Source organism: Novosphingobium anseongense (assembly GCF_037482895.1).
GTDB classification, from domain to species: domain Bacteria; phylum Pseudomonadota; class Alphaproteobacteria; order Sphingomonadales; family Sphingomonadaceae; genus Novosphingobium; species Novosphingobium anseongense.
Map to the genome: position 1 here is coordinate 50,215 of NZ_JBBHJZ010000004.1, position 54,082 is coordinate 104,296.

Annotated in this window: 63 protein-coding genes (2 of these 63 running past the window's edge); 41 read left to right on the top strand and 22 right to left on the bottom strand. The window is 67.1% G+C overall.

The genetic code is table 11. From position 1 onward, the window contains the following. The 3 genes from WG901_RS18020 to WG901_RS18030 all read left to right on the top strand — a co-directional run. A protein-coding gene (locus WG901_RS18020) for a VgrG-related protein (RefSeq protein ID WP_339588497.1) crosses the window boundary here: on the top strand, positions 1-572 show its 3' portion. The gene continues 184 nt to the left of window position 1, outside the view; 572 of the gene's 756 nt are visible here — the last part of the coding sequence; its start codon lies beyond the left edge, outside the window; its stop codon occupies positions 570-572. Between the two features lie 67 nt (positions 573-639). Next, positions 640-894 carry a DUF5654 family protein gene (locus tag WG901_RS18025; protein WP_339588498.1) on the top strand — a complete coding sequence of 85 codons (255 nt, stop codon included), beginning with the start codon at positions 640-642 and terminating at the stop codon, positions 892-894. Beyond that, complete coding sequence (locus tag WG901_RS18030) at positions 894-2,150, top strand: dipeptidase (protein WP_339588499.1); 1,257 nt, start codon at positions 894-896, stop codon at positions 2,148-2,150. Before WG901_RS18025 ends, WG901_RS18030 begins: the two co-directional genes overlap by 1 nt. Here WG901_RS18030 and WG901_RS18035 read toward each other — a convergent pair. The 3 genes from WG901_RS18035 to dapD form a co-directional block, all read right to left on the bottom strand. Then, on the bottom strand, positions 2,147-2,602 hold the full coding sequence (locus WG901_RS18035) for a DUF1810 domain-containing protein (RefSeq protein ID WP_339588500.1): 456 nt from the start codon (positions 2,600-2,602) through the stop codon (positions 2,147-2,149). The genes WG901_RS18030 and WG901_RS18035 overlap by 4 nt on opposite strands. 63 nt (positions 2,603-2,665) lie before the next feature. Beyond that, positions 2,666-2,872, bottom strand: a complete 207-nt coding sequence (locus WG901_RS18040) for a hypothetical protein (protein WP_339588501.1) — start codon at positions 2,870-2,872, stop codon at positions 2,666-2,668. A gap of 110 nt (positions 2,873-2,982) precedes the next feature. After that, positions 2,983-3,819 (bottom strand): 2,3,4,5-tetrahydropyridine-2,6-dicarboxylate N-succinyltransferase, encoded by an 837-nt coding sequence (dapD, locus tag WG901_RS18045; protein ID WP_339588502.1) that lies wholly within the window; start codon positions 3,817-3,819, stop codon positions 2,983-2,985. A gap of 177 nt (positions 3,820-3,996) precedes the next feature. Between dapD and WG901_RS18050 the strand changes: the two genes are divergently transcribed. After that, positions 3,997-5,652: a hypothetical protein gene (locus tag WG901_RS18050; protein ID WP_339588503.1), complete on the top strand. Its 1,656-nt coding sequence runs from the start codon at positions 3,997-3,999 to the stop codon at positions 5,650-5,652. Positions 5,653-5,656: 4 nt separating this feature from the next. On the opposite strand, the gene gmk is transcribed toward WG901_RS18050, so the two are convergent. The 3 genes from gmk to WG901_RS18065 form a co-directional block, all read right to left on the bottom strand. Then, the gene (gene gmk, locus WG901_RS18055; protein WP_339588504.1) at positions 5,657-6,316 is read right to left on the bottom strand and encodes a guanylate kinase; all 660 of its coding nucleotides are present in this window, start codon (positions 6,314-6,316) and stop codon (positions 5,657-5,659) included. A 65-nt stretch (positions 6,317-6,381) separates the two neighbouring features. After that, positions 6,382-6,795, bottom strand: coding sequence for a hypothetical protein (locus WG901_RS18060; protein WP_339588505.1), 414 nt, complete (start codon positions 6,793-6,795; stop codon positions 6,382-6,384). 30 nt (positions 6,796-6,825) lie between these two features. After that, on the bottom strand, positions 6,826-7,329 hold the full coding sequence (locus WG901_RS18065) for an SspB family protein (RefSeq protein ID WP_339588506.1): 504 nt from the start codon (positions 7,327-7,329) through the stop codon (positions 6,826-6,828). 106 nt (positions 7,330-7,435) lie between these two features. Here WG901_RS18065 and hisB point away from each other — a divergent pair, with 106 nt between their 5' ends. From hisB to pal, 13 genes are all read left to right on the top strand, one after another. Next, positions 7,436-8,053, top strand: a complete 618-nt coding sequence (gene hisB / locus WG901_RS18070; protein ID WP_339588507.1) for an imidazoleglycerol-phosphate dehydratase HisB — start codon at positions 7,436-7,438, stop codon at positions 8,051-8,053. Then, positions 8,046-8,669 (top strand): imidazole glycerol phosphate synthase subunit HisH, encoded by a 624-nt coding sequence (gene hisH / locus WG901_RS18075; RefSeq protein ID WP_339588508.1) that lies wholly within the window; start codon positions 8,046-8,048, stop codon positions 8,667-8,669. The genes hisB and hisH overlap by 8 nt, the downstream gene beginning before the upstream one ends. Further along, the gene (gene hisA, locus WG901_RS18080) at positions 8,666-9,394 is read left to right on the top strand and encodes a 1-(5-phosphoribosyl)-5-[(5-phosphoribosylamino)methylideneamino]imidazole-4-carboxamide isomerase (RefSeq protein ID WP_339588509.1); all 729 of its coding nucleotides are present in this window, start codon (positions 8,666-8,668) and stop codon (positions 9,392-9,394) included. Before hisH ends, hisA begins: the two co-directional genes overlap by 4 nt. Then, positions 9,391-10,149, top strand: coding sequence for an imidazole glycerol phosphate synthase subunit HisF (gene hisF, locus WG901_RS18085; protein WP_339588510.1), 759 nt, complete (start codon positions 9,391-9,393; stop codon positions 10,147-10,149). Before hisA ends, hisF begins: the two co-directional genes overlap by 4 nt. 111 nt (positions 10,150-10,260) lie before the next feature. Then, complete coding sequence (locus WG901_RS18090) at positions 10,261-10,434, top strand: PEP-CTERM sorting domain-containing protein (protein WP_417603538.1); 174 nt, start codon at positions 10,261-10,263, stop codon at positions 10,432-10,434. Between the two features lie 42 nt (positions 10,435-10,476). Then, positions 10,477-10,797, top strand: coding sequence for a phosphoribosyl-ATP diphosphatase (locus WG901_RS18095; RefSeq protein WP_339588511.1), 321 nt, complete (start codon positions 10,477-10,479; stop codon positions 10,795-10,797). A gap of 10 nt (positions 10,798-10,807) precedes the next feature. Continuing rightward, positions 10,808-11,185 (top strand): histidine triad nucleotide-binding protein, encoded by a 378-nt coding sequence (locus tag WG901_RS18100; protein WP_339588512.1) that lies wholly within the window; start codon positions 10,808-10,810, stop codon positions 11,183-11,185. A gap of 115 nt (positions 11,186-11,300) precedes the next feature. Further along, positions 11,301-11,774, top strand: a complete 474-nt coding sequence (locus WG901_RS18105; protein WP_339588513.1) for a YbgC/FadM family acyl-CoA thioesterase — start codon at positions 11,301-11,303, stop codon at positions 11,772-11,774. Beyond that, on the top strand, positions 11,771-12,496 hold the full coding sequence (tolQ, locus tag WG901_RS18110) for a protein TolQ (protein ID WP_339588514.1): 726 nt from the start codon (positions 11,771-11,773) through the stop codon (positions 12,494-12,496). The genes WG901_RS18105 and tolQ overlap by 4 nt, the downstream gene beginning before the upstream one ends. Positions 12,497-12,499: 3 nt before the next feature. Next, positions 12,500-12,985 (top strand): ExbD/TolR family protein, encoded by a 486-nt coding sequence (locus WG901_RS18115; protein WP_339588515.1) that lies wholly within the window; start codon positions 12,500-12,502, stop codon positions 12,983-12,985. Between the two features lie 10 nt (positions 12,986-12,995). Next, complete coding sequence (locus WG901_RS18120; RefSeq protein ID WP_339588516.1) at positions 12,996-13,928, top strand: hypothetical protein; 933 nt, start codon at positions 12,996-12,998, stop codon at positions 13,926-13,928. Further along, a complete protein-coding gene (tolB, locus tag WG901_RS18125) occupies positions 13,925-15,328 on the top strand; it encodes a Tol-Pal system beta propeller repeat protein TolB (RefSeq protein WP_339588517.1) in 1,404 nt (467 codons plus the stop codon). The genes WG901_RS18120 and tolB overlap by 4 nt, the downstream gene beginning before the upstream one ends. Positions 15,329-15,425: 97 nt before the next feature. Next, positions 15,426-15,941 (top strand): peptidoglycan-associated lipoprotein Pal, encoded by a 516-nt coding sequence (gene pal / locus WG901_RS18130; RefSeq protein ID WP_339588518.1) that lies wholly within the window; start codon positions 15,426-15,428, stop codon positions 15,939-15,941. Between the two features lie 63 nt (positions 15,942-16,004). Here the strand turns inward: pal and WG901_RS18135 are convergent, their stop codons facing one another. Continuing rightward, positions 16,005-16,190, bottom strand: a complete 186-nt coding sequence (locus tag WG901_RS18135; protein WP_339588519.1) for a hypothetical protein — start codon at positions 16,188-16,190, stop codon at positions 16,005-16,007. A gap of 143 nt (positions 16,191-16,333) precedes the next feature. Here WG901_RS18135 and WG901_RS18140 point away from each other — a divergent pair, with 143 nt between their 5' ends. Continuing rightward, complete coding sequence (locus tag WG901_RS18140; protein ID WP_339588520.1) at positions 16,334-16,867, top strand: J domain-containing protein; 534 nt, start codon at positions 16,334-16,336, stop codon at positions 16,865-16,867. A 7-nt stretch (positions 16,868-16,874) separates the two neighbouring features. Here the strand turns inward: WG901_RS18140 and WG901_RS18145 are convergent, their stop codons facing one another. The 3 genes from WG901_RS18145 to pdeM all read right to left on the bottom strand — a co-directional run bounded on the left by WG901_RS18145 (position 16,875) and on the right by pdeM (position 19,640). Beyond that, complete coding sequence (locus WG901_RS18145) at positions 16,875-18,128, bottom strand: MFS transporter (protein WP_339588521.1); 1,254 nt, start codon at positions 18,126-18,128, stop codon at positions 16,875-16,877. A gap of 182 nt (positions 18,129-18,310) precedes the next feature. Then, positions 18,311-18,832, bottom strand: a complete 522-nt coding sequence (gene infC / locus WG901_RS18150; protein ID WP_339588522.1) for a translation initiation factor IF-3 — start codon at positions 18,830-18,832, stop codon at positions 18,311-18,313. A gap of 115 nt (positions 18,833-18,947) precedes the next feature. After that, positions 18,948-19,640, bottom strand: coding sequence for a ligase-associated DNA damage response endonuclease PdeM (gene pdeM, locus WG901_RS18155; protein ID WP_339588523.1), 693 nt, complete (start codon positions 19,638-19,640; stop codon positions 18,948-18,950). Between the two features lie 44 nt (positions 19,641-19,684). Here pdeM and hemF point away from each other — a divergent pair, with 44 nt between their 5' ends. From hemF to WG901_RS18185, 6 genes are all read left to right on the top strand, one after another. Further along, complete coding sequence (hemF, locus tag WG901_RS18160; protein ID WP_339588524.1) at positions 19,685-20,551, top strand: oxygen-dependent coproporphyrinogen oxidase; 867 nt, start codon at positions 19,685-19,687, stop codon at positions 20,549-20,551. Positions 20,552-20,651: 100 nt separating this feature from the next. Further along, positions 20,652-24,038, top strand: coding sequence for a glycosyltransferase (locus WG901_RS18165; protein ID WP_339588525.1), 3,387 nt, complete (start codon positions 20,652-20,654; stop codon positions 24,036-24,038). Positions 24,039-24,226: 188 nt separating this feature from the next. Further along, positions 24,227-24,997, top strand: coding sequence for a LuxR family transcriptional regulator (locus WG901_RS18170; protein ID WP_339588526.1), 771 nt, complete (start codon positions 24,227-24,229; stop codon positions 24,995-24,997). 139 nt (positions 24,998-25,136) lie between these two features. Beyond that, positions 25,137-25,706, top strand: coding sequence for an acyl-homoserine-lactone synthase (locus tag WG901_RS18175; protein ID WP_339588527.1), 570 nt, complete (start codon positions 25,137-25,139; stop codon positions 25,704-25,706). 20 nt (positions 25,707-25,726) lie between these two features. After that, positions 25,727-26,605 (top strand): phytanoyl-CoA dioxygenase family protein, encoded by an 879-nt coding sequence (locus tag WG901_RS18180; protein WP_339588528.1) that lies wholly within the window; start codon positions 25,727-25,729, stop codon positions 26,603-26,605. Between the two features lie 10 nt (positions 26,606-26,615). Further along, complete coding sequence (locus WG901_RS18185) at positions 26,616-27,176, top strand: hypothetical protein (RefSeq protein ID WP_339588529.1); 561 nt, start codon at positions 26,616-26,618, stop codon at positions 27,174-27,176. Positions 27,177-27,228: 52 nt separating this feature from the next. Here the strand turns inward: WG901_RS18185 and WG901_RS18190 are convergent, their stop codons facing one another. Next, positions 27,229-27,855, bottom strand: a complete 627-nt coding sequence (locus tag WG901_RS18190; protein ID WP_417603551.1) for a TetR/AcrR family transcriptional regulator — start codon at positions 27,853-27,855, stop codon at positions 27,229-27,231. A 111-nt stretch (positions 27,856-27,966) separates the two neighbouring features. On the opposite strand from WG901_RS18190, the gene WG901_RS18195 reads away from it, so the two are divergent. The 5 genes from WG901_RS18195 to WG901_RS18215 all read left to right on the top strand — a co-directional run bounded on the left by WG901_RS18195 (position 27,967) and on the right by WG901_RS18215 (position 35,448). Continuing rightward, positions 27,967-29,235, top strand: a complete 1,269-nt coding sequence (locus WG901_RS18195; protein WP_339588531.1) for an efflux RND transporter periplasmic adaptor subunit — start codon at positions 27,967-27,969, stop codon at positions 29,233-29,235. An 83-nt stretch (positions 29,236-29,318) separates the two neighbouring features. Further along, the gene (locus WG901_RS18200) at positions 29,319-32,504 is read left to right on the top strand and encodes an efflux RND transporter permease subunit (RefSeq protein ID WP_339588532.1); all 3,186 of its coding nucleotides are present in this window, start codon (positions 29,319-29,321) and stop codon (positions 32,502-32,504) included. Between the two features lie 5 nt (positions 32,505-32,509). Beyond that, a complete protein-coding gene (locus WG901_RS18205; RefSeq protein WP_339588533.1) occupies positions 32,510-33,919 on the top strand; it encodes an efflux transporter outer membrane subunit in 1,410 nt (469 codons plus the stop codon). A 242-nt stretch (positions 33,920-34,161) separates the two neighbouring features. Then, positions 34,162-34,377: a hypothetical protein gene (locus WG901_RS18210; RefSeq protein WP_339588534.1), complete on the top strand. Its 216-nt coding sequence runs from the start codon at positions 34,162-34,164 to the stop codon at positions 34,375-34,377. 123 nt (positions 34,378-34,500) lie between these two features. Then, the gene (locus WG901_RS18215) at positions 34,501-35,448 is read left to right on the top strand and encodes a VOC family protein (protein ID WP_339588535.1); all 948 of its coding nucleotides are present in this window, start codon (positions 34,501-34,503) and stop codon (positions 35,446-35,448) included. Between the two features lie 75 nt (positions 35,449-35,523). Here WG901_RS18215 and WG901_RS18220 read toward each other — a convergent pair whose 3' ends face one another. Both WG901_RS18220 and WG901_RS18225 read right to left on the bottom strand, forming a co-directional pair. Then, positions 35,524-36,366, bottom strand: a complete 843-nt coding sequence (locus WG901_RS18220) for a TorF family putative porin (RefSeq protein ID WP_339588536.1) — start codon at positions 36,364-36,366, stop codon at positions 35,524-35,526. 234 nt (positions 36,367-36,600) lie between these two features. Then, positions 36,601-37,191, bottom strand: coding sequence for a TlpA family protein disulfide reductase (locus WG901_RS18225; RefSeq protein ID WP_339588537.1), 591 nt, complete (start codon positions 37,189-37,191; stop codon positions 36,601-36,603). A gap of 16 nt (positions 37,192-37,207) precedes the next feature. Here WG901_RS18225 and argH point away from each other — a divergent pair, with 16 nt between their 5' ends. Genes argH through WG901_RS18245 form a run of 4 tightly spaced genes read left to right on the top strand, consistent with a single transcriptional unit; the run spans position 37,208 to position 40,883 of the window. Further along, the gene (argH, locus tag WG901_RS18230; protein ID WP_339588846.1) at positions 37,208-38,581 is read left to right on the top strand and encodes an argininosuccinate lyase; all 1,374 of its coding nucleotides are present in this window, start codon (positions 37,208-37,210) and stop codon (positions 38,579-38,581) included. Between the two features lie 4 nt (positions 38,582-38,585). Next, a complete protein-coding gene (locus tag WG901_RS18235; RefSeq protein ID WP_339588538.1) occupies positions 38,586-38,825 on the top strand; it encodes a hypothetical protein in 240 nt (79 codons plus the stop codon). 37 nt (positions 38,826-38,862) lie between these two features. Next, complete coding sequence (lysA, locus tag WG901_RS18240) at positions 38,863-40,125, top strand: diaminopimelate decarboxylase (RefSeq protein WP_339588539.1); 1,263 nt, start codon at positions 38,863-38,865, stop codon at positions 40,123-40,125. Further along, on the top strand, positions 40,122-40,883 hold the full coding sequence (locus tag WG901_RS18245; protein WP_339588540.1) for a precorrin-2 dehydrogenase/sirohydrochlorin ferrochelatase family protein: 762 nt from the start codon (positions 40,122-40,124) through the stop codon (positions 40,881-40,883). Before lysA ends, WG901_RS18245 begins: the two co-directional genes overlap by 4 nt. On the opposite strand, the gene WG901_RS18250 is transcribed toward WG901_RS18245, so the two are convergent. Together WG901_RS18250 and WG901_RS18255 are read right to left on the bottom strand one after the other, a co-directional pair. Next, positions 40,880-41,275 (bottom strand): PaaI family thioesterase, encoded by a 396-nt coding sequence (locus tag WG901_RS18250; protein WP_339588541.1) that lies wholly within the window; start codon positions 41,273-41,275, stop codon positions 40,880-40,882. The two genes, WG901_RS18245 and WG901_RS18250, sit on opposite strands and share 4 nt — an antisense overlap. Then, complete coding sequence (locus tag WG901_RS18255; RefSeq protein ID WP_339588542.1) at positions 41,272-41,739, bottom strand: PaaI family thioesterase; 468 nt, start codon at positions 41,737-41,739, stop codon at positions 41,272-41,274. The genes WG901_RS18250 and WG901_RS18255 overlap by 4 nt, the downstream gene beginning before the upstream one ends. Before the next feature lie 116 nt (positions 41,740-41,855). On the opposite strand from WG901_RS18255, the gene WG901_RS18260 reads away from it, so the two are divergent. Genes WG901_RS18260 through WG901_RS18270 form a run of 3 tightly spaced genes read left to right on the top strand, consistent with a single transcriptional unit; the run spans position 41,856 to position 43,886 of the window. Further along, positions 41,856-42,020: a hypothetical protein gene (locus WG901_RS18260; protein WP_339588543.1), complete on the top strand. Its 165-nt coding sequence runs from the start codon at positions 41,856-41,858 to the stop codon at positions 42,018-42,020. Between the two features lie 10 nt (positions 42,021-42,030). Then, the gene (locus tag WG901_RS18265; protein ID WP_339588544.1) at positions 42,031-43,008 is read left to right on the top strand and encodes a hypothetical protein; all 978 of its coding nucleotides are present in this window, start codon (positions 42,031-42,033) and stop codon (positions 43,006-43,008) included. Continuing rightward, complete coding sequence (locus WG901_RS18270; RefSeq protein ID WP_339588545.1) at positions 42,996-43,886, top strand: transposase; 891 nt, start codon at positions 42,996-42,998, stop codon at positions 43,884-43,886. The genes WG901_RS18265 and WG901_RS18270 overlap by 13 nt, the downstream gene beginning before the upstream one ends. Here WG901_RS18270 and ruvX read toward each other — a convergent pair. From ruvX to pyrE, 7 genes are read right to left on the bottom strand one after another with little or no spacing between them, the layout of a single operon-like run. Next, a complete protein-coding gene (ruvX, locus tag WG901_RS18275; protein WP_339588546.1) occupies positions 43,883-44,350 on the bottom strand; it encodes a Holliday junction resolvase RuvX in 468 nt (155 codons plus the stop codon). The two genes, WG901_RS18270 and ruvX, sit on opposite strands and share 4 nt — an antisense overlap. After that, positions 44,347-45,462: a DUF3089 domain-containing protein gene (locus tag WG901_RS18280; RefSeq protein WP_339588547.1), complete on the bottom strand. Its 1,116-nt coding sequence runs from the start codon at positions 45,460-45,462 to the stop codon at positions 44,347-44,349. The genes ruvX and WG901_RS18280 overlap by 4 nt, the downstream gene beginning before the upstream one ends. A 6-nt stretch (positions 45,463-45,468) precedes the next feature. Next, entirely contained in the window at positions 45,469-46,590 is a 1,122-nt protein-coding gene (locus WG901_RS18285; protein ID WP_339588548.1) for an AI-2E family transporter, read from the bottom strand. After that, positions 46,587-47,480 (bottom strand): signal peptidase I, encoded by an 894-nt coding sequence (gene lepB / locus WG901_RS18290; protein ID WP_339588847.1) that lies wholly within the window; start codon positions 47,478-47,480, stop codon positions 46,587-46,589. The genes WG901_RS18285 and lepB overlap by 4 nt, the downstream gene beginning before the upstream one ends. Before the next feature lie 53 nt (positions 47,481-47,533). Continuing rightward, entirely contained in the window at positions 47,534-47,950 is a 417-nt protein-coding gene (gene acpS, locus WG901_RS18295) for a holo-ACP synthase (protein ID WP_339588549.1), read from the bottom strand. Then, positions 47,947-48,705 (bottom strand): pyridoxine 5'-phosphate synthase, encoded by a 759-nt coding sequence (locus WG901_RS18300; RefSeq protein ID WP_339588550.1) that lies wholly within the window; start codon positions 48,703-48,705, stop codon positions 47,947-47,949. The genes acpS and WG901_RS18300 overlap by 4 nt, the downstream gene beginning before the upstream one ends. A 7-nt stretch (positions 48,706-48,712) precedes the next feature. Beyond that, positions 48,713-49,297 carry an orotate phosphoribosyltransferase gene (pyrE, locus tag WG901_RS18305; RefSeq protein ID WP_339588551.1) on the bottom strand — a complete coding sequence of 195 codons (585 nt, stop codon included), beginning with the start codon at positions 49,295-49,297 and terminating at the stop codon, positions 48,713-48,715. Between the two features lie 233 nt (positions 49,298-49,530). Here pyrE and coxB point away from each other — a divergent pair, with 233 nt between their 5' ends. The 5 genes from coxB to WG901_RS18330 all read left to right on the top strand — a co-directional run. Then, on the top strand, positions 49,531-50,625 hold the full coding sequence (gene coxB, locus WG901_RS18310; protein WP_339588848.1) for a cytochrome c oxidase subunit II: 1,095 nt from the start codon (positions 49,531-49,533) through the stop codon (positions 50,623-50,625). Between the two features lie 24 nt (positions 50,626-50,649). Then, positions 50,650-52,341: a cytochrome c oxidase subunit I gene (gene ctaD, locus WG901_RS18315; RefSeq protein WP_339588552.1), complete on the top strand. Its 1,692-nt coding sequence runs from the start codon at positions 50,650-50,652 to the stop codon at positions 52,339-52,341. 141 nt (positions 52,342-52,482) lie between these two features. Then, complete coding sequence (locus tag WG901_RS18320) at positions 52,483-53,400, top strand: heme o synthase (protein WP_339588553.1); 918 nt, start codon at positions 52,483-52,485, stop codon at positions 53,398-53,400. Then, positions 53,397-53,522 carry a hypothetical protein gene (locus tag WG901_RS18325; RefSeq protein WP_339588554.1) on the top strand — a complete coding sequence of 42 codons (126 nt, stop codon included), beginning with the start codon at positions 53,397-53,399 and terminating at the stop codon, positions 53,520-53,522. Before WG901_RS18320 ends, WG901_RS18325 begins: the two co-directional genes overlap by 4 nt. 5 nt (positions 53,523-53,527) lie before the next feature. After that, on the top strand, positions 53,528-54,082 hold the 5' portion of the coding sequence (locus WG901_RS18330) for a cytochrome c oxidase assembly protein (RefSeq protein ID WP_339588555.1). It continues 54 nt past the right edge of the window; only the first 555 of its 609 coding nucleotides appear in the window; the start codon lies at positions 53,528-53,530; the stop codon falls past the right edge of the window.

Sequence of the window (54,082 nt, forward strand, 5' to 3'; positions counted from 1 at the left end):
GCGGCAGGGGCGATCCCGGCGGCGTGTCCTACGGCATCTGGCAACTGTCGAGCCGTGCCGGCATGGCCGCGGCTTTCGTCACGGGCGAAGGCGCGGCATGGCGATCCGACTTTGCCGGCGCCGCGCCAGGGACGCCGGCCTTTTCCGCGGCCTGGCAGGCGATCGCCGCGCGTGAGCCCGAGGCTTTTGTCGAGGCGCAGCATGCGTTCATCGCGCGCACCCATTACCGACCAGCCGTAACCGCCGTGCGCCAGCGCAGCGGGCTCGATCTCGATGCGCGGCATCCAGCGGTGCGTGATGCCGCCTGGTCGGTCGCGGTCCAGCACGGCGGCGCAGCTGGCATCCTCGTCGCCGCCGTGGCGAGAGCCGATGCCGCTAGGGCGCGCGATGCAACGGACTACGACCGCGCGCTGGTCGAGGCGATCTATGCCGAGCGCACCGCCTATGTTCTGCGCGTGGCGGCGCGCACGGGTGGGGCGCAGGGCCGCGTGCTCGAGGCAATCACACGCAATCGCTATCCGGCCGAACGGAGAGCGGCCCTGGAGATGCTGGCGAAGACCGCAACGGCTTGAGCGATGCTCGCTTGCCCGCGGCGGCGGCGGCGATAGTCTGTGTTCTTCCCCAACCAGGAGGACAGCCATGACCGACCCCCGTGCCTTCATCCAGACGATGATCGCGCTCGCATCCGCCAGCCTCGGCCTCGTCGCCGCTCTGGCCTGGAACGAGGCGATCAAGGCGACGCTCGCCCAACTCGGCCTCGGCGACGATCTCGCCGGGCTCTACACCTATGCGATCCTGGCGACGGCGATCGCGGTGATCGTGCTCTCGCTGCTCGGCAAGGCGGCGGCGCGGCTCGGCGGCGCGGCCGCGTTCGAGCGCGAGGCCGAGGGTTGATGCGCGGCACGGCCCTTTCGCTCGCCCTCGCTTTGATCGCGACCGGCGCTCAGGCGTCGCCGACACCCGAACAGGTGGCAGAAGCGGCGTTGCGCGCTTCGCCCGTCTGGGACGGTCACAACGATGTGCCCGAGCAATTGCGCGATCGCCGCAAGAACGTGATCGCCGATTTCGATTTCCGCGACACGACCAACACTGCCGATCCGGCCAAGGGCGAGATCGCGATGCACACCGACCTTGCGCGCCTGCGCAAGGGGCATGTCGGCGCGCAGTTCTGGTCGGTCTACGTCTCGGCGCTGCTGCCCGAGCCGCAGGCGGTCCAGGCGACGCTCGAGCAGATCGACGTGACCAAACGGCTGATCGCGCGCTATCCGCAGGACCTAGCGCTTTGCCTGACCGCGGCCGATGTCGAGAAGGCGATCAAGGCGGGCAAAATCGCCTCGCTGATGGGTATGGAAGGCGGCGGCTCGATCGGCGGTTCGCTGGCCGTGCTGCGCCAGATGTATGCGCTCGGCGCGCGTTATCTAACGCTCACCCATTTCCGCAATCTCGCCTGGGCCGACAGCGCCACCGACGCGCCCAAGCACGACGGGCTGACCGATTTCGGTCGCGACGTGGTACGCGAGATGCAGCGGATCGGCATGCTCGTCGATCTCAGCCACGTAAGCGAGGCAACGATGAGCGACGCGCTCGACGTCGCGAGGGCGCCGGTGATTTTCAGCCACTCGGGCGCACGCGGGGTCGCCTCGCATCCGCGCAACGTGTCCGATAGCGTGCTCGATCGGCTCAAGGCCAATGGCGGGATCGTCATGGTCGTGACTCTGCCGTCCTACGTCAGCGACGAAGTGCGCGGCTGGGGCAACCGCCGCACGGCCGAAAAGGCGCGGCTCGACGAGTTCTACGTCAACGATCCGGCGGCAGCCAAGACCGGGCTGGAGGCCTGGGTCAAGGCCAACCCGGCGCCGCGCTCGACCGTGGCGCAACTGGCCGATCACATCGACCACGTGGTCAAGCGCGCGGGCATCGATCATGTCGGGCTGGGCGGGGACTTCGACGGTATGGGAACGACGACGCAGGGCATGGAAGACGTCGCGGGCTATCCGGCGCTGTTCACGGAACTGGCAAGGCGCGGCTATTCGAAAGCGGATCTCGGCAAGGTGGCCAGCGGTAACATGCTGCGCGTGCTCAAGAGCGCGGAATCCTATGCCGCCGCGCACCGCGGCGATCCGCCGATCGAATCGCCGACGACGTTCTAGTTCAAGGCGGCGAGCGTGAGTTGGTCACGCTCGCCGTCATAGAACGCGTCGAGCGCTCGCGCATAGCGCGCACCACCGCCCGCAGCTTCGAACAAAGTCATCGAACTGCGGAACTTCGTCGCGTCGATGCCGCCGAGGATGGCCTCGGCACGTTTGCGGCCGGCCCAGCCGAGCATCGTGTCGGTGCAGTCGGCCAGCCGCGAGCCGAGCAGCGGATGCGCGAGATAGGCCTCGGCCTCGGTGCGGTCGGCCAGAGCATAGCCTTGCGCCATTTCGCTGTGGCCGAGCCCGGCGATCTGCGGGAAGACGAACCACATCCAATGGCTCTGCTTCTCGCCGGCGCGCAGTTCGGAGAGCGCACGCGGATAGATCGACTGCTGCGCGGTCACGAAGCGATCGAGCGATTGGGAGCGGCGTCGGCCGCGCAGCGCGCGGAGATTGCGGAAAGGCATCCTCGTTCTGCGGATGATCCTCGCTCCGCCGTCGCTTAGGCGAAGGCGGAGCGAGGATTGCGATCAGTTTGAGGTCGGGGGGGCTTGGTTGGTGATGCCGTCGCCCGGCCTGTCCTGAGGCGCATTCAAGGCGCCTGTCATCCAGACCGCCGACAAGGCTACTATCACCAGAACCAGGCTGATCAGCAGGACATAGCGGACGATGTGCGGGGTCGATCCGCCGCGCGCGTCTTCGGTGTTGATGTGAACTTCGTCACCGTGCCGTTCCATCTCGCTTCTCCTCGTATTTCCGTCCCGGAAAGCCGGGTTCTAGGAAACGCGCGAGTAGCGAGAGGGGTTCCGGGAGGAGGGGCGACCGCCTCCCGGTCGTCTTGCGAGGATCAGTCGCGCAGCAGCTCGTTGATGCCCGTCTTCGAACGCGTCTGCGCGTCGACGGTCTTGACGATGACGGCGCAATAGAGCGACGGACCGGGCGTGCCGTCGGGCAGGGGCTTGCCCGGCAGCGAGCCGGGGACGACCACCGAATAGGGCGGGACCTTGCCGATGTGGATCTCGCCCGTGGCGCGATCGATGATCTTGGTCGAGGCACCCAGGAAGACGCCCATCGAGATCACCGCGCCGGTGCCGACGATCACGCCTTCGGCCACTTCCGAACGCGCGCCGATGAAGGCGTTGTCCTCGATCACGACCGGATTGGCCTGGAGTGGCTCGAGCACGCCGCCGATGCCGGCGCCGCCCGAGATGTGCACGCCCTTGCCGATCTGCGCGCAGGAGCCGACCGTCGCCCAGGTGTCGACCATCGTGCCTTCGCCGACATAGGCGCCGATGTTGACGAAGCTCGGCATCAGCACGACGCCCTTCGAGATGTGCGCGCCGCGGCGAGCGACGGCACCCGGTACCACGCGGAAGCCGGCTTCCTTGAAGCGGTTCTCACCCCAGCCTTCGAACTTGAGCGGCACCTTGTCGAAGGCGTCGACGCCCGCAGCGCCATAGGGGATCGGGCCGTTGTCGTTGAGGCGGAACGAGAGCAGCACGGCCTTCTTGAGCCACTGATTGACCTTCCAGCCGCCCTGGCCATCGGGCTCGGCGACGCGCGCCTTGCCCGAATCGAGCAGGTCCAGCGCCTCGTCGACGACCTTGCGCACGTCGCTGCTGGCGGGCGTGACGGTGTCGCGCGCTTCCCAGGCGGCTTCGATCGCGGTTTCGAGTTCGGACATGCTCTCAGGCTCCATGACGTTTCGCGCGGCCGCGCGGTGTTTCAGGTTGAGCCGCCTATCGCTTGGCGCGCGGGACGGCAAGGCCGGGCGGTGATTGCACGGGATATCGTCGCATCGGCACTGGCACTCGTCAGGACCCGATGGCATGGTTTTCGCGAAGGCAGGGGCGAGCGACGTATGGAAGGCGAGGTCAGGGCCGGGCTCAAAGGCTTCCAGTGGCTGCAGCGCATGGTTATCGGCCTGTTCGTCGTCGCGCTCCTCGCCGCGATAGTCCTGCCGATCTACACCGACGAGATCGGCTGGCGGCTGCAGGAGCGCGCTGCCTACGACGGCGTCGACAAGCTGTTCACCGAGCTCTGCGGCCCGAACACGCTCGCGTCGCCGCCGTTCTGGATGATGCCCGCGCGGTACTATTCGGCGGTTTTCAATTCGCTGTTTGACAGCCCGATCTACGTCCGCCTCTCGGGCATCCTCTATGCGCTGGTCTGGACGGCTATGGTCTTGGCCCTCGTCCGGCGCGCCGGTCGCGATGGACCCGAACGGATTGCGCTCACGACGATCGCGATCGGTTTCCTGAGCATTGGCACGATGCCGCTGCTGCTCGTGATGAGCCGGCCCGAGCAGCCGATCATGCTGGCTTGGACCGCGGCGCTGCTGCTGGTCCTAGGGCGCACCGGCTCGGGTGCCGAGACCACGACGGCGAGCGCCTGGCGCCGCTCGCTCGCGATCCTGGTGCTGTCGCTGCTGGCGATGAGCTATCATGTGAAGGGCGTGGCCACGGCGCCGCTGTTCCTCGTCTGCCTGCTGTTGGTCGCCAAGGGCCGTCAGGCGGTCGTTCCACGGCTCGTGTCAGGCGTTATGCTGGTCGCGGGAGCCATCTGGTCGGGGCACTACTGGGTCGACCGCTTCCTGTGTCCGGACGATGCCGCCGCGCGCGAGGCTTTTGAGAAAAGCGCGGGTGCGGCCATCGTCGCCGCGGACAGCTCCGCCCAGATCCTGCCGCTTTTGACCAAGGCCTTGGGCAATCTCAGCCTGTTCCTCTATCCCGGCACGGTTGCACCGCGCGCTTCACCCATGGCGGACTGGCTGCCCGCAGAACAGATCACCCGGGCGGATTCCTTCACGTTCTTCCTGGTAGTGGTGGCGCTGTGGTCGATCGCAATGATCGTCACGGTCTGGTGTCTGCTGCGCGCGATGCGCCGGGCGTGGCGTGAGCGGCGGCTCGACGATCGTTTCCTGCTGGCCGGTGCGCTGCTGGCGATGTTCCTGGGCTGGAGTGCGATAGGCTTTACCGGCGTCTACGAGGCCACCTTTACCGTGCCGATGCTGACCCTGGGCGTGGTGCTGGCCCTGTCCACGCATGACGGCGGGCCGAATTTTGCAAGGGGTCTGACTTGGGCCGCCGCCGGTATCGGCCTTGCCGGTCTCGTCAGCATGGCCCTGTTGACTGCGATTTACGGCGCGCCACTCACCGCCAGCACGCGCACGCCCGGCTACGTACCGGGGCAGCACTTTTCGATCACCCCTTTCGGCTTTGACGCGATCCGCCGCGACACCCTGGCCGTCGCGCGCCAGTGTGGCATCGTCGATCCCGTAGCGAAGCAGAGACTGCTGCTCGACGACCTGACCTATTTCCCGCTGATGCACAGCCGGCTTCCCGAGCATCGCGGTGCCCTGTTGCCGCCCTATGTGGCTGCCCACGATCCGGTCGAATACCTGCGGTCGATCAGGTCCGACGGTATCGTGTCGTGGTGCGCCGCGCTGCCGCCCGCGATGCAAGCCCGCGCCAAACGGCAGGGAAAGATGTGCTGCTTGGCGCCGTCCGACTTTTAGCGGATCAGACCTCGGGTCGCATCAGTTCGCGCACGAAGCCGATCAGCCCCGTCTGGCGCGCGCGGCTCAGGCGTTCGGCGGCGAGGATTTGCACGACTTTGTCGAAGCAGGTGTCGATGTCGTCGTTGACCACGACATAGTCGTAGCCGTCCCAATGGCTGATCTCGGCCTGGGCGCGCGCCATGCGGCCGGCTATGACTTCGGCACTGTCGGTGCCGCGTGCGGTCAGGCGGCGGCGCAACTCGTCGAGGCTGGGGGGCAGCAGGAAGACGCGGACGACGTCGGTTTCCGATTTCTGATAGAGCTGCTGGGTACCCTGCCAGTCGATGTCGAACAGAAAGTCACGGCCTTCCTTGAGGCCGGCCTTGATCTGCGACTTGGGGGTTCCATAGGAGTGGCCGAAGACGTGGGCCCATTCCATGAAATGCCCGTCCTCGACCATCTGGTCGAACTGCTCCTGGGTCTTGAAGATGTAGTCCTTGCCGTCGATCTCGCCGGGGCGCGGCTGGCGCGTCGTTACCGAGACCGACATGCCCATGCGTTCGTCATGCGCGAGCAGCTTGCGCGAGATGGTGGTCTTGCCCGCGCCCGACGGCGAAGACAGGATGAACATCAAGCCGCGCCGGTGCAGCGTGTCGTCGTGGGTTTCGGGAATCTGGGCCATGGCCGCTGATGCCGATAGCCGGCCCGCAAATCAAGTGACGGCGCGACGGCCGAAGTGCGAGAGGGTCAGCCCTTCTTGGCTTGATCGTCGACTTCCGCGGCGCCTTCGGCCGCGGCCTTGCGCTGCTTGCCATGGTCGTAGAGCGTCTTGGCGAGCAGCCCTCCCCCTATCAACAGGGCGCCGGGCACCGAGCGCGTGGCGATCCGCGCCACGGCCGTGCCGAGCAGCGTTTGCGTCATGCTGCGGCCCTTGACGATATTCTTGGCCTTGTCGGGGGAATATTTCACGCCGAGCAGGGTGCGCTCGACCATATGGCGCAGCAGCCGCCCGCCGCCGCGCAGCGCGACGTCGGCGATGATGATATTGGTCATCGGATTGGGGCTGGGGCCTTTTTCGAGCGCGGCCTCTGCCTTCTTGGCGGTTGTGGTTACGGCCTTGCCGATCTTCTTCACGCCCGACTTCGCCCTACCAGTGGCCATCGCACCCTCGCTTGCGGGGCGGATCGCCCCTTATTTCTTTCGGCCGAAATCGACCGATACGACGTTCGATCCGTCATCAGCAGGGGTAACGCGCGGTGCGGACTCGCGTTCCAGCGAATCGTTCTCCGCATCGTCGTGCGGTTCGGGTTCCATCTGCGAGCCAACTGCCTGGAATTGCAGGCCGAAATCGACCGCTGGGTCGACGAAGGCGGTGATCGCGCCGAAGGGCACGACGAGCTTAGCGGGCACCTGGTTGAAGCTGAGGCCGACCGAGAACAGCGTCTCCTCGACGCTCAGCTCCCAGAACTTGTTCTGGAGCACGATCGTCATCTCGTCAGGGAAGCGTTCCTTGAGATGCGCCGGGATCGACACGCCGGGCGCGCCGGTCTTGAAGGTGATGTAAAAGTGATGGTTGCCAGGCAGCACGCTGCCGCCCGCCTCGACCTGGCCGAGAACGCGGCCGACTACGGCGCGCAGCGCTTCCTGCACGATCTCGTCGTAGGGGATCAGGCTGTCGGGTACTTGGTCAGTCATCGCCATCCAAGTGGCCTTCCCGGCGTCATGGGTCAAGTCCCGCGTCGGCGGCGGCCTCACGGGTTTGGATTGATTCCCACGCTCTCGTCACTATAGGCCGGCGCCTATGGCAACAGCGCGCATCGCCCGGATCAGTCGCAAGACTCACGAGACCGATATCCAGGTCGAGATCAATCTCGACGGGACCGGCGCCTACGACGTGTCGACCGGCATCGGCTTCCTCGATCACATGATCGAGCAGTTCTCGCGCCACTCGCTGATCGACATCACCTGCAAGATCGTCGGCGATCTGCATGTCGACCAGCATCACACCACCGAAGACAGCGCGATCGCGATCGGCCAGTGCATCAGCGAGGCGCTTGGCGACAAGGCCGGCATCGGCCGCTACGGCCAGGCCTATTCGCCGATGGACGAGGCGCTGGCGCGTGTCGCGCTCGACATCTCGGGCCGTCCCTGGCTCGTGTGGAAGGCGTCGTTCAGCCAGCCGCGGCTCGGTGAAATGGACACCGAACTGTTCGAGCACTGGTTTCAGTCGATCGCGCAGGCCGTGGGCATCACGCTGCACATCGAGTGCCTCTACGGCCAGAACAACCACCACATCATCGAAGGCATCTTCAAGGGCTTCGCCCGCGCCATGCGGCAGGCGGTCGAGCCCGACCTGCGCAAGGGCGGGGCGATCCCCTCGACCAAGGGCATTCTTGGCAAGGGTGGCCTGAATGGCTGAGGTGCTCGCGCTCGTCGATTACGGCGCGGGCAACCTGCATTCGGTCGCGAACGCGCTCAAGGCAGCCGGCGCCGAGGGCGTCACGGTTACCTCGGACCCCGACGTCGTGCGCGCCGCCGATCGCATCGTCCTGCCCGGCGTCGGCAGCTTCCGCGCCTGTGTCGAGGGGCTGCTGGGTATTCCGCATCTGGTTGAATCGATGACCGAGCGCGTCCAGGTCGGCGGCGCGCCGTTCCTCGGCATCTGCGTCGGCATGCAACTGCTCGCGACGCGCGGGGTCGAGCACGGCGTGACCGAAGGCCTCAACTGGATCGAGGGCGAGGTGCGGCGCATCGAGGTCACCGATCCGGCAATCAAGATCCCGCACATGGGCTGGAACGACGTCGCCGTGCCGCCGCACGCGGACGGTCTGATCGAGCCGGGCGAAGCCTATTTCCTGCACTCGTATCATTTCGTGCCTGACGCCGGTCACGACGTCGCGGCGATGACCGACCACGGCGGTGGGATCGTCGCCGCGGTCGCGCGCGACAACGTCGTCGGCGTGCAGTTCCATCCCGAAAAGAGCCAGGCTTTCGGCCTCGCGCTCCTGTCACGTTTCCTGGAGTGGAAGCCTTGATCGTATTTCCCGCCATCGACTTGAAGCAGGGCCAGGTCGTCCGCCTGGCCGAAGGCGACATGGATCGTGCCACGGTCTACGGCGACAACCCTGCCGCCCAGGCCGTGCTCTTCGCCGAGCAGGGATCGCAATACCTCCACGTCGTGGATCTCGACGGCTCCTTCGCGGGCCGGGCGGAGAACAAGGGCGCGGTCGAGGCGATCCTCGAAGCCTTCGACGGTCATGTCCAGCTTGGCGGCGGTATCCGCACGCGCGAGGCGGTGGACGGCTGGTTCGATCTGGGCGTGTCGCGCATCGTCATGGGCACGGCCGCGCTCAAGGATCCCGAATTCGTCAAGGACATGGCCAAGGCCTATCCCGGCGGCATCGTCGTCGCGGTCGACGCGCGCGACGGCATGGTCGCGACCGAGGGCTGGGCCGAGGTCTCCGACGTCTCGATCGTCGACATGGCGCGCCGCTTCGAGGACGCCGGCGTCGCCAGCCTGCTGTTCACCGACATCGGCCGCGACGGCATGCTCAAGGGCTGCAACATCGACGCGACGGTCGATCTCGCGCGCCGTACCGACCTGCCGGTGATCGCCAGTGGCGGGGTGAAGGGTCTCGACGACATCCGCCTGCTCGCGGTCCATGCCAACGACGGGATCGAGGGCGTGATCACCGGGCGGGCGCTGTTCGAAGGCCGGCTCGATCTGGCGGCGGCGATCGCCATGGCCAACAAGCAGTGACCGTCCGTGTCCGCGTCATCCCCTGCCTCGACGTCCGCGACGGGCGTGTGGTCAAAGGCGTGAACTTCGTCGACCTGCGCGATGCCGGCGATCCGGTCGAGCAGGCGAAGACCTATGACGCGGCCGGGGCGGACGAGCTCTGCTTCCTCGACATCTCGGCCAGCCACGAAGGCCGCGGCACTCTGCTCGACGTCGTGCGCCGCACAGCGGAAGTCTGCTTCATGCCGCTGACCGTGGGCGGCGGCGTCCGCTCGGCCGACGATGCGCGGGCGCTGCTGCTCGCCGGGGCGGACAAGGTCGCGGTCAATTCGGCGGCCGTTTCGCGGCCCGAGGTCGTGTCGGACATCGCCGAGAAGTTCGGTAGCCAGTGCATCGTCGCTTCGGTCGACGCGCGGCGCAAGGATGGCCGCTGGAAAATCTTCACCCACGGCGGCCGCAAGGAAACCGGGATCGATGCGATCGCGCATGCGGTGCGGCTCGCGGAATTGGGTGCTGGCGAACTGCTCGTTACCTCGATGGACGGGGATGGTACGAAGGCCGGCTACGATCTCGAGCTGACGCGCGCGATCGCCGATGCCGTGTCGGTGCCGGTGATCGCGAGCGGCGGCGTCGGTACGCTCGACCACCTGGTCGAGGGCGTGACGCAGGGCCATGCCAGCGCCGTGTTGGCGGCCTCGATCTTCCACTTCGGCCAGCACACGGTGGCCGAAGCTCACGCCGCCCTGCGCGCTGCCGGACTGCCCGCGCGCGGCTGAACTGTCGGCAGGGCTTACAGCCGGCTGCCGATCACCCATTGCGTTAACCATCAAAGGTCGCGGTTTTCCGCCTGTTTGCACGGTTGGCTCGAAGCTTGCGTTAACAACCGTGTGGGTATGATCCGAACCTTGGGTATCTCGGCCGTCGTCAGTCTTCTGCTGGCGGGGCCGGCTCATGCCGCGGGCTCGATCCAATTGCCCGATCCCTCGGGCATCACGCTGTTCTCGCTCGGCATTGCGGGTCTGCTGATCGGCCGGCACTTCGCGGGCAAGCGCCGCGACTGAAGCCGGCTTGACCGCGCGCCGCCGCCGCCGCATGGCTTGGCGATGGCCGATGATACCCTGTCCCGCCTCGAAGCCGTGATCGCCGCGCGCCGCGATGCCGATCCCGATTCCAGCTATGTCGCCAAGCTCAACGCCAAGGGGCTCAAGAAGATCGCGCAGAAGCTGGGCGAGGAAGCGACCGAGACGGTGATCGCCGCGCTGGTCGAGGATCGCCAGGCGCTGGTGGGTGAGGCGGCCGATCTGCTGTTCCATCTCGTCGTCCTGCTGAATGCCAAGCAGGTGCCGCTCGCCGAGGTCTTTGCCGAACTCGAGCGCCGCGAGGGCACTTCGGGGATCGCCGAGAAGGCCTCACGCACGTCCTGAGGGAGTTTCCATGCCGATAGATCCGCGTCTGCCCTACGACGAGAACAACGTCTTCGCGAAGATCCTTCGTGGGGAAATTCCCAGCAAGAAGGTCTACGAGGACGATTTCGCGTTCGCCTTCCACGACATCAACCCGCAGGCGCCAGTCCACGTCCTGGTGATCCCCAAGGCGGCCTACGTGTCGTGGGACGATTTCACCCTGAAGGCGTCGGACGCCGAGATCGCCGGTTTTACCCGTGCGGTGGGCAGGGTCACGCGCGAACTCGAGCTCGATCAGCCCGGTTACCGGCTGATGGTCAACATGGGCGGGCACGGACACCAGGAGGTTCCGCACCTCCACGTCCACATCTTCGGCGGTCGCCAGTTTCGGGTGATGATCGGGGATTGATCGTCCCGTCGGGGCCTTCGGCGGGTCGATCCGCCGACCAATCGTGCCTGATTTGCTTCCGGACGACCGCCATGGGTTGCCCTGGGAGTCACCCGCCGTCTAAACGGTTCGTCGCATGACGTCGCTCCCCGAACCGACCAGCGGCCGTTTCGACGGACCCGTGCACCGCTTCGCGGTGCGCGCCTACTTCGAGGACACCGATCTCTCGGGCGTCGTCTACCACGCCAACTACCTGCGCTGGTTCGAGCGCGCGCGCTCCGACATGTTGCGCCTGCTCGGTATCGACCAGCGCGCCGCGCATGAGGCGGGCGAGGGTGCCTATGCCGTCGCCGACCTGTCGATCCGCTACCTTTCGCCCGCGCGGCTCGACGACGCCGTGCTGATCGAGACCCGCGCCGAAGAACTGCGCAAGGCCAGTTGCCGCATGCACCAGCTGGCCTGGCGGGGCGACCTGCTGCTCAGCGAGGCGCGGCTGCGCGTCGCCTTCGTCAGCCCTTCGGGGCGGCCGCGCGCGCAACCTTCCGCCTGGCTCGATGCTTTCGCCTCCATCCTTTCCGCTCCCGAACCCGCTTCCGAAGGACCCCAATGACGATCCTTTCCCTTCTTGCCGCCGCCACGACCACGGCCGTCGATGCCGCGGCCGGCGCGCCGACGCGGCTCAATCCGGTCAAGCTGTTCCTTGATGCCGATCTCGTCGTGCAGGTGGTGATGATCGGCCTGATCCTCGCCTCGGTGTGGGTCTGGATGATCATCGTCGGCTTCTCGCTGCGCATGGGCAACGTGCGCCGACGTTCTGCCGCCTATGAGGAGGATTTCTGGAAAGCGCGCGATTTCGAGGCGTTCCAGAACGAACGCGGACGTGGCGACGTGCCTTCTGCCAAGATCGCCGCGGCGGGCTTTGCCGAATGGAAGCGCTCGGCCACGGGCAAGTCCGTCGATCGCGAGGGTGCGCGCCAGCGGCTGACCCTGGCGATCGATTCCGCCGTGGCGCAGGAGGCGGACAATCTGGCCAACAGGTTGAACTTCCTCGCGACCGTCGGCTCGGTCGCGCCCTTCGTTGGTCTCTTCGGCACGGTCTGGGGCATCATGAACAGCTTCTTCCAGATCGGCCAGCAGCAGAATTCCTCGCTCGCGGTCGTGGCACCGGGCATTTCGGAAGCGCTGTTCGCCACGGCGATCGGCCTTTTCGCGGCGATCCCGGCGGTCATCGCCTACAACCGCTTCTCGCACCGCGTGAACGGCTTCGAGGCCAGCCTTCAGCGCTTCGGCGATCGCTTCCACGCCAGCCTCAGCCGTCAGCTGGAGGGCTGAGGCATGGCGATGGGTTTTGCAGGAGGCGGCGGAAGCCGTCGCCGCCGCGGACGCGGCGGGCGAGCGGCGATGTCGGAGATCAACGTCACGCCGCTGGTCGACGTGATGCTCGTGCTGCTGATCATCTTCATGGTCACGGCGCCGCTGCTCAAGGCCGGCGTGCCGGTCGAACTTCCCGAGAGCCGCGCCAAGGCGCTGTCCGAGGAGAAGGAGCAGATCACGGTGACCGTCGCGCGTGACGGTCAGGTCTATATCGACGATGATCCGGTGGCGCCGGGCGAACTCGGCGACCGGCTGGAAAGCGTGCCGCCGGCACCCGACGGCAAGCCGCCGCTGGTGACCTTGCGGGCCGACAAGGCGATCGACTGGGGCCGGGCCATGGCGGTCATGGGCGAACTCAACCGCGCCGGCTTTACCTCGATCTCGCTGGTGACCACGGCCACCGGCACCGAACCCGCGGTAATCCGCGGTTCAGACGCGCCCGAATAGCGGTTTGACGATGGCAGCGGTCGCCCTTCGCAACGAGGAACGCATCGGTCTGGGCGTGGCCGTGGTGCTGCACGTCGGGCTCGTGGCGGCGCTGCTGTGGCACCCGCGCGGCGCGCCTGCGGTCATGCCGCCCGACCGGATCGAAGTGACGCTCAGCGACCAGGTCGCGGAGACCTCGACCTCGCCAGAGCCGGCAGCAGAGGCCGCGCCCGACATTGCGCCGACGATCGGTGAACCGGCACCGGCCGAGCCCGAGCCGGCTCCGCCCGAACCGAAGCCCGAGCCGCCCAAGCCGCAACCCAAGGCGGTTCCGCCGCCGCCCGCACCACGACCGGCTCCGGCGCCGCGGCCGGTGCCCAAGCCGACCTCGCGACCGCAGCCGCCCAAGCCCGTGGCCAAGCCGACCGTGCGCCCGCAGCCGCGTCCGAGCGCGGCACCGGCGCGTCCCGCAGCCCGCCCGAATGCCACCCCGGCGCGTCCGGCGGCACGCCCCAATGCGGCGCCGGCGCGCCCGAATCCGCGTCCTGCTGGCGCGACCCGCGTCGGCGACGATTTCCTCAAGGGCGTTCCCGGCGCGCAGAGTGTGGCGCGCTCGAACAGCCCACCGGCGCAGGTCGCCGGCCCGCAGGTCACGGCCTCGCTGCTTGGCGCGATCTCGCGCGCGCTGCGGCCGCACTGGCAGGGGAAGGTGCCCGAGGGCGCCGATTCCGAAAAGCTGATCACCGTGCTGCGCTGGAGCCTCAACCGGGACGGCTCGCTCGCCGGGCGGCCCGAGGTCGTGCGCCAGGAAGGCATTACCGACGCGAACCGTCCGCAGGCGGCGCGCCATGCCGAGCAGGCGATCCGTGCCGTTCAGCTCGCGGCGCCGTTCGACTTGCCCGACGAATATTACAACACCTGGAAGCGGGTCACGATCCGCTTCGACAAGAGGCTCTCGCAATGACCATCCGTAATCTCCTTCTCGCCGCCACCGCGCTCGCGCTGGCGAGCCCGGTCTGGGCTCAGTCGGCGCCGACGATCACGCCGCAGCCCGTCGTGCCGACAGCGCCAGCCCCGACCGTAGACGACGATGGTGGATTGAGCGGCACCGTCTCGGACGAGGCCGCATGGCAGGACCTGGGCATCGCCATCACCGCCTTCGCCACCGACCAGGACCTGCCGACGCAGACCAACGCGGGCACGACCGCCTCGCTAGGCCGCGCATTGTCCGACGTGATTTCCGCCGATCTGCGCAACAACGGCCTGTTCAAGCCCTCGGGTCCGGCCGGCCTGCCGCAACCCGCCTATCCGCAGGTGCAGTCGCCCGACTATCCGGTCTGGTCGGCGCGCAGTGCGGAAATGCTGGTCCAGGGCTATGTCCGCCAGAACACCGACGGCACCCTGACGATCGGTTGCTATCTCTACGACGTCCAGCTCAAGCAGCAGCTCGTGAAGGGCGGCTGGCAGGTCGGCCCGTCCGACTGGCGTCGCGCCGCGCACAAGTGCTCGGACATGGTCTATTCGCGCCTCTCGGGCGAGAGCCCGTTCTTCGATTCTAAGATCGCCTACATTGCCGAGACCGGACCGAAGAACCGCCGCATGAAGCGGTTGGCGATCATGGATTCGGACGGTGCCAACCACCGCTACCTGACCAGCGGCCAGGCGACCGCGCTGACCCCGCGCTATTCGCCCGACTACAAGCAGATCCTCTATCTGTCGTACCTCAACGGCAATCCGCGCATCTACGTCTACGATCTGTCGACCAACCAGCAGCGCCTGATCACCGAGAACCGCTATCCGACTTTCGCGCCGCGCTGGTCGCCCGACGGCAAGACCATCCTCTATTCGATGGCGATTGCCGGCAATACCGACATCTACAAGATCTCGGCGGCGGGCGGCGGCAGCGCGGTCAAGCTGACCGACAGTCCCGGCCTCGACGTCGGCGGTTCGTTCTCGCCCGACGGCTCCAAGATCGTGTTCGAAAGCGATCGTTCGGGCAGCCAGCAGGTCTACGTGATGAATGCCGACGGTTCGGACCAGAAGCGCATCAGCTTCTTCGGTGGTCGCGCCGCCACGCCCGAATGGAGCCCGCGCGGCGATCAGATCGCTTTCACCCACATCGCCGGCAACCTGCGCGTCGGGGTAATGAGCCCGGGCGGCGGATCCATGCGCCACCTGACCGATAGCTGGCAGGACGAGGCGCCGACCTGGGCGCCGAACGGACGCATCATCCAGTTTTTCCGCACGGAGAAGAACTCGGGCAAGGCGACGATCTGGCAGGTGGACCTGACCGGACGCAACGAGCGCAAGCTGCCGACCCCGGCCGATGCGTCCGATCCCGCCTGGGGACCGATTCAGCCCTGAGGCGTTCATCGCCTCTTGGCACCAACCTGTCGTTCATGTGTTACACTCTACACACATGAGCTTCTTGACTGTTTTCGCTGTGAAAAAGGAGAACGCGATGTTCGGGCGATCGAAATTTGGCGCCGCCGCCTGCCTTGTGGCCGGCTCTCTCGCAATGTCGGCCTGCGCCAGCAAGGCGCCCAAGCAGCTGCCGCCCGAACCGAGCGGCGTCGCGACGCAGACCGATGACGGCGCGAACCGCATCATTCCTGGCAGTCAGGCTGATTTCGTCCAGCAAATGGCCGGCCAGGACACGATCTATTTCGACACCGACAAGTACAATATCGACAGCGTCGATGCCTCCGCGCTGCAAACCCAGGCGCAGTGGCTGATCAAGTATCCGGCCAAGCGTGCAACCGTCGAGGGCCATGCCGACGAGCGTGGCACGCGCGACTACAACCTCGCGCTGGGCGAGCGTCGTGCCAATTCGGCGAAGAACTATCTTGTCAGCCTCGGCGTCGACGCTTCGCGCGTGACCACGGTCAGCTACGGCAAGGAGCGCCCGATCGCGCTCGGTTCGGACGAGGAAAGCTGGGCCAAGAACCGCCGCGCGGTCACGGTCACCATCGACTGACTATTTTCGGGCGGTTGCCGATTTTCGAGAGCCCTCCTCCTCGCGGGGAGGGCTTTCTGACGTTCAGCGCAGGAAGGTCGGCAAGGTCGAGAGCGCGGGCAGCGCCGATACCGAGACCTGGAACGGGCTTTCGACCGCGGTCGAATCCTCAAGCAGCATGGGCTCGCGAACCGCGCTCGTGCCGAGCAGAACGTAGGCCGCCATCATGAAGATGGAGAACGCTGCCGACAGGGTCAGTTGCTTGCTCATGACGTACCTCAATGGCTCAGCCTACCATAGTAAGGTAGGTTACTAGATATTGCAATGCAGCACGTAGCCTCGGGAGCGTTAATCTTTCCTGAAGCAGGCTCAAGCCTTGCGCTGCCCTGGGCAGGGCGCCTATCTCCCTCGCGATGAATCGCGCGCGCCGATCCAATGACTGGGGCTTTCCCCGCTGGCGAGGCTATGAGGCCGGGCGCGAGGCTGCACAGATCCGCCTTTGCGATCGTGCCGGCTGCACCGATACCGGCGATTGTCCGGCGCCGAAATCACCCAACAGCCCCGATCGCTGGTATTTCTGCCAGAAGCACGCAGCCGAATACAATTCGGGCTGGGACTATTTCGCGGGCCTGACCGCCGAAGAGGCCGCGGCGCGCGAGAGCGACGAGAAGCGCGACAATTCGGGCTATCGCGAATCGGCGCACAACGCCTGGGCCGGTCCCGGTGACGGCAGCCGGAGCCGCGACGAACTGCGCGCGCTCGAAGTGCTGGGGCTCGACCCCGACGCCGAATTCGACGCCGTGCGGAAAGCCTGGCGCAGCAAGGCCAAGGAAGTGCACCCCGACGTGCGCCCCAACGATGCCGAGGCTGCCAAGGCCTTCCAGGCGCTCCAGTTGGCCTACGAAGTCCTCCGCGCCGCCGAGGAGCGGCGCGAGTGGAAGGGCTGAGCTAGCCTCAGGCCGCTCCACCCGGCGCCACGGCCACCGGCACCGTCTCTTCAATCGCTTGCGCCTGTTCGCCGGGGCCGCGGCCCTTGCCGAGCAGCAGGAGCAGCGTTGCGCCGACGAGCACGCCGACCCCGGCGATGACCAGATAGAGCTCGTAGCCGCCGGTCTTCTCCATCGTCAGCCCCAGCAGCAGCGCGCCCGAGGCGGTCGAGAAAGAGGTGCAGAAGGTCAGCAAGCCCATGACCGAACTGTAGACGTTCACCCCGAAATGGCGGGCAACGAGGAAGCCGACGATGTCGCCCTCGGCACCGAACGAAAAGCCGATGCAGAAGACGGCGAAGGTCAGCACCGCAGGGGCGTCCCAGGTCGAGGCGATCAGGAACAGACCCACGCTGGGCAGGCCCAGGGTCACGAAAGAGACCAGGTCGGCGCGGAAGCGGTCGAGCGATACGCCGGCCACGAAGCGTCCGGCCAACATGCCGATCGACATCGTTGCCAGCATCACGCCGGCGCCTTCGCCACTGATGCCATTGGCCAGCATCAGCAGCTTCAACTGCACGAGCATGATCGTGGCGGGCAGGTTGCACAGCAGCATGGCGCCGACCAGGCACCAGAAGGCGGGCTTGCGGAAGATGATCGGATAGTCGTCGCGCGCGCGGCGCTTCTTGGGGGTGGGGGTATCTGCCTGTGCTTTCGCCGTCCGCTTTTCGGGCGGGATCAGCAGGAAAACCACGACCCCGGCGATCGCGGCGAAGACGGCCAGCGCCTGATAACTCGCCTGCCAGCCGTGCGCCTCGACATAATGGTTGAGCACCGGCCCCATGATCACGCCCGAAACCGCCGGGCCCGAGGCGGCGATGGCCAGCGCGAGTCCGCGCGCCTTCACGACGTGCTGGACGACCAGGCGGGTATAGACCGTCGAGGTCGTGGTGACGCAGAGCAGGCTCTGAACGAAGAAGATCACGATGTAGGTCGAGAGCGCGCCGTCCATCAGGCTGTAGGCCAGATAGGCGAGCGGCAAGGTCGTCATGCCGATCAGCGCGGTGAAGCGCACGCCGAGCACGTCGGCGAGGCGGCCAATGATCGGGAAGGCGAAGGAGGTGAACAGCGCAATCGAGCCGACCTTGGCGAAATCGGCGGGCGACCAGTGATTGCCGGAGATCAGCGAGGGGGCGAGCGCGGTGGTGACCGGACCGGCCATCGACATGCCGGTCGCGAGGCCGAGCGTCGCCGCGAGCAGGGGGCGCCAGGCGGCGCGCAATTCGCCCAGGTAGCTGATGTCTCTCTCCCGCTTTTGAACTCTTGTTTAGCGGTTCCTACGCGCGGCTTGCGCGCAGGGTCAAGCGTTCCGCCTGCGAGAAACGATAGGTCCTCATTTTTGTATGGAGCACGCGCATCATGGCGCGGCGCGTCTCCCTCTCCCGCCGGGAGAGGGAGGCAGGCTCACTTGGGCGAAAGCACCATGAGCATCTGGCGGCCTTCCATGCGCGGATAGGCTTCGACCTTGGCGATTTCGGCAACGTCTTCCTGCACGCGCTTGAGCAGGTTCATGCCGTGCTGCTGGTGCGAGAATTCGCGGCCACGGAAGCGCAGCGTCACCTTGACCTTGTCGCCATCCTCGATGAAGCGCTGCACGTTGCGCATCTTCACGTCGTAGTCGTGGTCGTCGATGTTGGGACGCATCTTGATCTCTTTGATCTCTTGCGTCTTCTGCGTCTTGCGCGCGAGATTCGCCTTCTTCTGCGCCTCGTAGCGGAACTTGCCTACGTCGAGGAACTTGCAGACCGGCGGATCGGCGTTGGGCGAAACCTCGACCAGGTCCAGGCCGACTCCGGCCGCCTGCTCAATGGCCTCGCGCGTGTACATGACGCCCAGATTCTCACCGTCCTGGTCGATGACGCGAACTTTGTCGCTTTGAATCATATTGTTGTAGCGCGGCCCGCTCTTGACGGGCGGGGTCATCATGCGCCGGGGTGGGGGTGCTATAGTCAATTCTCCTGAAACGTCTTCGCGGCTCCTTAGATCGAATCGCGCAAGCAAGGAAAGTGGGAATTATCGGCCGTTATGCAAGCCGTGCCGATCAGGCGGCGGCGCGCCACAGCGGATATTGCAGGAGCCGGCCCCGCGCGGGCAGCACGGCGTCGATCGCGCGGGCCGGCTGCATCGCCGCCAGGATCGCCGGATCGGCCGCATCCATGCCGCCGGTCAGCGCGCCGAAAGCGGGCAGGATCAGCCGCTGCTCGCTCATCACGGCGCAAGGCCGGGCGATCCGCCGGCCGCGCGCCGAGAGCATCAGGCGCGGGTGGAAATGGCCCGAAAGCTCGGGGCGGGTCTCGCCGGCCGCGGCCTTGTGGCGCAGGATCAGCCCGCCCGAGGCGACCTCGTCGGCCAGCGCGCCGCCGGCGATCTCTTCCGCGCCACTTTGACCTATTGGGGCATCATGGTTGCCCGTGATCCAGACCCAGTCGAGCGCGCGGGTCAGCGCCGCGAGCATTCCCGCAGCATGCGGTTCGAGCCGCAGGCTGCCTTTGCCGTCGTGGAAATTGTCGCCGAGCGCATAGACCCGCCGGGCGCCGGTCTCGCGCACGGCCAGGGCCAGTCGTTCGAGCGTCTCGCGGCTGTCGTAGGGCGGGAGCAACTGGCCGTGGCTGGCGAAGAAGCTCGCTTTCTCGAGATGGAGGTCGGCGACGAGCAGCGCCTGTTCGCGCGGCCAGAACAGCGCACGGCCATCGACCAGCCGCATCTCCTCACCAGCGAACGAAAAGGGAACCATGCACCGGCCTTGCCGCAGCGGCCGGGTTTTGGCAAGCGGTCCCGATGACCGACTGGACTCCCTACACCGCCCGCGCCCGCGACTGGTTCGCGCAGCTGCGCGATTCGATCTGCGCCGAGTTCGAGGCGATCGAGCGCGAGGCCGGCAGCGATGCGGCTTTCGATTACACGCCGTGGCAGCGTGCCGCGGTCGAGGGCGGTGAAGCCGGCGAGACCGGCGGCGGCACGCGCGGGCTGATGAAGGGCAAGGTCTTCGAGAAGGTCGGGGTCAACATCTCCTCGGTCGTTGGCGACCTGGCGACCGACTTTGCCGGCACGATCAACGGCGCCTCGGCGGACAAGCCGGCCTTCTCGGCGACGGGCATCAGCCTCGTCGCGCATATGGCCAATCCGCACGTGCCCGCCGTGCACATGAACACGCGCTTCCTGACGACGACCAAGGCCTGGTTCGGCGGCGGCGCGGATCTCAACCCGCCGCTTCCCTACGACGAGGACACCGCCGAGTTCCACGCCGAATTCCAGGCCGCCTGCGACGCGCATGGGCCGGGCTATTACGATCGCTACAAGGCCTGGGCCGACGAATACTTCTACATCCCGCACCGCAAGGTCCACCGCGGCGTCGGCGGCATCTTCTACGACCATCTCGAATGCGCCGACGAGGCCGCCTGGGAAGCGAACTTCGCTTTCACCCAGGCGGTGGGCCGGGCGTTCCTCGCGGTGTTCCCGCGGCTCGTGCGGCGGCGCATGGGGATGGAGTTCACCCCGGCGGACAAGCTCCAACAGCTCGAATGGCGCGGCCGCTATGCCGAGTTCAACCTGGTCTACGACCGCGGCACGCTGTTCGGGCTCAAGACCGGCGGCAACATCGACGCGATCCTTATGAGCCTGCCGCCCGAAGCCGTCTGGAGCTGATTTTCCGCGAAAAAGTCCAATTCCCGAGGATGATGGTTAAGGGAGAATTAGCCATTATCCCTTAGCGCGCTGCTGACATAAACCAGCAGTGGCGGGCGCGTTGGACTTCCAGATTTTTCACGATCCCAGCGGCCGTCGCGCCGTGCGCGTCCGCGCGACCACCTGGGCGATAGGCATAGTCCTGGCGATAGCCGCGACGATCCTGCTTGCCGAAGTGCTGTTCATGGAGCGGCATGTCGCGCCCAGCTTCGTCAGCGCCCAGGCGGCCGAGCGCCCCAGACCGGTCGCGACCGGACCCGTTACCACCGATTCGATGCCCGGCGCCTGGCTTCCCGCCGCCGCCGTGACGCGCGCCGCCGCGACCGAGCGCGTCGGTTTCTACATGCCCTGGGACGAGGCGGGCCGCAGCTCGCTCGCCGCCCATGTCGACCAGCTCGACTGGGTCGCCGCGGGCCTCGCCAGCGTCCACGGCCGCGATCACGCCTGGCGTTACGAGAGCGATGCGCACCTGCGCGAAGTCCTGGACGGGCAGAGCCAGGCCAAGCTGCTGGTGATGATCCAGAATGTCGACGATGCCGGCACCTGGGACGGCCGCAACAGCGCGCGGCTCTTCGCCGACCCTGCGGCGCGCGGGCGCTTCATCGCCAAGGTCGAGCGGACGCTGATTTCCGAGCGCGCCGCCGGCGTGGTGCTCGACATCGAGGACCTGCCGGCCGACGCCCATCCCGCCTATCTGGCCTTCCTCAAGGACATCCACGACCGCTTCGCCGCGCGCGGGCTGATCGTGACGATCGCCGCGCCCGTCGCCGATCCCGCCTGGAACCTCGCCGCCTATGCCGCGGTCACCGATCGCATCTTCCTGATGGCCTACGACGAGCACTGGCCCGGCGGCGAGCCCGGACCGATCGCCTCGCAGCCCTGGTTCGCGCGCCATCTCGCCGCGGCTGTCCAAGCCGTGGGGCAGGACAAGGCGGTGGTCGCGCTCGGCAACTACGCCTACGACTGGGGCCATGGCCGCGCCGAAGGCGTGACCGTCGCCCAGGCCTGGGACAAGGCGGTCGCCGCGGGCGTGCGCCCGGCGTTCGATCCGCAGACCGGCAACAGCCACTTCTCCTACGAGGAAGCCGGCGTCCGTCATCAGGTCTGGATGCTCGATGCGATCGCCAGCTGGAACCAGCTCGAGGTCGCCCGGCGTCTCGGCGCGGGCGGCGTGGCGCTCTGGCGCCTCGGCAGCGAGGATCCCGGTTTCTGGACCGCGCTGGCGACGCCGCGCGGTGGCCAGCCGGCCTTCGATCACCTGCCTACGCAGGATACGGTCGAGCTGATCGGCAAGGGCGAGGTCCTGCGCCTCGCCAGCGCTGCGCAGCCCGGCCGCCGCGAAGGCGTGCCTGGCACCGACGGGCTGATCCGTCAGGCCAGCTATGAAGCGCTGCCGACGACCAACCAGGTTCAGCGTGCCGGCCATAACCGCCGCCTCGTCGCGCTGACCTTCGACGACGGCCCCGACCGCGACTGGACGCCGCGGATCCTCGATATCCTCAAGCGCGAGAAGGCGGCCGCGACCTTCTTCGTTACCGGCGCCAATGCGCTGGGCGAACCCGATCTGCTGCGCCGGATCATCGCCGAGGGTTCCGAGCTCGGCAACCATTCGACCACCCACGCCGATCTCGATCGCCTGCCCGAATCGGCGATCCAGCTCGAGCTCAACACCACGCAGCGGCTGGTCGAGAGCTATACCGGCCGCTCCATGCGGCTGTTCCGCGCGCCCTATCTGGGCGACGCCGATCCCAACACGCCCGAAGAGCTGCGCGCCGCGCGCGTCGCGGCCGACATGGGCTATCTCTCGGTCGGCCTGAACGTCGATCCGCTCGACTGGTCCGAGACCGACGCGCGGACGATCGTCGCCAAGACCGTTGCGCAGGTCGAATCGGGCAATGCTCAGCGTTCGACCCAGATCGTCCTGCTCCACGACAGCGGCGGCGATCGCACCGCCACGGTCGAGGCGCTGCCCGCGATCATCCGCGAGCTGCGCGCGCGCGGTTATGAGTTCGTCACGGTCTCGCGCCTCGCCGGACTCGAGCGCGACGCGGTCATGCCGCCGCTGCAGGGGACGCAGCAGGTCGTCGCGCAGGGCGCGGGCGGTCTGTTCGCCGGGCTTTCCGGGGGCGCCAAAGCGCTGTTCGTGTTGTTCCTCACCGCGATCGGTCTAGGCATCGCGCGTTCGCTCGTGCTCACCGTGCTCGCCTGCCGCCAGGCGCGCGGCTATCGCGCGCCTGATCCGGCGCCGCATCTGGTGCCGAGCTTCGTCTCGGTGCTGATCCCCGCCTACAACGAAGAGATGGTGATCGAATCGTCGGTGCGCCGCATCCTCGCCAGCACGGGTCCGCGCGTCGAAGTCATCGTCATCGACGACGGCTCAGCCGATCGCACCTCGGAAATCGTCGACCAGGCTTTCGCGATCGATCCGCGCGTCACGCTGCTGACGATCTCCAACGGCGGCAAGGCCAACGCGCTCAACCAGGGGCTCAAGATCGCCAAGGGCGACGTCGTCATCGCGCTCGACGCCGATACCCAGTTCGAAGCCGACACGATCGCCAAGCTCGCGCGCTGGTTCGCCGATCCCGCAATCGGCGCGGTCGCGGGCAATGCCAAGATCGGCAACCGCATCAACCTCGTCACGCGCTGGCAGGCGATCGAATATATCACCGCGCAGGGGCTCGAGCGCCGCGCGCTCTCGGCGCTCGACGCGATCACCGTCGTGCCCGGCGCCGTCGGCGCCTGGCGCCGCACCGCGCTCGACGCGGTCGGCGGCTATCCGGCCGACACCCTGGCCGAAGACCAGGATCTGACCATCGCCATCCAGCGTGAAGGCTGGAAGGTCGCCTGCGATGTCGACGCGATCGCCTGGACCGAAGCGCCCGAGACCTTCCGCTCGTTGTTCAAGCAGCGCTACCGCTGGGCCTATGGCACCTTGCAGTGCCTGTGGAAGCACCGTGGCGCGCTGGTTACCGGCCAGCCGCGCGGGCTCGCCCGCTTCGGCATGCCGCAGGCCTGGCTGTTCCAGATCCTGTTCAGCCTGATCTCGCCGATCATCGACCTCGCGCTCGTCGCCAGCCTGATCGACACCGGTCTGCGCGTGATCAACCACGGCCTGCCGGCGATGCAGGGCGACCTGCTGACGATCCTCGGCTTCTGGGCGGCCTTCACCGCGATCGATCTCGCCTGCGGCTGGATCGCCTATCGCCTCGACGGTCGCGAGCAGGGCTTCCCGGCGCTGAGGCTGCTGATGCAGCGCTTCGGCTATCGCCAGCTGCTCTACGCCGTCGTGCTCAAGGCGGTCTTCGCCGCGCTCAGCGGGCCGCGGGTGGGCTGGGGCAAGCTCGAACGCAGCGGCCAGGTCACCTTGGATCCGGTGATGGACGAGAACGCGGCTGCCGTGGCGAGCCTGCCGACTTCCTCGGTCGCAACCCTGCCGATGGCCGCCTGACGGGGATCCACGCCGCCTCGGCCCGCTTCACTCATCGCCTGAGGGCGGCATTTGTGCCGATCGGGGACTTTTGATCTCTTTTGCACAGACACTCGTAAGACTCGGAATAATATAGGCTTGCCGTGGTGGCCGAAAAACCGCCATTATGGACCTTACCAACAGCAAGTCGCACAAACCGAGCCTTTGCCATGTCAAAGCTCCAAGACGTACAGTCGTTTATTGATCTCTCACGTGGCGTCAGGACGCCCGGCGATTTGCATTGCCTGATGCAGGACATCACGCGCGAGATGAATTTCGATCATTTCGCGCTCGTCCATCACGTCGATCTGCGACCGATGGGGACGATGATCGAACACGTCGTGACAGAGGATTTCGTCGCGCTCAGCGACTACCCGCAGGCCTGGGTCGATCAGTACATCAACGACGACATCGTCAGCAACGATCCGATCCTGCTTGCCGCGCAAAGGTCGGCCGTCGGTTTCGGCTGGGATCAGGTCGGCGAACTCATCACGGTTACCGCGGCGCATCGCGAACTGACCGAGCGCACGCGCAAGGCCGGGATCGTCGACGGCTTCACCGTGCCGGCCAACGTCCCCGGTGAGCTCAACGGCTCGTGCAACTTCGCGATGGGGACCGGGCACGAGGTGCCGCGCGACAATTTCCCGATGGCGCAGCTCGTCGGTTCCTTCGCCTTCCAGGCGGCGCGGACCTTGGTCTCGGCCATGCGTCGCCTGCCCGATCAGGCGCCGGTCAAGCTGACCCAGCGCCAGCTCGAATGCATCGCGCTGGTGGCGCGCGGCAAGTCCGACTGGGAGATCGCCAAGATCCTCGGCCTCTCGCAGTCCACGGTCACCACCTATATCCAGACCGCGCGCGAACGCTACGACGTGTCGACGCGCATCCAGGTGGTGCTGCGCGCGCTCTACGACGGCTCGCTGCCGTTCAGCGAGCTGTTCTAGGTCAATACCTTAGATCTAAGACATGTTCGCCGGGCGCGTTTGAGCGATCTTGATCCCACGCAAATCGTGGGAAATCGCTTAAATGATCCAACATCTTACGAGATCGGATCGGGCCGGGAACCGGCGCCTGTTCCGAACGATGCACGAAGACCGCAAGAAGGTCTTCGTCGATACGCTGAACTGGACCGTACCGCATGACGGCCGCCAGGAAGCCGATCAGTACGACACCGACCATGCCGACTACCTGATCCTGCGCGACGTCGCCTCGGGCGACCATCTCGGCTCGGTCCGGCTGCTGCCGACCACGGGCTCGCACATGCTGGCCGACGTGTTTCCCTTCCTCTGTGAAGGCGCGATCCCGCGCGGGCCGAGCGTGCGCGAGATCACGCGGCTCGTGGTGTCGCCTTCCGTGCCCGTGCGCGACCGGCTGATGGTCCGCAACATGCTGGGGCGGGCGATGATCGAGTTCGGTCTGCAGACCGGCATCACAAAATATACCGCGGTCTGCGAGTTCGGCTTCCTGACCCAGCTGCTGAGCTCGGGCTGGCACATCAAGCCGCTCGGCATGCCGCAACTCGTCGCCGGCTCGCTGATCGGCGCGCTGCAGATCCGGCTCGATCGCCACTCGCTCGCACTGACCAACGAGGCCTGGCGCCATGACGCGCCGGTCCTGCGCATGATCGAACACACGCCGGCGCTCGTCGCCTGACCTCTGCATCGGAGACCCTCATGTCCCATGACCTCGACAACGTCCCGGCGCTCGTCGCGCAGCTTCGCCGCGACGGCTACCTGATCCTCAACGAAATCGCCTGCCCGGCCACGATCGACGCGATCGGCGAGGAGCTGACGCCGCACTTCGATGCCGTGCCCTATTGCCAGGGACCGTTCTACGGCGCCGAGACCAAGCGGCTCGGCCGCGTACTCGCCCGCTCGCGCTCGGCGCACGGGCTGGTGCTGCACGATCTGGTCTACGACATCGTCAATTCGGTGCTGCAGCCCAACTGCCACTCGCTCCAGCTCAACCTGACCCAGGCGATCGAGATATTCCCCGGCGCGCCCGCGCAAGGGCCGCATCGCGATCACGACATGTGGTGGACCCCCAAGGGCGAGACCGAATACATGATCAACGTCATGTGGGCGCTCGACGATTTCACCGAGCGCAACGGAGCCACGCGCGTCTGGCCCGGGTCGAACCACAAGGACCAGAGCGAGCCGTTGCTGCCCGACGAGGACGCCATCTCGGCGGTCATGCCCAAGGGCTCGGCTTGCATCTTCCTCGGCTCGACGATGCATTCAGGCGGCGAGAACCACGCGTTGCGATCGCGCCGTGGCCTGATCGTCAGCTATTGTCTGGGCTGGCTCAAGCCCTGGGAGAACCAGTGGCTGGCCTATCCGCCCGAAGTGGCGCGGACCTTCGCGCCCGAGGTGGCGGCGCTGGTCGGCTATCGCCAGCACCTGCCGAGCCTCAACAATTTCGAAGGGCAATGTCCCTCGCTGCTGCTCGGCAACGACAGCATCGAACCTTTCGTCGACGCCCTGCTGCCCGAACAGGCGGCACTGGCGGAACAGTATCGTGAAATGCGGCTCGGCCAGTTCGCCGAAGCCTGAGGATCGGAAAATGCAGAATGGCGCGGAGCTCGACCCCATGAAGAACCCCGATTTCGTAACGATCACGCTGCCGGCGTCCTGCCCCAACGCGATCCACGATCGCGGCGCCTGCACCTGTAGGGCGGATGCCCCCCGCACCGTGCCGACCGACCGGTCGAGCACGGATCCGCTCCAGCCCAATCTCGCGAAGCTCGCGAAGGTTCTCTACGCCTCGCGTGCCAAGCGGCGGAAGTTCCTGACTGCGGAACTGCTGTCGGAGCCGGCCTGGGACATCCTGCTCGATCTCTACATCAACCACGCCGAAGGCCGCAGCCTGCGCACGACGAGCGTCTGCCTGGCCTCGAACTCGCCGCCGACCACCGCGCTGCGCTGGATCGGCGTGCTCGAGCAGAAGCGCCTGATCGCGCGCGAAGGCAGCGCTCAGGATCAGCGCGCCAAGGACGTGCGCCTGACACCGCGCGGGGTGGAGGCCGTCGAACAGTGCCTGATGCAATATTGGATCGGGCTGGTCGAATTCATGACCGAGGTGCTGCCCGCCCGCGCGATCCCGCTGCCGCTCGATCAGTCGTAGGGCGAAGGGCGGCGGGCCGCTCGGTCTGCCGCCGCCATCCGCGGCCTCGAACCTATCGGATGCCGGCCTTGCGCCTGAGATTGGCCTCGATCACGGCGTTGCAGGTCATGAGCATCGAATGGGCCGGCCCCTGCGACCCGAACACGTGATAGGTCGCGATCGCGCCCTCGATAACCAGGATCAGTCCATCCGACAGGCCTTCGGGATCGGCGACGTCCAGGTCGCGCGCAAGACCGAGGAAGGTCGCGCGCATCTCTGCCTTGCATTCCTCGAGCACTTCGCGGCCCGGATGGCCGGGCTCGGGCAGTTCGACCGCGACATTGCTCATCAGACAGCCACGGAAATCGGGGTGGGCAAGCTTGTCGGCATAGTGCCGCACAAGCGCGTCGAGCCGGATGCGGGGATCGTCCCCCGCCTTGGCCAGCACCTCGGCTATCGCCTCGCGTCCCTCGCGCCCGCTTTCACGCAGGCAGGCCGCGACGAGATCGTCCTTCGACTTGAAGGCGCGGTACAAGCTTGGCTTGGTTACGCCCGCCTCGCAGACGATTTCGTCCACGCCGACGGCGCGCACACCGCGCCGATAGAAAAGATCGCGAGCCGTATCGAAAATCTTTGAAGCCGCGGTTTTCCGCGCATTCTCGGTTTCAAGCTCGCCGCATGCGTCAGCATTTTTCGCCATTTCGCAGTCAGCCCATCCTCATCGTCTTGACTTAATGTAACAGAACGGTACGTATCAGGCAAGAGACGTACCGGTCAGTAACAACTGGCCCCCAGATAAATGGCGGTTTCCATGTACCTTTCCGACATTAAGGCCGATTCGAGCAGCGAGTCGACGGAGAACACGCCCTGGTATCGGCAGCGCAAGGCAGCTTACTACCTCCTTCCCCTGGTAGGCGTGATCTTGCTCTATGCCGTGACGCGGTGGTGGAGCGGTAGCAGCGAGGCCGCTCCGCCGCCGCCAGCCGTGGTGACGGTAGCCACGCCGCTGTCGCGCACGGTGACCGATTGGGACGACTATGTCGGCCGCTTCGAGGCAAGCCAAGCGGTCGAGGTGCGTCCGCGCGTCTCCGGTCAGCTCGTTGGCATCCATTTCAAGGACGGCGACGTGGTCCAGAAGGGCCAGTTGCTGTTCACGATCGACGCGCGGCCCTTCGCCGCCGCGCTCGCCGAAGTCCGCGCCCAGGCCGCCGCCGCCTCGACCGCGCTGACGCTCGCGCGCAGCGAACTGGCCCGCGCGAGCCGGCTGATCGCCGATCAGGCGGTCAGCGCCGAGGAGATCGACACCCTGCGCGCGCGCGTGCAGTCGGCCCAGGCCTCGCTCGCCGCGGCGCAGGCGCAAGTGCGCAGCCGCGCGCTCAACGTCGAGTTCACTCAGATCCGCGCGCCCGTCACGGGCCGCGTCTCCGATCGCCGCGCCGACATCGGCAATCTGGTGGCCGGCGATTCCGCGGCGAGTGCGACCGTGCTGACGACGATCAACGCGCTCGATCCAATCTACTTCGCCTTCGACGGTTCCGAAGCGCTCTATCTCAAGCAGCGTCGTGCACAGCAGCAGGGTGGAGCGCAGGCGCAGGACGTCGAGATCAAGTTGCAGGACGAATCGGGCTACACCTGGAAGGGTCGCGTCGACTTCACCGACAATGCGATCGAGAACGGTTCGGGCACGATCCGCGGCCGCGCGGTGATCGCCAATCCCGAATACTTCCTCGTCCCGGGCATGTTCGGCAACATGCGCATGAACGGCGGCGCACCACACCAGGCGCTGCTCGTGCCCGATGGCGCGGTGGTGACCGACCAGGCGCGCAAGGTGGTCTACGTCGTCGGCAAGGACGGCACGGTGGTGGTGCGCCCGGTCCAGGTCGGCGCGCTCGCCGACGGGCTGCGCGTGATCCGCTCGGGTCTCCAGCCGACCGAACGCGTGGTCATCTCGGGCACCCAGTTCGCCCAGCCTGGCGCCAAGGTGAAGCCGGTCGCCGGCCAGATCGCCCCGACCAAGGCCGTGGCCGCGCCGCCCAGCGCGCCCGCCGCCTCGCAGGCGACGGTCCTGCCGGTCAACTGATCTTGCCATAGCGGGCCGGTTCCGGCCCGAAGTGCGCCCGCAATCCGTGGCGCAAGCGGTAAACGTACAAGGGATACAGCGCCATGCGCCTGAGCCACGTCTTCATCCAGCGCCCCATCTTTGCCGGGGTGATCGCGGTGATCATCACCATCGTCGGCGCGCTCGCCTTCTTCGGCCTGCCGATCGCGCAGTACCCTGACGTGGTTCCGCCGACGGTGACGGTCAGCGCCACCTATCCGGGCGCCTCGTCCGAGACGATCGCCAATACGGTTTCCGCGCCGCTCGAGCAGGAGATCAACGGCGTCGACAACATGCTCTACCTGTCGAGCCAGTCGACCGGCGACGGCCGACTGACGATCACCGCGACCTTCAAGCAGGGCACGAACCTCGACGAGGCGCAGGTGCTCGTCCAGAACCGCGTCGCGCTGGCCGAGCCGCGGCTGCCAGAGGAGGTGCGCCGCCAGGGCGTCGTCACGCGCAAGTCGACGCCCGACTTCCTGCTGGTGGCCAACCTGACCTCGCCCGACAATTCGCTCGATACGGCCTATATGTCGAACTACGCGCTGACCCAGCTCAAGGACCGCATCGCGCGGCTCGACGGCGTGGGCGACGTACAGATCTTCGGCGCGCGCAACTATGCGATGCGCGTGTGGATCGATCCGGGCCGCGCCGCCGCGCGCGACATGACCGCGGGCGAGATCGTCGCCGCGCTGCGCAACCAGAACGTCCAGGTCGCGGCCGGCTCGATCGGCAAGCCGCCCGAGGCGACGGGCGCGGCCTACGAGCTCAACCTCGAGACCCAGGGCCGCTTCACCACGCCCGAGCAGTTCTCGCAGATCGTCATCAAGACCGACACCCAGGGCCGCCTGACGCGGCTGTCCGACGTCGCCCGCGTCGAGCTGGGCGCCGAGGACTACGGCATCAACTTCTACTTCTCGGGCCAGCCTTCGGTCGGCATCGGCGTGTTCCAGCGTCCGGGCACCAACGCCCTGGCGGCGGCGGAGGCGATCAAGGCCGAACTGGCCGACGCGTCGACGAGCTTCCCGCCGGGCCTCAAGCACGACGTCTTCTACAACCCCACCGAATTCATCAGCGAGTCGATCAGCGCGGTCGAGCACACGCTGTTCGAGGCCGTGGTGCTGGTGGTCATCGTCATCCTGGTGTTCCTCCAGTCGTGGCGCGCGGCGGTGATCCCGGTGATCGCCATTCCCGTCTCGCTGATCGGCACCTTCGCCGTGCTCGCAGGGGTCGGCTATTCGCTCAACAACCTCTCGCTGTTCGGGCTCGTGCTCGCGATCGGCATCGTCGTCGACGATGCGATCGTCGTGGTCGAGAACGTCGAGCGCAATCTCGAGCACGGCCTGTCCCCGCGCGAAGCCGCGCACCGTTCGATGGACGAGGTCTCGACCGCGCTCGTCGCGATCGTGCTCGTGCTCTGCGCGGTGTTCATCCCGACGATGTTCCTCACCGGCCTGACCGGCGAGTTCTATCGCCAGTTCGCGGTGACGATCTCGAGCGCGACGATCATCTCGTTGATCCTCTCGCTGACGCTGTCGCCCGCGCTCGCCGCGTTGCTGCTGCGTCCCAAGGAAGAGCATGAGCCCGAGGGCCGCTGGGCGCGCATGGCCTATTGGGGCGGCAAGCGCTTCAATGCCGGCTTCGATCGCCTGTCGGACTGGTACGCGCGGACCACGCGCCGCCTGCTCTCGCTGCGCAAGACCGTGCTGCTTGTCTATGGCGCGCTGCTGGTGCTGACGGGGCTGGTGTTCTCGGCGACGCCGGTGGGCTTCGTGCCGCAACAGGATCAGGGCTATGTCCTGGCCGCGACCTTCATGCCCGCAGGCACATCGCTGTCGCAGACCGACAAGGTCCTGCGCGAGACCTCGGCCAAGATGATGAAGATCCCCGGGGTCAAGGGTGCGGTCATGCTCGCGGGCTTCCACGGCCCCACGGGTACGATGGCGCCCAACGCCGCCGCGGCCTTCCTGGTGTTCGACAAGTTCTCCGAACGCGACAAGCACGGCCAGACCGAGGCTTTCATCATGGGCGAGGCGCACAAGATCGCCGCCAGCGTCGATGCCGGCCGCGTCTTCGTGATCCCGCCGCCGCTGATCCGCGGCATCGGCACCGGCGGCGGCTTCAAGCTCGAAGTCCAGGACCGTGGGGGACTCGGCTACGACGAGCTCAACAAGATCGTCTGGGGCGTGATCGGCGAGGCCAACAAGGATCCGAACCTCGCCGGCGTGCACACCAAGTTCGAGGCCTCGGCGCCGCGCATCTTCGCCGACGTCGACCGCGCCAAGGCCGACATGATCGGCGTGTCGCCGTCGCGCGTGTTCGAGACGCTGTCGGTCTATCTCGGCTCGGCCTACGTCAACGACTTCAACCTGCTCGGCCGCACCTATCGCGTGATCGCCCAGGCCGACCTGCCGTTCCGCGACGACGTCGGCGACATCGCCCAGCTCAAGACGCGGTCGAACTCGGGCCAGATGGTGCCGATCGGCGCGGTCGCGACCCTGCAGGACAAGACGGGGCCCTACCGCGCCACGCGCTACAACCTCTACCCGGCGATCGACATCGAGGGCGATACCGCACCCGGCCACTCCTCTGGCCAGGCGCTGGCGGCGATGGAGCGGCTGACCAAGGCCCTGCCGGCGGGCGTCACCACCGAATGGACTGAGGTCGCCTTCCAGCAGAAGGCGGCGGGCAATGCCGCGATCCTGGTCTTCGCGGCGGCGACCTTGTTCGTCTTCCTCGTGCTTGCCGCCCAGTTCGAGAGCCTGATGCTTCCGCTCGCGATCATCCTGATCGTGCCGATGACGCTGCTCGCGGCCATGGTCGGCGTGAACCTGCGGGGTATGGACAACAACATCCTCACGCAGATCGGCCTCGTCGTGCTGATCGGCCTGGCCGCCAAGAACGCGATCCTGATCGTCGAATTCGCCAAGCAGGCGGAGGAGCAGGACGGGCTGAACCCGGTCGAGGCGGTGATCCGCGCGGCGCAGGATCGTCTGCGGCCGATCCTGATGACCTCCTTCGCCTTCATCCTCGGCGTCGTGCCGCTGGTGATCGCGGGCGGGCCGGGCGCCGAGCTGCGCCAGGCGCTGGGCACCGCGGTATTCTCGGGCATGCTCGGCGTGACCTTCTTCGGCCTCGTCTTCACGCCGACATTTTACGTCGCGACGCGCTCGCTGTCGGAGGCGATGAAGCGCCGCCGCGAGGCCCGTCGCGACGGCGATCGTACCATCCATCTCGAGCCTGCGGAGTAAGCCTGATGCAGCGCTTTCGTACCCTGTTTGCAGTGACCGTCGGCAGTCTGGCGCTCGCCGCCTGCGCCGCCGGCCCGAACTATCATCGGCCGGTGGCATCGACCGCCGCCGAGCAGCCGTTCATCGGCGGCACCTCGGCCGCCTTTACCCCCGATGCGCCGCAGGGTGACTGGTGGCGGCTCTACGAGGACCCGATCCTCGACGGGCTCGTCGCCGATGCGTTGAAGGCCAACACCGACCTGCGCGTCGCGCTCGCCAATATCGAGAGGGCGCGGGCACTTGTGCGCGAAAGTCGCTCCGACCTGCTGCCGCAGACCTCGATTTCCACCGGCGCGAACTATCGCCGTCTGCCCGTCCAGCAGACCGCGCCCGGTATCCAGCGCGAGGACTGGAACATCGATGCCGGGCTGTCGGTGTCCTACGAGGTCGATCTCGCCGGCCGCGTGCGTCGTGGGATCGAGGCCGCGCGCGGCGATGCCGAGGCGGCGCATGCCGCAGCCGACGTCGTCCGCGTCGCCGTGGTCGCCGAGACGACGCGCGCCTACGCCGATGCCTCTTCGGCGGCCGAGCGGATCACCGTCGCCGAGCGCACGGTGGAACTGCTCGAGAAGACCGCCACGCTCACCACCAAGCGTTTCGAGGCCGGCCGCACCAGCCGCCTCGACGTTTCGCGCGTCGGCGCGCTGCTCAATCAGCAGCGCGCGACGATTCCCCCGCTTCGCGCCCAGCGCGATGCAGCTCTCTTCCGGTTGGCATTCCTGACCGGAAGGGCCCCGGCCGAACTTCCCCCCTCGGTCGGGATGCGCGCGGCCACGCTCCGCCTCGAACGCCCCATTCCGGTGGGAGACGGCCGCGCGCTATTGGCTCGTAGACCCGACGTGCGCGAGGCCGAGCGCAAGCTCGCGGCCGAAACCGCGCGCGTCGGGGTCGCCACGGCCGAGCTCTATCCGCGCATCACGCTCGGCGCTTCGGTGGGATCGACGGGCAATTCGCTCGGCGACATGTTCGGTGCCGGCCCGCTGCGCTGGCTGGCGGGGCCGCTGCTGTCCTGGGCCTTCCCCAACATGGAAGGCGGCCGCGCACGAATCGCGCAGGCCGAAGCCTCGACCAAGGCGGCGCTGGCCACCTTCGACGGCACCGTCCTGCGCGCGCTGCAGGAAACCGAGACGGCGCTGTCGGCCTATTCGCACAGCATCGAGCGCCAGGTTGCGCTCAAGCAGGCTTCCGACCAGGCGCAGATCGCTGCGAACATCAGCCGCGCGCAATTGCGCGAGGGGCGCGTGGACTTCCTCGTCGTGCTCGACGCCGAACGCACTCTGGCGACGGCGGATGCCGACCTGGCCAATGCCGATGCCCAGGTGGCCGAGACGCAGATCGCGCTGTTCCGCGCTCTCGGCGGCGGCTGGCAGAGCTAAGGCGCCGCCGAGCGCGGGCGAGTACCTAATACGTGGGTATAATAGCCTGTGCGGGTGCCTTGCTCCAAACAGGTGGAGATCAGCGAGATCGGACGTTGCCCCCCAACGTCCGCCTAGGGGACGCGGGCCATCCCCCCTTCCGCCCGCCTGCGTCCCCGCTTCGCCGATGCTTGCGACCAAGGTCTAAGCTCTGTCGCGTATCGTCAAGCGACGGCTGGTGGGGCGTCTGGTATCGGGGCGCCGTGCCCAAAAAAGAATCGATCCGCGCCTGGAACGTCGACCTTTTGAACGGGCTGGCGAGTTGTGGTGGCGTCGTGATCCGCTTCAGTCGCTGCGCGGGCAACGGCACGCAGGTCGCTTTCGTCAGGGGCGCCAACGATTGTCTCGAGATGCAGTGCGAACTTGCCGGAGAGGCGCTCGCGGCGATCCAGCAAGAACATCGGCGAACGGGAACCTGACGCAAGCCTTCCCGTCGGCGCCGAAAGCTCGTCCCATCGCCCGCCCGATCGACAGCGGAAACTCTCGGCAAGGCCGGCCGCCTATGCCATCTCCCCAAGCATAGACAGGGGAGGATTCGCGAGATGGTGGCCATTCCACTCGCCCACGTCAGTTGGGCGATCGCCGACAATTCCGATCGCAAGGCCTGCGATCGGTTCTTCATCGACACCTTCGGCGCCGAGATCGCCTACGAGATGCTGATCACGCCCGAAGCCGAGGCGATGGGGCTCGACCGCGAGGAGAGCCTGATGATGATCGGCGATACGATGATCATACCGATCGCCCCGGCCGGGGCCGGTGCGAAAGAGGGGGCACCGATCGGCGACATGCTTCGTCGCAGCGCTGCGACGATGCGCTGGCTGGGCCTCGCCCTCAAGACCGCGGACCTACCTTCGGCCGACGCCTGGCTCTCGGCCAAGGGGTTCAAGCTGCACTATGATCCGGGCATGGAAGCGCACTATTTCCTGATCGCGCGCTGGCAGGTGCTCGGCGTGCGGATCGAGATCATCAAGCAGGACCTGCCCGACGATCCGCGCCGCGACCCGTCCTGGACGCCCGCGAAATGGCGCGACGATCATCCACTCGGCATCGAAGGGCTGCAGTCGATCGGTGTTTCGGCGCCGTCGCTCGAGGTCGCGCGCGAGCTGTTCGCGGATCGCCTCGAATGGCCCGAACTCGGCACGCGGGCCTTGCCGGGCGACCAGGCCGAATGCGCTGCGTTCGACATGGGTGATACCGTGATCGAGGCGATGGTCGGACAGGCGGAAGACACGCCGGTGGCGAGCCATTCGCGCGACGTCCAGGGGGTCTATTGCCTGACCTTCAAGGTGAAGTCGGCCCAAGCTGCGGCAAACTATCTGCGGGGCAGGGGGCTGACCCTGGTAGGTGACGTCGCCGACCGCTTCGCCGTGGTGCCCGAACAGGCGCAGGGGCGCTTGATCTACTTCACCGGCAACGACCAGCCCGGCTATCCGTCGCTCGGCTCCCGGATGCGCGAGCCAGCGCATTTTCCGGCGATCGGGGTGGTCTGACGCGGCTTATTTGACCTCAAACGAAAAGGGGCGCCGGCCAAGCCAGCGCCCCTTCCGTGACGATCTCTCGTGCGATCAGAACGCTGCGGTTACCGAAACCAGTACGGTGCTGCCGGCGATCGACGAACCGTCCTTGGTCGACGAGAAGTTCGGCTGCAGATAGGCCGATTCCGCCGTGCTGATGTCGGTGTCGATCCACGAGACGCCCAAGGTCAGCGGACCCCAGGCGGCTTCGCCGCCCAGCGACCAGTCGAGGTACTTGCCCGTCGGCGCGACCGAGGTGCCGTTCGGGCCGAGGCCGGGGTTGCCGTCCGAGTAGCCGATGTGGGCCTTCAGCTTGAACGGGGTTTCGGGGATCGCATAAGCGGCGTCGCCCCAGATGTAGAGGTTGTCGTCCTTGGCGCCCGGCGTGGTGGGAATGCCCGTGCCGTAGGCGGCGCCCGAAGCGTACCAGCGGCCGAGCGCTTCCTGCTTCGGCGCATAGGCGACGCCGGCGAGCAGCGAAACCGGGCCCTGGGTGGTGCTGAGCTTGACGTAGGGCTCGGCGAAGTCGGTCTTGTCGGCGCCGCCCGGATACATGTACCAGGTCAGGCCGACGTCGAGCGTCGCGCCGCCGAGGTCCATCGCGTAGCCGCCGAAGATGTCGAGTTCGGTGTTCGAGCCGCCGAAGGTGCCCCAGCCGGAAAGGTTCGAAGCCCAGGTGCCTGCATAGAGGCCGCTTTCGTGGGTCAGCGTGACGCCGCCCTGGATGGCCATGGCCTTGTCGGTCTGCGAGACGCCACGGAAGCGATAGTCGCTGGCGAGCGTGACGCTACCGGTGACCTTGATGGCGCTCTCGGCTTCGGCGTCCTGGGCAAACGCGGGATTGGCGACGACCAGAGTGGCCGTGGCGAGAGCGGCTGCGATAATCTTTTTCATTGGAACATTCCCTCACGTTGAAGAATGCTCCTCCTGCGTTCCGTCACCTTCGCTCGTTTCGCGCCGCAGGGGCACAGTGGCGACGTATGTCGGAACAGGCACAGAGATAGGACCGGTGACCGCGGCGAAGCAAGTTCGCAGTTGCAGCAAAACTAAATTAGGTGAGTAGTGTGGCGGACGCGCCACATGACCCGAACAGGGGAGCGACGAGCTTAGTCGCTTATTTTTGCGAGATTATTTGGCCTCCGCGAGCATCCGGGCGGCTTCCGCGCTCGTCCAGTCGTGACCGCCCACATAGCGCCAGACCTCCTTGCCCTGCGCGTCGTAGAACACCGTCGTGGGGAGGGTGGTCACCTCGTAATGGACGGCCAGATCGTTCTTCGGATCGAGCCAGGGTTCGAGGTGAGTCGCGCCCTTGCCGGCGAGGAACGAGGCGACCTTGTTCGCAGTCGTCGGCATGTCCTGGGAGACCGTCAGCACCTTGAGTTCCGCGCCGCGCGTCTCGGCCAGCTTGTCGAGCATCGGCAGTTCGACGACGCAGGGCGCGCACCAGGTCGCCCAGAGGTTCACGAGCAGCGGCTTGCCGTTGAACGAGGCGAGCTTCACCTGCTTGCCCGCCTGATCGGTGAGCGTGAACTCGGGCATGGCGCTACCCTTGTGGCTGCGATCGATCGCGCCCGAGAGCGCTTCGCCGCCGGCAGCCTGGCTGGTATCGGCGCTGGCGGAAGGCTGCGGTTGCGCCTTTTCGCTGCTCTCCCTATTGCAGCCCGCGATTGCGACGGCGAGACCGAGGACGGCGATTTTGAGCGAACGGGAAGATAGCAAGGCAGGCTCCAACACCATGTGGGGCGGACGGTTCGCCGAAGGACCGTCGGCGATCATGCGCGAGATAAATGCCTCGATCCCCTTCGACAAGGCGCTGTGGCGCCAGGACATCGCCGCGTCAAAGGCGCATGTCGCGATGCTGGGCCAGCAGGGCATCGTCACGGCCGAGGATGCCAAGACGATCGCGGGCGGGCTCGACCAGGTCGCGGCCGAATACGAAGCCAACGGGGTGCCCGAGAACTGGGACCTCGAAGACATCCACATGACCACCGAGAGCCGGCTGGCCGAGCTGATCGGCGCCACCGCCGGCCGCCTCCACACGGCGCGCAGCCGCAACGACCAGGTGGCGACCGATTTCCGCCTCTGGGTGCGCGATGCGATGGACCAGGCCGAGGCCGGCCTGGTCGAACTGCAGACGGCGCTGGTGACGCGTGCGGGTGAACATTCTGGGTCCATCATGCCCGGCTTCACCCACCTGCAGACCGCGCAGCCGGTGACCTTGGGCCATCACCTGATGGCCTATTACGAGATGACCGCGCGCGACCGTTCGCGCTTCGCCGATGCGCGCGCGCGGATGAACCGCTGCCCGCTCGGTGCGGCGGCGCTGGCGGGGACGGGCTTCCCGATCGATCGCAATGCGACGGCATCGGCGCTCGGCTTCGACGGCCCGACGAACAACAGTCTCGATTCGGTCTCGGACCGCGACTTCGCGCTCGATTATCTCATGGCCGCGGCGCAGTGCTCGCTGCACCTCTCGCGGCTCGCCGAGGAGTTCATCATCTGGGCGAGCCAGCCCTTCGGCTTCGTCGCGCTGCCCGACAGCCTGTCGACCGGCTCCTCGATCATGCCGCAGAAGAAGAACCCCGACGCGGCCGAGCTCGTGCGCGGTCATTCGGGGCGGATCGTCGGCTGCCTGACCGCGCTGATGATCACGATGAAGGGGCTGCCGCTCGCCTATTCGAAGGACATGCAGGACGACAAGCCGCCGGTGTTCGAGGCCGCGAGCCTGCTCGCGCTGTCGATCGCGGCGATGACCGGCATGGTCGCCGAGACGAAGTTCCGCACCGAGCGCATGCGCAGCGCGGCCGAGCTCGGCTATGCCACGGCGACCGACCTGGCCGACTGGCTCGTGCGCCAGGCGAACATCCCGTTTCGCGAGGCGCATCACATCACTGGCGCCGCGGTGAAGTTGGCCGAGAGCCGCGGCGTGGCGCTGGACCAGCTGCCGCTGGCGGACCTCCAGGCGATCGATTCGCGCGTCACCGAGGCGGTCTATGCGGCGCTGTCGGTCGAGGCTTCGGTCGCCGCCCGCGCCAGCCATGGCGGAACCGCGCCGGACGAGGTAAGGAAGCGCGTTGCCGAGGCGCGCATCGCCCTCGGCCTGGAGTGATCGCATGCGTGTCGTAGCAGCTCTTGCCATCGTGCTGGCCCTGTCGGCCTGCGGTGTGCGCCGCGACCTCAAGCCGGCCGCGGGCAAGGCGCTGCCGCCCGCGCCCTATGGCCGCGAGGAACCGCGTTCGGCCAATGGGCTGCTCAAACCGCACGTCCAGGCCGCCCCCGCGCGCACGGTCGAGCTGCGCCAGCGCTCCGAAGAGCGCGCCGACGATCCCTTCGACCTGCCGCCTTCCGAATGATTTGGGCCCGCAGGGCCAGAACCGAGATTTCAAGACAATGGACCATTTCGCATTCACCGATGGCGTGCTCCACGCCGAGCAGGTGCCGCTGCCCGCGATCGCCGAGGCGGTCGGCACCCCCGTCTACGTCTATTCGCGCGCTACGCTGACACGTCATGCGCGCGTGTTCCGCGATGCGCTGACCTCGGCGCTCGACAAGCCGCACATCGCCTTCGCGGTGAAGTCGAACCCCAATCTCGCGGTGCTCAAGCTGCTGGCCAAGGAAGGCTACGGCGCCGACGTCGTCTCGGGCGGCGAGATGGAGCGCGCGCTCGCGGCGGGGATCCCGGCCGAAGGGATCGTCTTCTCGGGCGTGGGCAAGACCACGGCCGAACTCGTGCGCGGGCTCGAGGCCGGCATCGGCCAGTTCAACCTCGAGTCCGAGGAAGAGGGCATCGAGCTCGCAGCCCTGGCGACGGCGCGCGGGCTGACCGCGCCGGCGGTGCTGCGCGTCAATCCCGACGTCGATGCCGGCACCCACGGCAAGATCTCGACCGGCAAGGCCGAGAACAAGTTCGGCGTGCCCTATGACCGCGCGGCGGCGATGTTCGGCCGGCTCGCGGTGCTGCCGGGGCTCAATCTGCGCGGCCTTGCCGTGCACATCGGCAGCCAGCTGTCGAAGCTCGATCCGATGGAAGCCGCCTTCGCGCGGCTCGGCGACCTGATGCACACGATCCGCGCCGCCGGGCACGAGGTCTCGCACATGGATCTCGGCGGCGGTGTCGGCGTGCCCTACAAGGCCGACGACGTCTTCCCGAGCCCCGAGGACTACGCGACCATGGTCGCGCGCGTCACGGGCAATTGGGGCGTGACCCTGATGTTCGAGCCGGGCCGCATCATTTCGGGCAATTCGGGCGTGCTGCTGACCCAGGTCGTCCGGGTCAAGCCGGGCGTGACCTCGCCCTTCGTCATCGTCGACGCGGCGATGAACGACCTGGCGCGGCCCGCGCTCTACGACGCCTGGCACGATTTCCTCGCCGTGACGCCGAGCGGCGAGCGCACGACCGCGCACATCGTCGGCCCGATCTGCGAGAGCTCGGACACCTTCGCCATGGGCCGCGACATCGACACGGTGCAGGCCGGCGATCTCGCCGTGTTTCGCACCGCCGGCGCCTATGGTGCGACGATGGCCAACACCTACAACAGCCGCGCGCTGGTGCCCGAGGTCATGGTCGACGGCGACAAGTGGGCCGTGGTGGCACAGCGCATCGACCCCGCCGCGATCCTCGCCGCCGAGCGCGTGCCGGACTGGCTCGAGTGATAAATTCGCTCCCCTTGTTCCATCGCGTGGCCGGCCAGCCGGTGATCGTGCTGGGCGAGGGGGAGGCGGCGCTGGCCAAGCGCCGGCTGGTCGAGCGCGCCGGCGGCGTGATCGTCGGCGCCGACGACACGGCCGCGCGGCTGGCCTTCGTCGCGAGCGAGAAACCCGATGCGGTGGCGGCCGAACTGCGCGCGCGCGGCGTGCTGGTCAATGTCGTCGACCGGCCCGAACTCTGCGACTTCACCACGCCCTCGATCCTCGACCGCTCTCCGGTGCTGATCGCGATCGGCACGGGCGGCGTTTCGGCAGGCTTCGCCAAGGCGCTGCGGCTGCGGATTGAGGCTTTCCTTCCGCAAGCGCTTGGCCGCCTGGCCGAGAGGCTCGGCACGGCGCGCGGGGCGATGCGCGCGCGCTGGCCCGATGCCGGCGACCGCCGCCGCGCGCTCGACGATGCCCTGGCCGAGGGCGGCGCGGTCGATCTCCTGGCTGCGGAGGCTGCCGATCGCATCGATGCCTGGCTCGAAGGCGCGGACGCGCCTGCCGGCGCTGTCGTCGAAATCCACCTGCGCAGCGACGATCCCGAGGACCTCACCCTGCGCGAGGCGCGACTGCTCGGTTCGGCCGACCTGCTGGTCTACGAGCGCACGGTACCGGCGGTGATCGTCGATCGTGCGCGGGCCGATGCTGCGCGACTGGTATTGGAGCCGGGCGCGATGCCCCCGTCGGCCGAGGGCCTGGCGGTCGTGCTGCGCCGCTAGGTCTTCGCCGCCGCAATCATCACGTGCATCTCGGCCCGCGCCAGCGGTTTGGCGCGGTCGTCCTGCCAGGCTTCGGCGCTGACGTTGACCAGCCGGCGCCCTTCGCGGATCACGCGGCCGATCGCATAGGTGCGCTTCTGGACGCCGCCGCGCATGAACTGGACCGAGACATTGACCGGCTTGAGTCGCCGCATTTCGATATCGAGCGTGCTGCGCACCGCGGTCACCGCCGCCATCTCGAGCAGGCCGCTGAGCGCGCCGCCGTGCCAGAAGCCCGGGCGCCCGGCGACACGCGGGCCGTAGTCGCAGCCGATCACGGGCAGGTCGCCATCCATGTGGTCGATCGTGCAGCCGAGGCCCAGCGCATAGGGCGGGAGGATGATCGTGGTCATGCCGGCACCTCTCCGCCGACCAGGATGAAGCTGCCGACGACATGCGCGACGGGATCGTCGATGCTTTCGTCATAGGCGGTGCCGCGGACGAAGGCGAAGTTGCGCGTGATCTTGTAGCACTCGCCGCGGCCGATCACGGTCGCGCCGGGGCGGGCGGGGCGCATGTAGTCGACGCGCAGGTCGACGGTGACCTGCGGCAGGAAATAGCCGCGCTTCTTCCACACGGCGATGCCCGTCGCATTGTCCATCAGGCTGATGATCGGGCCCGAGGCGAGCACGCCGCTCTCGGGATCGGCCACGATGTCGGCATGCCAGGGCAGGGCGATCTCGACCCAGTCGGGACCCTCGGCGTGGCGCTTCATGTCGAGCCAGGCGCTGTGGCCCATGGTCTTCATAGCATCGGCGATCGTGGCGAAATCGAACGGCGCGCCGGGTTCGAAGTTCGAGGATGCGCTGGCGGTCATGGCCCTGCTGTGGTGGCGGGGCAGGGCGATTACAATCATTTAATTTAGGCCTGCGGGCCCGGTTCGACAGACTGACAACGCGGGGCGATGGGGCTCCGCGAGCACAGGGGTCTGCCATGAACCTTCCCAAGATCGACATTTCCTCGCTGCCCGATCTCGACCAGCTCACCGGCCTGTTCGGCAGCCTGGTCGACGCTGCGCGGGTGCAGTCGTCGGACGATACGATCGTCATCCTGATGACCTTCCTCTATGAACTGAACCCCACCCGCGGGCTGTTCTGAGGCACTTGGGGTGATCGTTCATCCCGATCTGCGCGCGCTGCGGAGCGATGATGCTCCGCAGCGTGACGCGCAGGAGCGGCTTTACCGCGCGGTCGGCACCTGGCGCAAAACGCCGGCAGCGGCGGCGGTGATCGCCGATCTCGCGCCTTATGCCGAAGGGCGCCCGCTCGACGATTGTGCCGCGCTGGCAGCGCTGTTCGACGAGGGCGCCGACCTGGCGCTGCCGCTGATGCAGGCCTTCGCCACGGCTGCCGCGGAAGGGCTTGCCGAAGCGCCGCTCGGCTACCTTCCGTTGCGCCATTTCAGCGACGGGGTGATCTCGACCCTGCTGATCGGCCATGCCGGTGCGGTAACGCTGTCGCTGGTGGCGGTCGACGGCGCGGGGCTGGCCGCCCGGCCGAGCCCGGTCGCGGTCGATTTCCGCCCGAGCGAAGTGGCCGAGCGCGTGCTCGCGGGCTCTGCAGAGGCCGGGCTGATCGCCTGCCGTCCGCTCGGGGATCGCCAGGCGCAGCTGAGCCGCGCGGCGATCGCGCTGGCGCCTGGCCGGTCGATCCGCCGCGACGGCGCGAACACGGCCATGCTGCTCAATGCGGTTTCGGGCTGCCTCGTCACCCTGCGGCTCCAGCGTCGCCGCGCCGACGACGGCCCGACGCGCGAATATGCGCTTGCCGACGGACGCCTGCTCCACCAGGCCGCGAGCGACCCGCGTGACAGCCGGCTCGAGCTGACCATGGCGCTGCTCGGCCGTATGGGCCGCGCCGACGCCGCTCCGCACTTCGCCGGGCTGGCACGGGGCGAGGGCAGCACGGCGCTGCGTTGGCAGGCGCTGCGCGAATGCCTGGCGCTCGACACGGCCACGGGCTTCGCGGCGCTCACCGCGATGGCGACCTCGCCCGGCGATCCGCTCGCCGCCATGGCCGGGACGCTGCGCGCGCAGCTGATCGAAACCTACCCCCAGCTCGGAGCGCTCGAACCATGCCCCGCGTGATCGAATCGGCGGACGACAGCACCGCCAGCCTACCCGAATGCATCGACGCGCTAATGGCGCGCGGCTTCGAGCCCAATGACGAGCACAGCCTCCAGCACGCCGCGGGGCTGCTGCGGCGCCTCGGCAACGATCGGACTTTCCTCGGCGACCTGCTCGTCGCCGAACTGGCGCAAGGGCGCGGGCAGGACGAGGGCATGGCCTCCTATGGTCCGCAGGTCGTCATGCTCTCGCCCGCCGGCGCGGCGCCCGATTTCTTCCTGCGCGCCAACATCTGGCCCTCGGCCGACGAGCACACGATGCGCGCGAGCGGCGGCGAGACCTTCGTCTACGGCGTGCCGCACGATCACAATTTCGACTTCCTGACGCTCGGCTATTTCGGTCCCGGCTATTGGAGCGACTACTACGAATACGACTATGCGGACGTGGACGGCTGGCGCGGCGAGGCGGTCGACCTGCGCTTCGTCGAGCGCACGCGGCTCGCCGAGGGCAAGATCATGCACTACCGTGCGCATCGCGATATCCACGCGCAGCTTGCCGCCGATGCGCTCTCGGTCTCGATCAACGTCGTCCACACGGGCGCGGCACAAGGCTGGTTCGATCAGTACCGTTTCGATCTCGACGGCAAGCGCGTGACCGGCGTGCTCAACAACGGCGCGAGCGAGGCCTTCGTGCGGATCGCCGTCGGGCTCGGCAGCGAGGAGGCCAAGGACCTGGCGCTGCGCTTCGGCCGGACGCACCCGAGCGATCGCATGCGCCTCGCCGCCTGGAGCGCGCTGGCCTCGGTCGAAACCGACCGCGACGCGGTCTGGCGGATGGCGGAAAACTGCGGCAGTCGGATGATCGCGGCAGAAGCACGACGCGAACGGGCGCTGGCCTAGATCATCCCGCCCGCAAGCGCGTCGATAGCGCCCTGGAGAATCACCGCCGCGGCCGCCGAATCGATTCGCGTCGCACGCTTGGCGCGGCTCATGTCCTGCTCGATCAGTCCGCGCTCGGCGCCCACGGTCGACCAGCGTTCGTCCCACAGCAGGATCGGCAGTTCGAGCACGCCGAGATTGCGCGCATAGGCACGGCTCGACTGGCTGCGCGGACCTTCCGAGCCATCCATGTTGAGCGGCAGGCCGATGACGATCCCCTTGATCGAGCGCTCGCGGATCAGGTCCCCGAGCAGCGCCTTGTCCGCGCCGAACTTGCCGCGCTTGAGCGTCTTGCCCGGCGAAGCGAAGCGCCAGCCGGCGTCGGCGAAGGCCGTGCCGATCGTCTGGGTGCCGAGGTCGAGCCCGATCAGCGCGCCGCCGCCGGGCAGCGCCCCACGGAATTCGGGGGTCATCGTCGTGATCATCGGACTTCCGTCTTCGCGGCGACGCGGCGCGCGACATCGGCGCGCAGGTTCGCCCAGAACAGCGGGATGTCGTAGACGTGGTAGTTGTTGCCGGGGCCGACATAGGGGCCGAGATCGGGCGGCGAGCCGATGTAGAGCAGGCCGTCGCCGCCGCAGCGCGCGGGCACCATCCCGGGAACCAGTTTGCCGGCCTTCTTCGCCAGATCGGGAATGAGTGTGCCGAGATTGGCCTTGGCATCGGCAACACCGCCGACGGTGCCTGTCAGCGGATTGCTGCAGAGGAAGGCGCTGTCTCCCACCGGTTTGCCGTCGAGCCCCGGATGCTGGCGATAGGATTCCAGCAGGAGCTTCGTGTCGGCCGGTTCGGCAAAGCTGAGCCAGGAAATCACGCAGCCGGTCTCGTCGGGCTTGGCGCAGGCGGGCAGGCCCATCGCCGGCAGGTCATGCTCGAGCGAGATCGGCCAGCCGATCGCATAGACGGCGGCGATTCGCGCCGCGAGCGGTGTGCCAGCGACGCGGTCGCGCAGCAGTCGCTTGAGATGCAGCGCGCCCTGGCTGTGCCCGGCGAGCACGATCGGCTCGTTCTTGTCGATGCCCGCGACGAAGGTGTCGAAAGCGAGCAGCACGTCGGCATAGGCGGCGTCGAGCGCCTGGCCGGCCTGCGGATCGTCGGTCAGGAAGGCGCCGAAGGCGGCCTGGCGATAGCGCGGTGCCCAGAGGTCGGCGCTGGCGTTGAACGGACTCGCCATGCCGCGCACGAACGTGTCGGCAAGGTCGCGCGCATCAGCGTCGTCGAACGGTGCGTTCCAGTGGGTCTTTTCGAGGTAGGAGGTCGGGTGGATGAAGAACACCGCGGCGGGCAGCGGTTGCGCATCGGGCTTCTGCTCCGGCGGCAGCCAGCGCGATGGATCCTGCGCGCCCAGGCCCGGGCGGGCGATCCACATCTTGGGATCGTCGTAGACGTTCGCCGCCAGCGCGGCCTGCGGGGTGAACTTGGCGGTCGGCACGAAGGCGAGCTTGGTCAGGCTGTCGGACCACAGCACGAGCGCCACCGCGCCGCCGATCAGCAGGACCACGAGGGCCGCCATGATATAGAGAAACTTGCGTGCCATCGTTCGTTATTCAGCCCCTTCGGCTTCGAGTCGGGCGGCGCCGCGCTCGAGCCAGATCTTGATCATCGCGACCATCGGATCGGCCAGGATCAGGCCGATGATGCCGAACAGCACGCCCATGATGAGCTGCGCGCCGAGCACCAGCGCGGGTGCCAGGTCGACCGTGCGACGCGCCACCATCGGCACGATGATGTTGCCGTCGACGGTCTGCACGACGACGTAGACGATGATGCAGTAGATGCCCATGTTCACGCCGCCCGAGAACCCGACGAGGATCATCAGCAGGCCCGAGAGCGGCGCGCCGATGTTGGGCAGGAAAGCGAGAAGTCCCGTAAGCAGTCCGAGCAGCGCCGCCATCGGCACGCCATAGGCCGTGAGCAGCAGCCAGGTGCAGACGCCCTCGATACCCATGCCGAGCAGCCGCCCGGCCATCAGCCGGCGCAGCGAGCGCCCCATGAGCTGGGCCGTACCCTCGAAATAGTCGCGCCGGTCGGCGGGCATCATCCAGGCGACGCCGCGACGGTAGAGCTGGGGTTCGACCGCAAAATAGATGCCGAGCACGATGATCAGGATCGTCGTGCCGACCGCGCCGATCAGGCCGCCGACCGCGGCGGTGAGCTGGCCGACGCCGCCGACCGCCTTCTCGACGAAGCCCTGGACGTCGCGCGCCTCGATCGCAAAGCCGCGTTCGGACAGCCAGTGGATGGCGCGCAGGGCCTGGGCCTCGACCGTGGCCGGCAGGGCCGCCGCCTGCACGGCGATCTGGCTGCCGGCGAAATAGGCGGTCCAGACGAGGAAGACGCCGACCAGCACGAGCACGATAGCCACGCGCCAGCCCCGCCGGATCGGCAGGAATCGTTCGAGCAGCCGCGCGCCGCCGTCGACCATGGCTGCGAAGACCATGCCTGCGAAGATGATGAGCAGCGGCTGCGCCAGCAGCACGACGAGCGCGAACAGCGCGGCCATGCCGATCCAGACGAAGGCGCGCTTAGCCTCCTCACGCAGCAGGGGATCGGCGATATCGGTCGGGCCGACGCGCTGGCCGCGCGAACGTTTGCGCTTGGGCGGAACCGCCTTGACCACCGTGCTCGTGACGAGATCGGCTTTGGGCGGTTCCGGGCTCGTCACGGCTTATCCGCCTGTTTCTCCTGGGGTTCGACCGCGGGGCGAAGGGTCGACCAGGCGCGATCCCCGCGCAGCGAAGACCACCACGAAAGCGGGTTCCAGGATTCGCTGCCGTCGAGTGAGAAGGTGATGAATTCGGCGCGGCCGCCGATGTTCGACAGCGGCACGGGTCCGCCGAGGCCGTTTTCCTCGATCGGCGCGCGGCTGTCTGCCGAATGGTCGCGGTTGTCGCCCATCAGGAAGACGTGGCCCTCGGGCACGCGGATTTCGGCCATATGGTCGAGCGTCTGGTCGACGTGATCGATGATCCTGTAGGTCGCGCCGTTGGGCAGCGTCTCGCGCAGGGTCGGCAACTCGCAGTAGTCGATGCCGGAGGCTTCACGCACCTTGAGACCGGGGAAGGTCATCTCGTCGCAGGGCTGGTTGGCGTCGACCTTGACCAGGGTCGGCGGCTCGATCTCCTGCGGCACCGGTTTGCCGTTGAGCAGGATCTGGCCATTGATCACGGCGATGCGATCGCCGGGTAGGGCGACCACACGCTTGATCAGGTCTTCCTTGCGGTTCTTCGGCACGACGATGACGATGTCGCCATATTCGGGCGTGCCGCCCATGACGCGCCAGGTTCCGCGCGGCAGCAGGTGGAACGACATCGACGACCAGTTCCAGCCGAACGGATACTTGCTGACCACCAGCCGATCGCCGACCAGCAGGTTGGGCATCATAGAGATCGACGGGATGTAGAACGGCTTGGCGATCAGGCTGTGGAAGCCGAGCACGGCCAGCAGCATGAGCGCGAGGCCGCGCAGCTCGCCGAGCCAGTCGACTCTTTCGGACTTGGGTGGGCTCGCCGGCGGCGTCTGTGGCGCGACGGTCTGGCGTTCTTCGGCTTCCATGCGCTCCAGTTCTTCGATTTCCCTGTCGGGCATCTTCTTGTCCGGCTCGTCGCTCATAACGGACTTTCTTCGAGCTTTCGGGCCTCGATGATGACGAAGGCCTGGGCCCAGGGATGATCGTCGGTAAGGGTCAGGTGGACGACGGCCTCGTGCCCCGCCGGCGTCAGCGCCACAAGTCGCGCGGCCGCGCCGCCGGTCAGCGCCAGGGTCGGTGCGCCGCTCTTGGCATTGACTACGCCGATGTCTTTCAGGAACACACCCTTGGCGATGCCCGTGCCGACCGCCTTGGCGAAAGCCTCCTTGGCGGCGAACCGCTTGGCCAGGGTGCCGGCACGCGTGAAGGGGCGCTCTCCCGCCCGAGCGCGCTCGACGTCTGTGAAAATGCGCTTTTCGAACCGGTCACCGAAGCGATCGAGCGATTGCTGGATACGCTCGATGCTGCAGAGGTCGGAACCGATCGCGACGATCATCGCGCATCGTCCATCAACTGGCGCATCCGGCGGATGCTTTCCTCGAGGCCGCAAAAGATCGCTTCGCCGATCAGGTAGTGGCCGATGTTGAGCTCCGCCAGTTGCGGGATCGCCGCGATCGGCTGCACGTTCTCGTAGGTCAGGCCGTGACCCGCGTGTGGCTCGATACCGTTCTTGGCGGCGAGCGCCGCCATATCGGCGATGCGCGCGAGTTCGGCCGCGCGCGCCGCACCTTCGGCATGGGCGTATTCGCCGGTATGCAGTTCGACCACGGGCGCTCCGAGCCGGATCGCTGCCTCGATCTGGCGCGGATCAGGGGCGATGAACAGGCTGACGCGGATGCCGGCGTCGAGCAGCCGCGAGACCACGGGCTGGAGATGGTTGTGCATCCCGGCGGCGTCGAGCCCGCCCTCTGTCGTGCGCTCCTCGCGCCGTTCGGGGACGATGCAGGCCGCGTGCGGTTTGTGGCGCAGCGCGATCTCGAGCATTTCCTCGGTCGCGGCCATCTCGAGGTTCAGCGGCAGGCCGGTGGCCGCCTGAATCCGCGCGAGATCGTCGTCGCGGATGTGGCGGCGATCCTCACGCAGGTGTGCGGTGATGCCGTCGCCGCCCACCGCCGCCACCACTTCCGCGGCGCGGACGGGATCGGGATGATCGCCGCCGCGGGCGTTGCGGATCGTCGCGACGTGATCGATGTTCACGCCCAATCTCAGCGAATGGGGGCGCAGCTTCGTGGGCCGGATCAGATCGGTCATGCTGGGGTCAGGCTTCCGCGCGGCTGCCGGGCTTGATCGCCGGCGTTGCGGCGAGTTCGGGCGGCAGCTCGTCCGGCGCATAGGTCGGGAAGTTGATCGCGATCAGCGGATAGAACGGCACGCCGAGATCGGCCGTGCCAGCCGAGCGGTCGATCAGCGCGGCCGCGGCGACCACTTCGCCGCCGGCGGCTTCGATCGCCTTAATCGCTTCGCGCGAGGACAGTCCGGTCGTCACCACGTCTTCCACCATCAGCACCTTGTCGCCCGGATTGAGCGCAAAGCCGCGGCGCAGCTCGAAGGTTCCCGTCGGCCGTTCGACGAACATCGCCTCGACGCCCAGCGCGCGGCCCATTTCATGGCCGATGATGACCCCGCCCATGGCCGGCGAGACCACCTTGTTGATCTCCTTGCGGAGGTCGCGCGGGATTCGGCCGGCGACGGCAATGGCCAGCCGCGAAGCGCGGTCCGGGTCCATCAGCACGCGCGCGCACTGGAGGTAATGGGCGCTGTGGCGGCCCGACGAGAGCAGGAAATGACCCTCCAGCAGCGCCTTGCTGGCGCGGAACTCGGCCAGAACCTCTTCGTCCTGCATGGTGTGGTGCGTCCTTCTATATAGAGTGCGTCACGAGAGCCGCGACACGCGTGATTGCGATGAGCGCCGCGTGACGGCGCGGGAGGTTGGGTAAAAATTCCCCTAGAAGCGCTTGAGGCTGCCCGCAAGCGCGCGTATAGGCCGCGCCGAATGGGGTTCGATCCCCATGGCTCCCGACGGGCGAGAGGGGGGCAATTCTCTCGCAGTTGATCGAAAGCGAAAGCAAGAACACGATGAAATTCGGCGAACATGCACGGGCCGCGAGCCGCAAGATTCAGGCTCTCGGACTCACCCTTGTCCTGTCGGCCGCGCCGCAGGCTGTCCTCGCGGCGGCACCCGCTGCGGCGGCTTCCGCTGCCGGCACGGCTCCCGCGGCGGGCTCCTACGTTCCGATGAAGCCCACCGAAGGCGTGGGCATGCCGATCGATGGCGCGATCCACCTGCAGAACCAGTATTCGCCGCTCGGCGAATACGGCCACTGGATCCACAACGACGTCCTGATGCCGATCATCACGATCATCACGATCCTGGTGCTCGCGCTGATCATCTGGGTGATCGTCCGCTTCAACGCCAAGGCAAACCCGGTTCCCTCGAAGACCAGCCACAACACGCTGATCGAGGTGATCTGGACCCTGGTTCCGGTTCTCGTGCTTGTCGGTATCGCGGTGCCCTCGATCGACCTGCTCGCCAAGCAGTTCAAGCCGGCCCCGGCCAAGGCGCTGACGATCAAGGCGACGGGCAACCAGTGGTTCTGGACCTACACCTATCCCGACAACGGCGGTTTCGAAGTCGTTTCGAACATGCTGAACATCCCCGGCGCGCCGGTGATCAACAACGGCGTGCGCGAAGTCGGTTCGCAGCCCTGGGACGGTCCTTCGCACCTCGAAGTCGATAACCGCCTGGTCGTTCCCGCGGGCGAGCCGATCCGCATGCAGGTCACCGCGGCCGACGTGATTCACGCCTTCGCCGTGCCGTCGCTGTGGTTCAAGATCGACGGCGTGCCCGGCCGCATCAACGAGAAGACGCTCTTCGTCGAGAAGCCCGGCGTCTACTACGGCCAGTGCTCCGAGCTTTGCGGCGCGCGCCACGGCTACATGCCGATCGCGCTCGAGGCTCTGCCGCGCGACAAGTTCAACGCCTGGGTGCTGACCCAGTCGGGCGGCGTGATCGACGGCAAGCCGGCCCCTGCCGCGGCCGCCGCTCCGGCCGAAGCCGCTGCTGCTCCGGCTGCTGCCGCTTCCGCTGCTCCGGCCGCCGCCGCGTCCGAGGCAGCGCCCGCCGCCGCCGCTTCCGCCCAAGCTTCCGCATCGCCGGCCCCCAAGGCCTGAGCTTTCCGATAGGGTTATCCGAATATGGCTACCACCGCCCCTGAGGCCTTCCAGGCGCACGGCGATCATCACGATCACGACCACGCGCACGACCACCCGGGCTTCTTCGCCCGCTGGTTCATGTCCACCAACCACAAGGACATCGGCACGATGTACCTGATCTTCGCGATCTTCGCGGGGATCATCGGTGGTGCGATTTCGGGCATGATGCGCATCGAGCTGGCAGAGCCCGGCATCCAGTATCTCGGCACTTTCGCGAGCCTGCTGGGTGAGAAGAATCCCTCGTTCGACCAGTCGCTCCACCTGTGGAACGTGCTAATCACCGCCCACGGCCTGATCATGGTGTTCTTCATGGTCATGCCCGCGATGATCGGTGGCTTCGGCAACTGGTTCGTGCCGATCATGATCGGCGCGCCGGACATGGCCTTCCCGCGCATGAACAACATCTCGTTCTGGCTGACCGTCGCGGGCTTCATCTCGCTGATGATCTCGCCCTTCGTGCCGGGCGGCACGGGCAACGGCGCCGGTACGGGCTGGACGGTCTATGCGCCGCTGTCGACCAGCGGTTCTGCCGGTCCGGCCGTCGACTTCGCGATCTTCTCGCTCCACCTTGCCGGTGCGGGCTCGATCCTGGGTGCGACCAACTTCATCACCACCATCTTCAACATGCGCGCGCCGGGCATGACCCTGCACAAGATGCCGCTGTTCGTGTGGTCGGTGCTGGTCACCGCCTTCCTGCTGCTGCTGGCCCTGCCGGTCCTCGCCGCGGCGATCACCATGCTGATCACCGATCGCAACTTCGGCACGACCTTCTTCGATCCGTCGGGCGGTGGCGATCCGGTGCTCTACCAGCACCTGTTCTGGTTCTTCGGTCACCCCGAAGTCTACATCATGATTCTGCCGGGCTTCGGCATCATCAGCCAGATCATCTCGACCTTCTCGAAGAAGCCCGTGTTCGGCTATCTCGGCATGGCCTATGCCATGGTCGCGATCGGCGTCGTCGGTTTCATCGTGTGGGCCCACCACATGTACACCACCGGCATGTCGGTTAACACGAAGATGTACTTCACTGCGGCGACCATGGTCATCGCGGTTCCCACCGGCATCAAGATCTTCTCGTGGATCGCGACGATGTGGGGCGGTTCGCTGAGCTTCAAGTCGCCGATGGTCTGGTCGATCGGGCAGATCTTCCTGTTCACCGTCGGTGGCGTGACCGGCGTGGTCCTGGCCAACGGCGGCGTCGACGACGTGCTGCACGACACCTACTACGTGGTGGCGCACTTCCACTACGTGCTGTCGATGGGCGCGGTCTTCGCCCTCTTCGCCGGGTTCTACTACTGGTTCCCGAAGATGAGCGGCCGCATGCACAGCGAGTTCCTCGCGCACCTGCACTTCTGGGTGTTCTTCGCGGGCGTGAACATCCTGTTCTTCCCGATGCACTTCCTGGGCCTCCAGGGCATGCCGCGCCGCTACCCGGACTTCGCGGAAGCCTATGCCCACTGGAACCATGTCGCTTCCGCCTATGGCTACAGCATCATGGCTGCGGGCATGCTGATCTTCTTCGTGAACATCATCTGGGCGCTGCTGGCCGGCAAGAAGGCGGAAGACAACTACTGGGGCGAAGGCGCGACCACGCTCGAGTGGACGCTGTCGAGCCCGCCGCCGTTCCACCAGTTCGAGACGCTGCCCGTCATCGACGACAAGGCGCACCACTAAGTCCTTGTCCTCCGGGACGCGGCAACAGAGGGCCGGCGGGGAAACCTGCCGGCCTTTTTGTTTGTCCTGGCCGCGCCGGTTCGCCGCATGGCGCACGGTTTGGCTTTGCTCCGCGCGCGGACCGGGCCTATAGGCGCGCCCATGACCACGACGACTGCGCCAGCCATGCCCGCGGAGTGGCGCGATTTCTTCGCGCTGACCAAGCCGCGGGTGATGAGCCTGGTGATTTTCACCGGCCTCTGCGGCCTGCTTGCCGCACCCGACACGATCCACCCCGTGCTCGCCTTCACGGCGATCCTCTGCATCGCCGTCGGCGCGGGCGGCGCCGCCGCGCTCAACCAGTGGTGGGAAGCCGATCTCGACGCGGGCATGAAGCGCACCGCCGCGCGCCCGCTGCCCGCGGGCCGCATGGACCGTACCTCGGCGCGCGACTTCGGCATCGGCCTGTCGGTCGGTTCGGTCCTGCTCATGGGCGTGGCGATCGGCTGGCTTGCCGCGGCGATCCTGGCCGTGTCGATCGTCTACTATGCGGTGATCTACACGATCTGGCTCAAGCCGCGCACGCCGCAGAACATCGTCATCGGCGGAGGCGCCGGCGCTTTCCCGCCGCTGATCGGCTGGGTCGCGGCCACCGGCGACATCACCGCGATGCCGGTGATTCTCTTCGCCATCATCTTCATGTGGACGCCGCCGCACTTCTGGGCGCTCGCGCTGTTCGTGAAGACCGATTACGCCAAGGTCGGCATTCCGATGATGCCGGTCGTCGCGGGCGAGACTTCGACTCGCCGCCAGATTCTGGCCTATGCGGTGCTTCTCCTGCCCTTGTCGGCCTTGCCCTGGTTCATCGGTGGCACCGGAGCGGTCTACGGGATCACCGCTTTGGTGCTTTCCACCGTGTTCCTGCTCTTCTCGCTTCGGGTAGGCCTGCGCCGCCGCGTGTCGGACGACGACACGATGAAGCCCGAAAAGCAGCTCTTCGCCTATTCGATCATCTATCTTTTCGCGCTGTTCGCGGCGCTTGTTGCCGACCACTGGCTGGTCCAGGGAGCCATCGCATGAACGAACTCGATCCTCAGGCCGAACGCATGCGCATCATCCGTGGCCGCAACCGCGTCTTCGGCGTGCTGCTGGTCGGCTTCGCGGTGCTGATCTTTGCGATCTCGATCGCCAAGATGGCCTGAAGTCGATGGCCGCGGAACAAGCCACGCTGCAACAACGCAATCGCCGGGTCGGCATCATCATGGCCGGCGTCGTGCTGGCCATGATCGGCCTCGGTTACGCCTCGGTGCCGCTCTACCGGATGTTCTGCCAGGTCACGGGCTTCGGCGGCACGACGATGCGCGTCAGCGAGGCGCAGGCGGCAACGATCGTCTCGACCAACAAGGACATGCAGATCCGCTTCGACGCCAATGTCGAGCGCGGCATGCCCTGGGAGTTCAAGCCCCTGCAGGCGGTCGATACCGTCTCGGTCGGCGTGCGCGACATGGCGATCTTCACGGCCAGGAACCTATCGGACAAGCCGATCACCGGCACGGCCAGCTTCAACGTCACGCCCGAGCAGGCCGGCAAGTATTTCAGCAAGATCCAGTGCTTCTGTTTCACCGAGCAGACGCTGAAGCCGGGCGAGGAAGTGCGCATGCCGGTGATCTACTACGTCGACCCCAAGATTCTCGACGATCCCGACAACAAGGACGTCGACGAGATCACCTTGAGCTACACTTTCCACGTCACCGCCGAGGAG

Coding starts and splice junctions, on each gene's coding strand:
- WG901_RS18065 (WP_339588506.1), bottom strand. CDS start 7,329: ATGACTGACCAAGTACCCGACAGCCTGATCCCCTACGACGAGATCGTG.
- WG901_RS18320 (WP_339588553.1), top strand. CDS start 52,483: ATGACCACGACGACTGCGCCAGCCATGCCCGCGGAGTGGCGCGATTTC.
- WG901_RS18325 (WP_339588554.1), top strand. CDS start 53,397: ATGAACGAACTCGATCCTCAGGCCGAACGCATGCGCATCATCCGTGGC.
- argH (WP_339588846.1), top strand. CDS start 37,208: ATGTGGGGCGGACGGTTCGCCGAAGGACCGTCGGCGATCATGCGCGAG.
- tolQ (WP_339588514.1), top strand. CDS start 11,771: ATGACGATCCTTTCCCTTCTTGCCGCCGCCACGACCACGGCCGTCGAT.
- WG901_RS18235 (WP_339588538.1), top strand. CDS start 38,586: ATGCGTGTCGTAGCAGCTCTTGCCATCGTGCTGGCCCTGTCGGCCTGC.
- WG901_RS18060 (WP_339588505.1), bottom strand. CDS start 6,795: ATGGCCACTGGTAGGGCGAAGTCGGGCGTGAAGAAGATCGGCAAGGCC.
- pyrE (WP_339588551.1), bottom strand. CDS start 49,297: ATGCAGGACGAAGAGGTTCTGGCCGAGTTCCGCGCCAGCAAGGCGCTG.
- WG901_RS18040 (WP_339588501.1), bottom strand. CDS start 2,872: ATGGAACGGCACGGTGACGAAGTTCACATCAACACCGAAGACGCGCGC.
- hisB (WP_339588507.1), top strand. CDS start 7,436: ATGGCAACAGCGCGCATCGCCCGGATCAGTCGCAAGACTCACGAGACC.
- WG901_RS18205 (WP_339588533.1), top strand. CDS start 32,510: ATGCAGCGCTTTCGTACCCTGTTTGCAGTGACCGTCGGCAGTCTGGCG.
- ctaD (WP_339588552.1), top strand. CDS start 50,650: ATGGCTACCACCGCCCCTGAGGCCTTCCAGGCGCACGGCGATCATCAC.
- dapD (WP_339588502.1), bottom strand. CDS start 3,819: ATGTCCGAACTCGAAACCGCGATCGAAGCCGCCTGGGAAGCGCGCGAC.
- coxB (WP_339588848.1), top strand. CDS start 49,531: ATGAAATTCGGCGAACATGCACGGGCCGCGAGCCGCAAGATTCAGGCT.
- WG901_RS18135 (WP_339588519.1), bottom strand. CDS start 16,190: ATGAGCAAGCAACTGACCCTGTCGGCAGCGTTCTCCATCTTCATGATG.
- pdeM (WP_339588523.1), bottom strand. CDS start 19,640: ATGGTTCCCTTTTCGTTCGCTGGTGAGGAGATGCGGCTGGTCGATGGC.
- WG901_RS18300 (WP_339588550.1), bottom strand. CDS start 48,705: ATGACCGATCTGATCCGGCCCACGAAGCTGCGCCCCCATTCGCTGAGA.
- WG901_RS18185 (WP_339588529.1), top strand. CDS start 26,616: ATGCAGAATGGCGCGGAGCTCGACCCCATGAAGAACCCCGATTTCGTA.
- WG901_RS18035 (WP_339588500.1), bottom strand. CDS start 2,602: ATGCCTTTCCGCAATCTCCGCGCGCTGCGCGGCCGACGCCGCTCCCAA.
- WG901_RS18115 (WP_339588515.1), top strand. CDS start 12,500: ATGGCGATGGGTTTTGCAGGAGGCGGCGGAAGCCGTCGCCGCCGCGGA.
- WG901_RS18260 (WP_339588543.1), top strand. CDS start 41,856: ATGAACCTTCCCAAGATCGACATTTCCTCGCTGCCCGATCTCGACCAG.
- WG901_RS18215 (WP_339588535.1), top strand. CDS start 34,501: ATGGTGGCCATTCCACTCGCCCACGTCAGTTGGGCGATCGCCGACAAT.
- WG901_RS18030 (WP_339588499.1), top strand. CDS start 894: ATGCGCGGCACGGCCCTTTCGCTCGCCCTCGCTTTGATCGCGACCGGC.
- WG901_RS18140 (WP_339588520.1), top strand. CDS start 16,334: ATGAATCGCGCGCGCCGATCCAATGACTGGGGCTTTCCCCGCTGGCGA.
- WG901_RS18195 (WP_339588531.1), top strand. CDS start 27,967: ATGTACCTTTCCGACATTAAGGCCGATTCGAGCAGCGAGTCGACGGAG.
- WG901_RS18050 (WP_339588503.1), top strand. CDS start 3,997: ATGGAAGGCGAGGTCAGGGCCGGGCTCAAAGGCTTCCAGTGGCTGCAG.
- WG901_RS18175 (WP_339588527.1), top strand. CDS start 25,137: ATGCACGAAGACCGCAAGAAGGTCTTCGTCGATACGCTGAACTGGACC.
- tolB (WP_339588517.1), top strand. CDS start 13,925: ATGACCATCCGTAATCTCCTTCTCGCCGCCACCGCGCTCGCGCTGGCG.
- gmk (WP_339588504.1), bottom strand. CDS start 6,316: ATGGCCCAGATTCCCGAAACCCACGACGACACGCTGCACCGGCGCGGC.
- lepB (WP_339588847.1), bottom strand. CDS start 47,480: ATGGAAGCCGAAGAACGCCAGACCGTCGCGCCACAGACGCCGCCGGCG.
- WG901_RS18180 (WP_339588528.1), top strand. CDS start 25,727: ATGTCCCATGACCTCGACAACGTCCCGGCGCTCGTCGCGCAGCTTCGC.
- WG901_RS18190 (WP_417603551.1), bottom strand. CDS start 27,855: ATGGCGAAAAATGCTGACGCATGCGGCGAGCTTGAAACCGAGAATGCG.
- WG901_RS18100 (WP_339588512.1), top strand. CDS start 10,808: ATGCCGATAGATCCGCGTCTGCCCTACGACGAGAACAACGTCTTCGCG.
- hisH (WP_339588508.1), top strand. CDS start 8,046: ATGGCTGAGGTGCTCGCGCTCGTCGATTACGGCGCGGGCAACCTGCAT.
- hemF (WP_339588524.1), top strand. CDS start 19,685: ATGACCGACTGGACTCCCTACACCGCCCGCGCCCGCGACTGGTTCGCG.
- WG901_RS18095 (WP_339588511.1), top strand. CDS start 10,477: ATGGCCGATGATACCCTGTCCCGCCTCGAAGCCGTGATCGCCGCGCGC.
- WG901_RS18255 (WP_339588542.1), bottom strand. CDS start 41,739: ATGACCGCCAGCGCATCCTCGAACTTCGAACCCGGCGCGCCGTTCGAT.
- acpS (WP_339588549.1), bottom strand. CDS start 47,950: ATGATCGTCGCGATCGGTTCCGACCTCTGCAGCATCGAGCGTATCCAG.
- lysA (WP_339588539.1), top strand. CDS start 38,863: ATGGACCATTTCGCATTCACCGATGGCGTGCTCCACGCCGAGCAGGTG.
- infC (WP_339588522.1), bottom strand. CDS start 18,832: ATGATGACCCCGCCCGTCAAGAGCGGGCCGCGCTACAACAATATGATT.
- ruvX (WP_339588546.1), bottom strand. CDS start 44,350: ATGATCACGACGATGACCCCCGAATTCCGTGGGGCGCTGCCCGGCGGC.
- WG901_RS18025 (WP_339588498.1), top strand. CDS start 640: ATGACCGACCCCCGTGCCTTCATCCAGACGATGATCGCGCTCGCATCC.
- WG901_RS18280 (WP_339588547.1), bottom strand. CDS start 45,462: ATGGCACGCAAGTTTCTCTATATCATGGCGGCCCTCGTGGTCCTGCTG.
- pal (WP_339588518.1), top strand. CDS start 15,426: ATGTTCGGGCGATCGAAATTTGGCGCCGCCGCCTGCCTTGTGGCCGGC.
- WG901_RS18250 (WP_339588541.1), bottom strand. CDS start 41,275: ATGACCACGATCATCCTCCCGCCCTATGCGCTGGGCCTCGGCTGCACG.
- WG901_RS18200 (WP_339588532.1), top strand. CDS start 29,319: ATGCGCCTGAGCCACGTCTTCATCCAGCGCCCCATCTTTGCCGGGGTG.
- WG901_RS18170 (WP_339588526.1), top strand. CDS start 24,227: ATGTCAAAGCTCCAAGACGTACAGTCGTTTATTGATCTCTCACGTGGC.
- WG901_RS18270 (WP_339588545.1), top strand. CDS start 42,996: ATGCCCCGCGTGATCGAATCGGCGGACGACAGCACCGCCAGCCTACCC.
- WG901_RS18220 (WP_339588536.1), bottom strand. CDS start 36,366: ATGAAAAAGATTATCGCAGCCGCTCTCGCCACGGCCACTCTGGTCGTC.
- WG901_RS18105 (WP_339588513.1), top strand. CDS start 11,301: ATGACGTCGCTCCCCGAACCGACCAGCGGCCGTTTCGACGGACCCGTG.
- WG901_RS18120 (WP_339588516.1), top strand. CDS start 12,996: ATGGCAGCGGTCGCCCTTCGCAACGAGGAACGCATCGGTCTGGGCGTG.